Genomic DNA, 56,690 nt, shown 5'->3' with positions numbered 1-56,690 from the left:
GCGCAGGTTTCGATGCGCAGCGTGCGGCGGTCGCTGGGGAGCGCAGCCATCTCCTCAATGGCGTTGAACGCGATATTGAGGATCACCTGACCGATCAGGACCTTCTCGCAACTGATCGGCAACGGGTCGGTGGCTAGCGCCAGCTCGAGCCGCACATCCGCTTCCTCGCACTTGAGGGAGATGAAATACGCGCTGTCGTTGACGATGTCGTTCAGGTTCGCCCGCACCTCGGCCTGTTCGAGCTTGACGACATACTCGCGCATGCTCTTGATGATCAGCGACGCGTGCTCCACCTGGCGCGCCGCCGCCTCGAGCCCGAAGCGGATCGGATGCGGATCGGCATGGTTCTGCGCCAGTCGCAAGGAAGCGCCTTCGATGAAGTTGCGCGTCGCGGAGAGAGGCTGGCTCAGCTCGTGCGCGATGGTCATCGCCATTTCCCCCATGGCGTTGTAACGGGCGAGGTATTCGATCTCCCGCTCCCGCTCGCGCTCCAGGGATTCGGCCGCGACCTGCGCGGTGACGTCGCGGAACAGCAGCAGGTAGCCGCTGACATCGTCCTCGATCTCTACGTAGCGCATGGCCGCCTGATGCCACTGCAGCTCCCCCGTCGCGGTCCGCACGCGGTACCGCGTGGAAAAGGAGCCCCGGGTGGCCGCATCCGGCGGCACGTTGTCGCGCAGTAAAGGCATCAGGGGAACTTCGCAGAAGGTGTCAAACGTCGCCCCGAGCACGTCTTCCTCGGCACGCCCGAGGATCCGGCACCCGGATTCGCTGACGTACACCACGGTCCCGCCCCGATCCACCACCAAGACGCCTTCGGCCAGGTCATGCATGAACTCCCTGAGCCGGCTTTCCGAGCGCCGCAGCTCGCGCTTCAGCGCCTCCTCCCCCGAGATGTCCCGGAATTGCACCATCAGCACGTCACGGCACTCCAGCGCCACACGCGTGGCGATGGCCTCCGACAGGATCTCGTTGCCGTTCTTTGCCCGGTAGCACCATTCGATCACGCTCTGGCCCGTCCGGGCCGCGTCATCCAGCCATTTGAGCCCCACCTCACGCCGGTACTTCGCCGCGCTGCTGGTCATGTCGGGTGCCTTAAGCGCCGGAAACTCTTCCAGCGTAAAGCCCAGTGTCTCGCGCGCCGCGCGGTTCGCCCAGAGGATGGATTTCGTCTCCACGTCATGGAGGATCACGCGCAGAGTCAGCGCCTCGACCATGCGACAGAAGTCGTCTTTGCCGAATGAGTACATGGTGGTTCCTGCGCGCGGAAGCTCGCCCGGAGGCCACGGCCGCGCCGGTGAATAGATCCATCCCGAAGCGTACCGCCTGGAGAGCCCGACCCGTATAGGTATTTCCTTTACCCGGCCCCGGGAAACCGTGCGGCAATGCACGCCTCGCTCCAATTGTTTGGCCCCCTGGGCCGTCGCTAGACTGGTTTCAACGGTCCACACCGTCAGAGCCGGTTCCCGGAGCCGGCCCACGCCATCCACAGGAGACAACCATGTTGCATTCCGCCGTGTCGGAACGCCTCCTCAACCAACACCCCGGCATCGCTGCGCCCCAGGCCGCCGATGCCGGGCCGCGCCCGGACCTGCTCGCCCGCGTACTGGACGAGGTCCGCGCCCGCCGGGATGAATTCGACGCGAAGCGGCACGTGCCGCGGGATATGGTATCCCGCCTGAAGGAGCTCGGTGTTTATCGCGCCGCCACGCCGCGGTGCTTTGGCGGCGATGCACGGTCGCCGTCTGAATTCCTCAAGCTGATCGAGACCATCTCCGAGGCCGACGGCTCCGCCGGATGGGTCGCGAGCTTCGGCTCGGCCGCGGTCTACCTCGCCGCCCTGCCCCGCGACACCCTCGCCTGCCTCTACGCAAATGGGCCGGACATCGCGTTCGCCGGTGGCCTGTTTCCCATCCAGCCAGCCGAGAAGGTCGATGGTGGCTGGCGCGTCAACGGGCTGTGGAAGTTCGCGAGCGGCTGCAAGGGCGCCGACATTCTCGGCGTGGGCATCGGCGCGGGCGACGGCGGCAAGCCACGCACGGCCGTGCTGATGCCCGAGGATGTGGAGATCGTCGAGAACTGGGAAGTGATTGGGCTGCGCGGCACCGGCAGCCATGATCTTCGCGTCAGGGACGTATTTGTCTCCGACGCGTGGACCTTCGTGCGCGGCGGCACGCCTTCCGTCGACGAACCGCTCTACCGCTACCCCTCCCTCGCCTACGCGGCGCAGGTACTGGCGGTGGTCAATCTTGGCGTCGCCCGCGCGGCGCTGGATGAGGTGTCGCGGATGGCCGGCGGCCGCACCGGCATTACCGGCGCGCCGAAGATGGCCGACCGCCCATACCTGCGCATCTCCGTGGCCAAGGCGGAAGCCGAGCTGCGGTCAGCGCGCGGCTTCTTCTACGAGACCACCGAGGCGGCCTGGGATTCGATCCTGAAGGGCGACGCCGTCTCTGCCGAACAAACCAGCCTGGTGCGCCTTGCGGCAGTGCAGGCCACGCGCGCGGGCGCATCCGCTGTGCAGGCAGCCTACCTGCTCGCGGGCACGGCCGCGATCTACGACGGGCACCCGCTGCAGCGCTACCTGCGCGACGCGATGGTCGTGACCCAGCACGCGTTCCTTGGCGAAGGACTGTACGACGCCGCCGGCGCCGTATGCCTGGGCGTGCCCCCCATGCCGGGGTACATCTGACCCGCTACATCGTCCCGCCTTCCACCCCAGAACCACCCGGAGTCCTCATGTCGCAACCTGCCCAAACTCCCCTGCGCGTCCTCTTCTGCATCGGCATCACCCAGAACTTCTTCGACTTGCCGACGGGCCAGGGCATCGAAGTGTGGAAGGGATTCAGCGCCATGATGAAATCCATGGCGGCACTGCCCGGCGTCACGATCCTCGGCGCCATCGACGATGACCGCCTGATGGTCGGCCCCTCCACCACGTCGCCATGGACCGTCTACATCATGGCCGACGTCGTGGACTATGCAACCGTCGTCGCCGCCTGCAACCTGTTCCGCACCACGCCGGTCGGCGAGCATAGTCTGTGGCGCTACGCCAAGATCGAAGCGCGCGTGGGTCGCGCGCTCGAAATCCCCGCCGAGGCGGCCTGAGCCATGACGCAAGCGCAGTGTATCGCGCAGTCCGGCGAGACCGGCGCCGCCGCGAGTCTCCTGGCAACCCGGCTTGCCGCGCTCGAAGCCCAGAACGCGGCGCGGTGCGCGCTGTCCCGTTACATGTCGTTGTGCGACGTGCCGGCGCCGAACGATGCGCGTGACGGCGAACTGGAAGCGCTGTTCACCGGCGACGCCATATGGGAAGGCGTCGGTGCCGAGTACGCCACGGGGTTCGGCCGGCACGTCGGACCGGCCGCCATCGGCGACTTCCTGCGCGGCTACCTTCCGCCCTCGCCGCATTTCCTGCGCAACGTGCACTTCCTCACCAGCGAAGCGATGGCCGCGGAAGCGGGCGTTGTGCGCGGCCACTGGATCATGCAGCAGCTATCGGTCTATGCCGGCGGGAAGACCGCACTGATTTCGGCACGACTGGCCGTCGAATTCGCGGTCGACACTGACGGAACCGCCCGCATCACGCATTTCCAGACGGAGCGGTTGTCGTGCCTGGAGGTCGCGCTGGCGCACAAGGAGACGTCGCGATGACCGCCTTCGTCTCACGCATCCGACTGGGGGGCTCCGGTCCCGCCATCGCCATCAAGGATTCCATCGACATCGCGGGCTACCCCACGGCCGCGGGCAGCCGGGCGCTGCGCGACGCCTCGCCCGCTGCCGAGCACGCGGAAGTGGTGGCCCGGCTTCTCGATGCCGGCTGGTCCATCGTCGGCAAGACCACGATGCACGAACTCGCCTTCGGTATCTCGGGCATCAACGACTTCGCCGGCACACCGGTCAACCCCCAGGCTCCCGATCGCATTCCGGGTGGCTCTTCCAGCGGCTCCGCCGCCGCGGTAGCCGCCGGCGAAGTGCGCATCGCGCTGGGCACCGATACCGGCGGATCCATCCGCATGCCCGCAGCCTGTTGCGGGGTCGTTGGCCTGAAGCCGACCTTTGGCCGCGTCAGCCGCCGGGGCGCGCATCCGGCCGAGTCCTCGCTCGATTGCGTTGGCCCCTTCGCGGATGACGTCGGGGGCATCGTCGCCGCGATGGCGGTGATTGCGCCGGGCTTCGACGCATTGCAGGCGCACGGTTTCGGGCGGTCCTTCCGCATCGGCCTGCTGGACGATGTGCAGGCGGACCCCGCGATTCTCGAAGCCGTCGCCAGTGCGCTACGCAAGTCAGGCTTCTCCGCGCAACGTGTCCGACTCGACGGCATGGGGGCCGCCTATGAGGCCGGCATGCAGATCATCAGTGCCGAGACCTGGGCGGCCTTCGGCCACCTGACCGGCTTGGGTGCACTGCAGCCCGATGTCGAGCAACGCCTGCTGGCCGCCTGCCACGTCGGGCGCGACGATCTGCTGCAGGCCGAAGTCGTGCGCCATGCATTCATGGCGCAGGTCGACGCCGTGCTCGACGAAGTCGACGCCATCGTGCTGCCCACGCTTCCCGGATTGCCCCCGACCCTTGCCGCAGTCCGCGAAGGGGCGCCGATCCTCGGCCTGACCTCGCTGGTGCGGCCCTTCAACCTGAGTGGCCATCCCGCACTCACCCTGCCCGTGCCGCTGCCCGGCGTCCCCGGCGTCACCATCAGCGCGGGGCTCCAGATCGTCGGACGCAAGCGTGACGACGAGACGGTCTGCGCCATCGCAACCCGGATCGAGCGCGCCGTCGCTGCCGATGGTGCCTCCCACTGAACCCACGGAGTACTAGCATGTGTTCCCACGATACCCACGATAGCTACCAGCCGCTGACCTTCGCGGCAAAGCCTGAGCAACTGGTGCAGGCGGACCGCGTGGACGGTTCGATGTACTACGATCCCGGCCTGTTCGAGCTCGAGCAAGAGCGCATTTTCTACAAGACCTGGATCTGGGTCGCGCACGAGAGCGAGATCCGCAACCCCGGCGACTTCAAGACCACGAAGATTGGCCGCCAGCCCGTCATTGTCGTGCGCGACAAGACCGGCGCCATCCGCGTGCTCGAGAATCGCTGCCGCCATCGCGGCGCCACGGTGTGCGAGAAGTCGAAAGGCAACGCCACCGGTTTCACCTGCCCGTACCATAGCTGGTCCTACGGCCTGGACGGCAAGCTGCGCGCCCTGCCCTATCCCGACGGCTACGAGGACATCCTCGACAAGACAGAACTGCCGCTGCGCTCGCTGCGCGTGGACAGCTACGCCGGCATGGTCTTCGCCAGCTTCAACCAGGATGTGGAACCGCTCGGCGACTTCCTCGGCGAGGCAAAGCGCTGGATCGACCTGTTCATGAAGCAAGGCGCGGGCTACCCCATCAAGACGCAGGGCGAACACAAGTTCCGCTTCCGGGGCAACTGGAAGATCCAGCTCGAGAACACCACCGACGGCTACCACTTCCCGATCGTCCACAAGTCGTGGATGTCGTCGGTGGATGAAGAGACGTCCGAGATGCTGTCCTTCATGACCGACGAAAAGGCGGTCACCCACGCGCTGGGCAACGGCCACAGCGTGATGGTGATGGTGCCGGGGCACGTCGACCTCGACCAGGACGACGGCACGGAGCCGTTGCAGGAACGCTTCGCGCACGTGACCGAGGCACTCTCAAAGGAGATGCCGGCCGAGCAGGTGCGCCGCATCGTCCGTTCGCTGCATGGCGCGGGCTTCAACCTGAACCTGTTTCCCAACGTCGCGATGTCGATGGCCTTCTTCCGCGTGCTGCATCCGATATCGGCGACGGAAACCGAGATTCGCCACATTGCCCTGGGCATGGACGGCGGCCCCGAGGTCGCCAACCGCGAACGGCTGCGCATCCATGAGCACTTCCAGGGCCCCTTCGGCTTCGGCAGCCCTGACGACGCCGAAGCCTGGGAGCGCGTGCAGCGCGGCTCGTACGCCGGCAAGGATGTGCCGATCCTGGTCAACCGCGGCCTGAACCGCGAAATCGTCGCCGACAACGGCGACAAGATCTCGCACGCCACCGACGAAGGCGGCATGCGTGAAGCCTACCGCATGTGGAAAAGGATGATGAGCGATGAATAAGCCCAACGAACTGTCCATGGTCTCGCCCTCGCTGCAGCTTGCCGCCGAGTTCATCTGGCGCGAGGCCGAATTGCTCGACTGCAAGAACTATCAGCAATGGGCCAGACTGTGGAGCGACACCGGCCACTATGTGGTACCGATCGATCCGGACACCACCGACTTCGAGGCCACGCTGAACTACGCCTACGACGACGCGCGCATGCGTGCCATGCGCATCAAGCGCCTGACTTCCGGCAACTCCGTATCGGCCGTCGATGCCGCCCGTACCGTGCGCACCGTTTCGCGCTTCACCGAGGTATCGCGTTCGGCCGACGTCATCGAGGTCAGCTCGGCGCAGGTCCTGGTTGCCTACAAGCGTGAGATCCACACGCTTTTCGCGGCAGACCTGACACACCGCCTGCGCTTCACGCCGCAAGGCATCCGCCTGGAACAGAAGGTGGTGCGCCTGATCAACTCCGCCGACAGCCTGAACGCTCTCGGATTCCTGCTGTAGGAGGCGTCTCATGAAACGAGTTGCCCTGATCACCGGCGCCGCGCGTGGCCTCGGCGAAGTCATCGCGCGCAGCATGCACGCCGCCGGCTACCGGGTGGCGCTTGGCGACCTCGACCTCCGTGCGGCATGCGCCGTCGCCGATTCGCTGGACCGCTCCGGCGAATCGGCCATCGGCCTTGCCCTCGACGTGACCGACAAGAGCGCCTTCGAGTCGGCCCTGGCGGCATTGCAGGCGCGCTGGGGCGGCACCGATGTGCTGGTCAACAACGCGGGCAAGTCCAAAGTGTCGGCGCTGATGGACATCAGCCCCGAGGAGTTCGACCAGGTCGTGGCCATCAACCTGCGTGGCACCTTCGTCGGCTCGCAGGTGTTCGGCGCGCATTTCGCGCAGCGCGGCTTCGGCCGCATCGTCAACATCGGATCGCTCGCCGGGCAAAGTGGCGGCACCGCAACTGGCGCGCACTACGCTGCGGCAAAGGGCGGTGTCGCGATCCTGACCAAAGTATTCGCACGCGAGCTCGCTGCGCATGGGGTGACCGTGAACTGCGTCTCGCCTGGTCCGCTGGACCTGCCGATCGTGCACGAAACCGTGCCGGCGGACCGGCTCGACGCAATCCGCCGGTCGATCCCCGTCCAGCGGCTTGGGTCGCCCGAATATGTGGCGGAAGTCGTGCTGCTGCTGGCCGCCGACTCCGCGGGCGCGGTCACGGGAGCCAACTGGGACGCGAACGGCGGCCTCCTGATGCGCTGATCTTGCGCGCGAAAACTGGTTCGAGGTAGTTAGTCTGGAAGGGTAGTCATGTACAAAGTCAGAGTCGAAAAGGTTGTGGAAGAGGCAGTCGGCATCCGCTCATTCCGCCTCGTGCCCTGTGATGGCGCGGCGCTTGAGCCCTATGAGCCGGGGGCTCACGTCGACGTGCTCGGGCCGACCGGCGTCACACGCCAGTATTCCCTGTGCAGCCCGCCCGACGATACGTCAGCCTACCTGATCGCAGTGAAGCGCGAGGACGCCTCGCGCGGAGGCTCCGCCGCGCTGCACGAGAGAGTGCAGGAAGGCGCGGAATTATCGATCAGCGCCCCGCGCAATCTCTTCAGCCTCGCGACGGGGGCCAGTGAATACCTGCTGTTAGCCGCCGGCATCGGCATCACGCCGCTGCTGAGCATGGCGTACCGTTTGAACCGGCTCGGCCATCCGTATCACCTGCACTACTTTGTGCGCTCGCGGGAGCATGCCGCCTTTGTCCATCTCCTGGAGTCCGAAGCGTTCGAAGGCAAGGTGACGTTCCACATGGCCAAGGAGCGCGATGCTGTAGGGCAAGTGCTTGCCGGCTGCATGGCGAATGCAGCGCCGGGCGCGCTCGCCTATACCTGCGGACCGGCTGCCTTCATGCGCCGCGTCGTCGAGGAGGGCGAGCGCAGCATTGGGCCAGATGCGGTTCACCTGGAGCACTTCCAGGCCGATCCCGAGGCGGCGAGTCTTCCCGCCGGAGCCTTCGAGGCCGAACTGGCGCAGAGTGGACAGGTCATTGTCGTCCCGGAAGGCATTTCGCTCGTCGATGCCCTGCAGGCAGCGGGTTGCGATATCGACACCGAATGCCGCGAAGGCATTTGCGGCACGTGCGTGGTGCCCGTGATCGCGGGCGAGCCGGATCACCGCGACAACTGCCTCTCCAAGAAGGAGAAGGCGTCCAACAAGCAGATCTGTGCCTGCGTGTCGCGCTCGCGCACGGCCCGGATCGTTCTGGATTTGTAGCACGGCGGCCTTGCGGCCGCTTCCAACCATCAATACCCCAAACAAAAGGAGACTCCATTATGGCTGAAATGAATGCCGCACAGCTTCTTGAGCTGGTGAACAGCCGCCGCATCGGCAAGGACGGCAACGAGCGCGTGCGCGCCATCACCGCACGCATCCTCGGCGACCTGTTCCGCACCATCGACGAATTCGACGTCAATCCGGATGAATTCTGGGCCGCCGTCAAATGGCTGACCCGTCTGGGCCAAGCCGACATGATCGGCCTCATCACCGCCGGTCTTGGCTTCGACCGCCTGCTCGACATCCGTGAGGATGAGGCCGATCTGGCTGCCGCACGCGCTTCCGGCACGTCGCGAGCCATCGAAGGTCCGCTCTATGTGCCCGGCGCCCCGCTGTCGCGCAACGAGGTTCGTCTCGACGCTGGCAACGAGAACAAGGGCACACCGTTCGTCATGGAAGGCCAGGTGCTTGGCATCGACGGCCGGCCGGTGCCGCACGCCGTGGTCGACGTCTGGCACTGCAATGAATTCGGCCGCTACTCGCACTTCGACCCGTCCCAGCCGGATTACAACCTGCGTCGCAGAATCGAGACCGACAATCTCGGTCGCTATCGCTTCCGCAGCTTCCTGCCGCCGGGTTACGCGATTCCGCCCAACAGCCCCGTATCCGAACTCTTCGATCTGTTGGGCCGTCACGGCAACCGGCCCGCGCATATCCACTTCCTCGTTTCCGGTGAGGGCAAGCGTGCGCTGACCACGCAGGTCAACACTCCGGGTGACACCTACCTGAACGACGATTTCGCCTTTGCAACGCGTGACGGGCTCATCGTGGAGCTTGAGCAGGTAAAAAGCGCGGCAGGATACGAGTCGCTCGAAATCACCGCCCCATTTACCCGAATCCGCTTCGACTTCCGCTTGCAGGATGCGGCGAACGAACGCGAGGCGCTTCCCGCCAGTCGGTACGAGACCGAACGTGGCTAAGGCCCTGCAGCGACGAAGGTTATTCCGGTAGCCGCTTTGCCATCCTAGTCGCTCGCTGTGCCGCTTCAGCATAGCGAGCGACAGACGGGCCGCAACATGGACAAGCTGCGGTCGGCCTTTTCCGGTCTCGACATCGACCGCCTGGTATTGGTCAAACTGGACGTCACCGAAAGGCGCAGGCCGAAGAGGCCATCCGTCTGGCGGTCGCGCGGTTTGGCCGGGTCGACGTGGTCGTCAACAACGCCGGTGTCGCCATCCTGGGTTATCGAAGCGCTCTCGGTGTCGGATTTCGAAAGACAGCTCGCGCCGAACCTGTATGGCGTCATAAACGTGTTGCATGCGGCCTTGCCGGTGATGCGCAAGCAGCGGTCCGGCCACGTTATCAACATCAGTTCCATGGCCCGGTGCGGCTGGTGGAAAGCAGGGCTCGGCCTACAGCGCGAGCAAGTTCGCACTCGAAGGCCTGTCGTGAAGTGTAGACCGGGTCTCCCGCACTTTGTGTGACGACCCAGTCAAGGGCTTGATTTCCGGCCAGTTTGGCCGTACGTTGATCGTTACCATGAGGCAAGTTCTCGGTGGAATCGAACGTATTCTCGCCCGTGTGGGCAAGCGCTTCGTCTCCAGCGAAGTGCAAGGGGGGGGCGTCTGAGCGCTCAGCGACGCGCCAAGCGGCTAGCGTTGTATAAGGAGGTGATGGCGCTACGCGCCCAGGGCGGCACGATCAGAGGAATCGCGCGCGAACTCTCAATCAGCGCAGGAACCGTGCAGAAGTACGTCAAGGCCGGAGCAGTCCCCGAGCGCGCACTCAAGGCGCGGGGTCCGACGCCTTTGGATCCCTATCGCGACTATATCGAGGAACGAATCATCCAGAGCTGTCGCTTTCCTGAACTGATCTGGCAAGAAATCAAGCAGCGCGGATATAAGGGCAGTCCCGCCTGCGTGCAGAGTTGCGTGACCCGCCTCCTCTTTCCGCTGGGCAAGACCCCGCTTGTCCTGAAGCCCACGATGCCGATGCCGTCGGCCCGGCGCGTGTTCGGATGGCTAGTCGGATGGAGGAACCTCGCCATCGAGGAGCCAAAAAGCGCGGAGCATGAGCGGTTCGTGAAGGCGCTACGCAGGATCGAACCCGTGGTGGGCGAGGTCCGCAATCTCGCGCGGGAGTTTCTCGGACTCATGCACCGGCGAAGTGTGCTGCATTTCGATCGATGGTTGAAACGTTTGTCGTGCTGCGACGCTGAGGAAATGCGTCGGTTCGCGCAAAGCCTGAGCTCCGACTTACCGGCTGTGCGGGCCGCATTCAAGTTGCCATGGAGCAATGGCCAGACCGAGGGTCATGTCGGCTCAAGCTCCTTCTATGAGCAGTGGTTTGTCAAGTCCTTTACAAACTGGCTAAATCACGAGGGGGGACCGGCCAATCAAATTTTCCTACATGCAGGCACAAGGCTGAAGCCGTTTGTGTGCGCGCGTCAGACGTGACGTCTGACCACCTTCTATCCGCCGGCTTGGCCGGCCTCATCCTGCATGCGCATTACGCCGGAATCATCAACCAGGAACATGCCCCATCTCAATAGATCGGTTGCGTCAGCAACCCAGGAGCTTGACGGGCAAGTTCACCTCAGACCCTTCTCCAGCGCCGCGAGTTGCTGCTGTGCCAGCGCGAGCCGTTCGCACTCGCGCAGCAGCCGCTCGCGCATTTCGGGCGGCAATTGCGGTCGTATGCACCGCAGGCTGCTCGCGGTGCCCGTCTGTAACGCGACCTTCCACTTCGCGGCCGCCAGTTCGAGCGACACCGCCAACACCCCATCCTCGGTACCCGTGTATGCCTGATCTGTACGCATGATGCTCCTGTGAGCCAAGCACGACACGCTGATTTTAAGCATCGGCGCTTGTCGACGGTCCCCTGTCTCATAGGATCTCAAGCACCAAATGTATGGCCGCGCAAATATCGAGCTTCTGCGGCTGCGGGTGTTGGAGCCAAATAAACCGGCCTGCTTTGTTCTACAGGCCCCGCCAGTCCGGTCGCGATCGCAGGCACGTGAGTTCGTGTGGCCACGGCGAGGCTGGCGGGCTCGCCCACGTTAATCAGAAAGAGGAACGGTTGGTAGTGGGGCGGGAAAAGCGACGACAAGGTCCTCCACGCGAGTTTGCCGTCGTCACACAAATTGCGGAAGACCCAGTCTTACTTCTCTTCACGGAAGTCGAAGGCGAGATGAAGGACAGCAAGACCGCGCCCTGGCCTAGCAGGGAAAGCGGTGAGCAACCGCCCGACGTGCCGATTCACCACATGCGGGTCCGCATCACGCTGGACGACACCTATACCGTCAGGGCCGTCGCAGCAGCGCTGCCTTCCATCCCGTTTCCCGAATGCACCGGGGGCATGCCGCCGCTGCAAGGCCTGGTTGGCGCTAGCATCGCGCGCGGCTGGCGCAAGGCGCTCGAAATCACGTTGAGCGGCACCAGGGGCTGCACGCATCGGCGCGAACTGCTGTTCAATCTGGGTACCGTAGCCTACCCCCGAGCCGGGGTTCCTCACTGCCTCCAAATTCATGCGCTGACCTCGTTCGTCAGTGCCAGGCCGGACTCGAATTCGGTCATGCTGCGCAGGGTCGTCCGGCAGATCGTCGACACGGCTTCCCGCGTGAGAAAGGCCTGGTGTCCGGTCACGATGACGTTTGGGAACGAGACCAATCGCTGCATCACGTCGTCGGCGATGATAGTGCTGGAGAGATCACGAAAGAACAGATCGGCTTCCTGCTCGTACACGTCCAGTGCCAGCCCACCAAGTTGTCGGCTCTGCAGTGCGTCGATTGCGGCCACGGTATCGAGCAGGCCTCCGCGGCTGGTATTGACCAGCAGTGCCCCGGGCTTGGCGCGCGCCAGTGCGTCGGCATTGATGATGTGGTGAGTCTGCGGAGTCAGTGGGCAATGCAGGGAAATAATGTCCGCACTGGCGCCGATTTCGCCGGGTTGGGCGTAGCGGCCGCCTAAGGCTTCGAATTCCGGTGAGGGTAACACATCATAGCCGATCACTTCGCATCCGAAGCCAAGCATGATGCGGGCAAATACCCGACCGATCTTCCCGGTGCCGACCACGGCGACGGTCTTGCCGCAGAAATCGAACCCCATCAGGCCATCGAGCGAGAAATTGAAGTCCCGCGTGCGATTGTAGGCACGGTGAATCTTCCGGTTGATAGCCAGCAGCAGGGCCACGGCATGCTCTGCCACCGAGTTGGGCGAGTACGTGACGACTCGCACCACCTTCATGTCGAGACCCGCTGCGGCGCCAAGATCGACATTGTTGAATCCGGTGCAGCGCAGCGCAATTAGTGACGTGCCGCCACGCCGGAGCACATTGAGCACGGCTGCATCCGCGACATCGTTCACGAAAATACAGACTGCTCCATGACCAGCGGCCAGACTGACAGTATTGATGTCAAGCTGAACATCGAAGAAGTCGAGCTGATGGCCTTCGGCAACATTGGCGGCGTCAAGATACTCTCGGTCGTAGGGCTTGGCGCTGAATACGGCAACTTTCATCGCTTCTCTCCGGGTCGGAATGAGGTCCCGGGGCTTCGGGCAGAAATGCCTGTTTGCCCTAACCGCCAGCCAGGACCATGGCAATCTCCACGAACAGGATCTTGGTAACCGTCATCGAAGGAAAGATCATGGCGTAGCCGATATCCGGCTGCTCCGTGGGCGCTACGCGGTTGGCGAACGCCAGAATTGCCGGATTTCCGGTCGCTCCGCAGATGACGCCCGCTGCCACATCGAAGGGCATCCTGAAGATCCACAGGCAAGCCAGTGCCGTGACCAGCACAAGCACCAGGACAATGAGCAGGCTGTAGAAAAGCAGCGAAGCGCCGGTGATGGCAATGGTCGAGAAGAACTTAGGCCCTGAGGATATTCCCACCTGTGCCAGGAAAATGGTAAGCCCGAGATTGCGCAGCACCAGGTTGGCAGAAAGCGGCATGGTCCAGACGAGCGGCCCCAAACGACGGATCTTTCCCAGATAGAGCGCAACCAGCAGCAGTGCGGCCAGTCCGAGGGTCAGCTTGCCAGCGCCCGGGACCGGCAGCGGAATCATGCCCGCCAGCAGGCCCACCGCCGCGCCAATGCCGATGGAAATGAAGCTCAGCTCTGCGGTACCTTTGATGGAGTCGCCGAAAAACTTGCGCATGGTCTTGGTGTGGGCGCGATTCACTAGCAGCCCGACCCGATCCCCTACTTCGAGGATGAGCTCGGGGCTTGGCAGCATGTCCGCGTCGCCCCTGCGTACCTGGACGATCGAACTTGCGATGCCATCAGGAAAGCGGATATCGCGCAGCGCAAGCCCGACCACGGCACGGCTTGAGGCAAACAGGCGGACATAGTCAAGGTCCTCGCGATGACTGCTCATCCGGCCTGGCTGCAACTCTCCCATCAGGCCAGCGGCTTCCTGAAGCAATGCGGGCTCGGTGGACGTCGCCAGCAGAACGTCGTCCGTGCGCAGGACAAGGTCTTCCGTTGGCAGCTGGTTATGGTGCTCGCGACGCACCGCCGCAATGGCCAGCCCCGCTGGCAGGCGCGCCTTCAGCTGGGAAAGCGTGAGGCCGACGAGCTTCGGGTTGCGCAGGGAAATCTCGGCAGTCTCAATGATCTTTGCCGCTGGCGCCTCGATTTTCGCTTTAAGCACCGCACCGAGGACATATAGAATCAGGATCGGGCCCGCCACACCGAACGGGTATGCCACGCTGTAGCCAACCGCCGCGCCATCGCCCTTCATGGCCGCAATGATGGCCTGCAATGTCGCCGTGCTGGTCCCGGTGCCGGCAAAGATGCCCAGCGACTCATCGAGCTTCAGCCCGAACAGCGGAACCAGCGCCAGCGACGCCATTCCGGCACCAATAACCCCCAGGGCCGCGGCGGCATTGGCCTTCAGTCCCCGGATACTGGTCAGCCCCTCGAAGAACTGGGCGCCGTACTGGATGCCGATGCCATAGAGGAACAGCAGCAGGCCGAGAGTCCCGACCAGCGGGGGCGGTGCCGCTTTGGGTGCGAACCCCCCGATTGCCAAGCCGACAAATAGCACGGCGCCGGACCCCAGCGCAACGCCCTTGATATTAATGTCGCCGACAACGTAACCCAGTGCAACCGTGAGGAGCAAAGTGAACAAGGGCTGGGTTTCGAATAAGACCCGGACTGCGTCCATTGCCAGTTCCTTCTAGCCGGAAGATCAGCGGGACAGGCCGGTATGGCTTGCGGAAATAGATGGGCGGGGAGCACCGCGCTCCTCGCTCAGGGCCTGAATATGCAGCGTAGGTCAATTGTGCCGGACGTCAAATCGATTCCACGGTTGCGGTGCCGGGCATAGGACGGCTGCTCGCCAGACGGATGAGGCATGCCACATGCCGCAAGCGGCGCAAGAGCCCCCACACAGCTTCTCCGTGAGTACGGCCAGTGAGCTTCAGGCAAGGCGAATTTTACTTTCACGATCGTGAAAGTACGTCCGAGCCTACCCTGAGCAGGCCCGGCGGGACATCACGAACACAAACCCACTTGCCTGCTGGCTCCCATTCTTTGTTGGGTTTGCTCGCTTGGCGATTAATTGCATTTTCTTCCAGACAGCCTTGATTTCAGCGCGTATTGAAGAACGAGGTTTGTGCGACCCAGGCTCAGCATTCGTTCGACCGTTGCATTTTTTCGCTCGGCATTCATGCGCCTGTATCGTTCCCATGCGAAGCAAGATCCCGGTGAGGCGTTGCGTGCGCTCTTTGAAGCAGCTGATCAAAATTACCAACGTAATAGAGATTCCAGTACCAGGTCGTTTCAAGCTTGCCGGGATGTTGCTCGCACATGGAAAAGGCACGTCCAATCGGAATTCCGAGGTCGGATCGATTGGCAACCGCCTGTTGTGAACCTCGATCCTATCCGATTGGCTTCCGCGGCAGAAGCCGATTCACAACTAGTAGTTGTTATTGAATCAGAATTCATCACTCTAGTGTGATGAGCGGTTGGCTCCTACATTGGTCCTAACGGCGACGCACCCGATCCAGCGAAGCCGCAAACGAGCGTTCTTTCACCCGTCTTAGGAGCTGATCATGATTTCCGGACTCGCCCGTGCTGTTGTTGTTGCTTCGATGACCCTGACCATTGGTGCCGCGCTACCTGGCGGCTACGCCCACGCAGCAGATGTTGTGATAGCCGGCATGGACCGCACAGGTGTCTCCGCGTCGCCCGCCCGCAAGTTCGATGTGTTCGCAGACGGTGCGCGTGTCGGTGCATACGACCCGTATTCCGATGGCGCCCGCATCGGCAAGTACAACCCCTACGCCGACGGTGCCCGTATCGGCAAGCCCGATTCGTTCACGGAAGGCATCTGACGTCGTCGCGGGCGTGGAGATTCTCTCTCCCGCACCTCCTATCGCAATCAAGCGACAGCCGCCGCAATCGGCGAGCAGCGGCCCGAATGGAGGCCATCTAACCTTGCATCCAAGAATCGAGGTGAATCCCTCCCCCGATCCGCAACCGGAGAATGAACCATGATCACTACGCAACAGGCCCAGGCGCTGATTGCCGCAGCCGAGGCTCATGCAGGCACCCTCGGCGTGTCGGTCAACATCGCCGTGCTCGACGCCGGCGCACACCTCAAGGCGTTCGTTCGCCAGGACGGTGCGATGCTCGGCTCGATCGACATTGCCTTGTCTAAGGCGCGCACGTCGGCGCTGTTCCGCCTCCCCAGCGAAGCCCTCTGGGAGTACGCCAAGCCCGGCGGGCCGTCGCCGGGACTGGGGAACAGCAATGGTGGACTCACCGTGTTCCCCGGTGGGCTGCCATTGCTCGATGCACAGGGAGCCCTGATCGGAGCCGTCGGCATCTCCGGCGGCGCACCGTCGCAAGACTTGGAGATCGCGCAAGCCGCCGCCGCTGCGCTCTCTGCCTAATCGGCAACACCCGCCAGGCAAGTCCACTCCACCCAATTGACTGTTCTCAACCCGTAATCACTTGAAGGAGCACCATCATGAGCACCAAGAAGACCATCCTCATCACCGGCGCAGGCTCCGGATTCGGCAAGGCTGCCGCCATCGGAATCGCCAAAAACGGCCACAACGTCATCGCTACCGTGCAAGTTTCGCCGCAGGTCACGCCGCTGCGCGAGGAGGCCAAGGCCCTGGGCCTGGACAACCTGCGCGTGGAACGCCTGGACCTGACCGACCCCTACGACATCCTGCAGGCGCAGTCTTGGGACTTCGATGTCCTGTGGAACAACGCCGGCCAAGGCGAAGCTGGCCCAGTCTGGGAAATTCCTCTTGACCTGGTACGCCGCAACTATGAGATCAACGTGTTCCTGCCGTGGCTGCTGACCCAGGGCGTGGTGCGGAAGTGGATCGACCAGGGCGTCAAGGGCAAGGTGGTGTTCACCTCGTCGATGGGCGGCCTGTTCACCCCGGCCAATTGGGGCACCTATGTCTCCACCAAGCACGCACTTGAAGCCTTCGCCGAGGCGCTGCAGCAGGAGGTCGACAAGTACGGCATCAAGGTGCAAACAATCAACCCTGGTGCCTATTACACCGGCTACAACGAGACCATGGCGGACAACCCGTTCCGCTGGCTGGACGAGAGCAAGCACCTGACCCGTCGTGCAGAACTGCGGAAGGGGTTCGACGACTTCTTCGCCACGCCGGAAGGCAAGATGGACCCACAGGAAATGATCGACCGCATGATCGAGATCGTGCCGGCCGAAAGCGGCAAGTTCCGCAACGTGGTCCCCAAGGTGATCGAGGACATGCTCAAGGCGCATCAGACCGGCGCCTGGGACAACACCATCTGATGCGTCATGGACTATTCGCATACGAGGAGAACCTCCTGATTTCGTCCCCGGAAAAAGCCTTCACCGCAGCAAGTAGGCAACAACGGGACAACTTGTCTATCGGGCGACGAGCCGGCTCCAACACAAGGAGCATCAGCTCGATGCCGGCGATCGTAACGGCGACATTCCTGAAGCGTTTGAAGCCGAGCATCGCATTGACCCTGGACTTGATGTTGCGATGATCCTGCTCGATCAGGTTGTTCAGGTATTTCGATGATCGCAACGTCGTGTCCCCGGGCAGCAACTGGTCAGCCTTCATTTCGCGCACCGCACGATGAGACGCCGCGTAGCCATCCAGCGTGATGGTGTTGGGGGCGAGCTCCTGATGCTTGATCGCCTTCGCGAGGAAGGCCTTGGCTGCCGCGACATCACGCTCATCCGCAGCATTATTTGCGCATTCGTGGTACTGCCGTTCTCCGGCGCGACTACGCCCTGTCGGCATTGCGTTGATCAGTGCCGCCGGTATCGTTGCCCATCGCCTTGCAATGGAGCCCACCCGAATCGCTTTGCCGATGTCCCATAGACGCAAGGCACGCCGGCCGAGTAGCCGGCGTCTTTGACGCGCTCAGGCGCCGGCAACGTCCTTCCTCTTGATCGGCGAGCCTACAGACGGCAGTACCGTCAGGAAGCTGTCTGGTATCGGCTGGCAGCGATGGTTTCCGAGTCGTTCAGTGCCTCCTGCAGCAGGAAGTCAAAGTGCACGAGGGTGAACGGCCCGGTCACACCAAGGGAAGAATACTCTGGAGACGGCTCCGCCTTCTCCATTGACACGACCAAGCCGTCGCGCGTAGCAAAAGCGAAATCGTCGTCGAGAAAGGTGTCGCCCGGGATGTTGACCTGCGTTGTCAGCGCCCGCTTGCCACCGCCCGAGACAAGGAAATGGATATGGGCGGGGCGGTTGCCGTGCCGGCCCAGCAGGCCGAACAGTTCGGAAACCGGGCTGTTCGGCGGAATCGCGTAGCCGGGCGGCAGGAAGCTGCGGAAGCGATAGTTGCCGTCGGCATCCGTCTCGATGCGCCGGCGCAGGTTGTAGTCGGGCTGGCTCGGGTCGAAGTGCGAATAGCGGCCCAACTCGTTGCAATGCCAGACATCGACCACCGCGTGTGGCACCGGCTTGCCGTCCAGTCCGAGCACGCGGCCTTCCATCACGAAAAGTTCGCCCTTCCCTTCGTTACCTTCGTCGAGGCGCACTTCGCGCTGGGACAGTGGCGCGCCCGGCACGTACAGCGGCCCCTCGATGGCGCGCGGTGTGCCTTGCGAGCGCCCTGCGGCCTCGTCGGCCTCTTCTTCAAGAATGTCGAGCAGGCGGTCGAAGCCTAGGCCCGCGGTGATCAGGCCGACCATATCGGCCTGGCCCAGGCGGGTCAGCCATTTCATGGCGGACCAGAACTCGTCGGGCGTAACCTGGAAGGACTCGATGGTGCGGAACAGGTCGGCAACGATACGGCTAGTAATTGCACACACACGTTCATCGCCTGCGCTGACCCGGCTGGAGTTGACCAGGGTCAGCAGTTCGGAAGGGGTGTATTCGGCCATGATGCGGGATCTCCTCAGGTGTTGGAATTCGCGGGGTGTTGCGGCACTTCATTCATGCCGGCGTTGTGGGTGGCCTCGCCGGGTCCGGTGAGTGCCGATGCGGAACGACCGTGGTCGATCATCAGGACAGCCAGCGCCGCCACCAGTGCGGGCACGGCGATGGCCATGAAGTTCTGTTCGAGCGGCAGGCCCATCGACACCAGGAAGCCGATCAGGATCGGCGCGAGGATGGCGCCGCCCCGGCCCATGCCCAGGGTCCAGCCAATGCCCGTGGCGCGGATGTTGACCGGATAGAACTGGCCGGCATACGCACAGCCGACGATCTGCGTGCCGATGGTCGAGGCCCCGGCAAGCGCCACCAGCAGGTATAGCCCGGCAGTCGGTACGGGATGTCCAAGCAGCGTGATCGACACGGCGGCCAGCACGTACATGCCGATCAGCACATACTTGATGTGGAACCTGTCGGCCAGCCATCCGCCGCCGATGGCGCCGATCATGCCGCCGAGGTTGAGCACCAGCACGAAGGTCAGCGCGGAACCGAGGCTGTAGCCGGCACTGGCCATCAGCTTGGTCAGCCACGAGCTGAGCGCGTAGACCATGAACAGGCACATAAAGCAGGAAAGCCAGAACATCAGCGTGCTCAGCGCGCGCCCTTGGTGAAAGAGCTGGCCGATGGGCGCCGCGGCGGCGGCATCTGCCGAACCGACGGCGCCATCGGTGCCGGCGACGATGAAGCGGTCGCCGGCTTCCGCGCGGTAGTTCGGGTCGATGCGCTGCGCCAGCCGCCTGAGGTCGTCGGTTCGGCCCCTGCGGATCAGGAACGGTACCGATTCCGGCATCCATTTCAGGATCAGCGGGATCAGCAGGACCGGCAGCCCGGCGGCCAGGAACACCGATTGCCAGCCGTAGCTCACGATCAGGTTCTTGCCCAGCACGGCCGCCAGCATGCCGCCGACCGAGTAGCCACTGAACATCAGCGTCACCATGGTGCTGCGCACGCGGCGTGGCGCGTATTCGGTCATCTGCGCGATCACGTTCGGCATGACGCCGCCGATGCCGATACCCGCCAGGAAGCGCGCCGCGCCGAACAGCAGCGGGTCGCTGCAAAGGCCCGCGGCGGCGGTGAACACGCTGAACAGCCCGACGCAGACCGCAATGGCAAGCCGCCGGCCGATCCGCTCGGATATGGTGCCTAGCAGGATGTTGCCGAACATCATGCCGAACAGCGCGGTACTGACCAGGAAGCCCGCCTGGCTCGCCTCGATCTGCATTTCCTTCATGATCAATGGCAGGGCGATCCCGGCGACGGCTAGGTCGTATCCGTCGAAAACGATGATCAAGGCGCACCAGCCCAGTACGCCATAGTGGAAGCCATTGAGCCTGGCCTCCCCGGCCATTCTCTGTATGTCTATGTCGATCTGCCGCATGTCTGTCTCCGTCTTTGTATGTATTGGACGTGATCGTCTGCTACGCTCGCCTGCGGACAAGCTCAGAGCTTGGCCAGGGACACGCCCGGATCGGCCAGATCCTGCGCCCTGACCTGCGTCCGTTTCTCTATCAGGCGGCGGGCGAACCGCAGTTCGCGCGCCGCATTGCCGCCAAGCGCGGCCATGACCCGCTCGCCTTCCAGGTAGAAAAACACGAAGCTGCCGGCCGCCGGGTCGCCACGCACCACCACCTCATGTGTTGGCGACGGTACGCCGTAGATTTGCACGTTGGTGCCGTGCTGGTCCGACCAGAACCAGGGCAGCGGGTCGTAGTGGACATCGCGTCCCAGCGCGGACCTGACCGCGGCGATGCCCTGCTCCTGCGCGTTCTGCCAGGACTCCAGCCGCAGGCGGCGGCCGGCCCAGCTGTTGGGCGTGACAGCGACGTCGCCAGCGGCGAAGATGTCCGGGTCCGTGGTGCGGCACTGCGCGTCGACCAGCACGCCGCCTTCGCAGTCCAATCCGGCCGCACGGGCCAGTTCGTCGTTGGGCACCAGGCCGATGCCGACCACCGCGGCGTCGCAGGTGATGCTGCGGCCGTCGGACAGCACCACATCGAGCCCGCCCGTAGTACGCGGCGCGAAGCTCGCCACCGCCGCGCCCAGCAGCACTTCGACGCCCTTTGCGGCATGCATCGCATGCAGGTGCGCGGACATTGCCTCGGGCAGGCTGCGCTCGCACAGCCTGCCCATGGTCTCGATCACGGTCACCTCGGCGCCGCGCTGCCGCGCCGTCGCCGCGACTTCCAGGCCGATCCAGCCACCGCCCACCACCGCCACGTGTGCATCGCGCTGCAGCACCGGGCCCAGCCGCCGGGCGTCGTCGATGGTGCGCAGCGTATGCACGCCCGGCAAGCCGGCGCCCGGCACGTCGAGTTCGCGCGCCCTTCCGCCGGTGCAGAGAATCAGCTTGTCGTAGCCAATCGCGCGGCCGTCGGCGAGCATCACCTGCTTCGCAGTCCGGTCGAGGTTTACCACCCGCGCACTGGCCAGCCATTCGACCGACATGGCGGCCATGGCGGCCGCATCGAGCAGATGCACGCTTTCCGGGGCCACCTCGCCGGCGAGTACCGCCTTGGAGAGCGGCGGGCGCTCGTACGGCGGATGGGACTCGTCGCCGATCAGCACCACGCGGCCGTCAAAGCCCTCGTCGCGCAGCGTGCGCGCGGCCCAGCCGCCGGCCTGGCCGGCGCCGATGATCACAATGGTGGTGGGTTCCGTATGCATGGCAACGCCCCCGTTCACGAGATCGCCACCACGGCGGGCAGCACCTGGATCCGCACCCGCCCCTCCGCCACCTGCACCGGATAGGTCTGGACCGGCGTCGTGCACGGCGCCTTGCGCGCCTCGCCGGTGCGCAGGTCGAACAGGCCCTGGTGCAGCGGGCATTCGACGCAGCCGTCCTCGACAAAGCCCTCGGACAGGGGCACGCGCTCGTGCGTGCACAGGTCGTGCAGGGCAAACAGTTCCTCGCCGACGCGGAACACCGCGATCGACACGCCCGCCGCCTCGACGGCGCGCGGCTCGTCCTCGATGAATTCGTCGGCTCCGCCGACGTCGTGCCATTGGCTCATGATGATGCCCTCCTCAGATCGGCGTGGCCAGCAGGGTCTGGACGCGCGAGGTGTCGTAGACCACCCGCTTTTCGCGGTAGCGCCATGCGCCGTCCTGCCTGACGACGGTGTCGCGGTAGATGCCGGCCTGGTAGACGACCGAGTCGCCCGCCGCGCCGGTGTTGACGACGATATAGCTCGATACCGTGCGCACCTCGTCTTCGGTCGCGGACTCGATCACCAGCCCGCCCAGCGCATGCCGGTAGCCGTGCGCTTCGTAGATGTTGGCGTGCCGCAGCGCGACGATGCGGTCGCGCATCATCTTCTGGTTGCGGCAGTGGATGATCGGCGCAGGCAGGCCACGGTCCGCGTTCTCGCGCGAGATGATGGTGTAGGTGCCATCCTCGGTGAAGAAGCCCGGCCAGGTCTCGAGCAGGTCGTTGTCGATGGCGTGGACATAGCGGCTTTGCAGCGCGCTCAGTTCCATCCAGAGCTGCAGGTTGTTTTCCATCTCAGTACCCCATTGCACGCTGATAGCCGGACCAGAAGCGGCGGATCAGGTTTTCCGTGATATTGCTGTTGGTCTGGTCCGGCGCATCCAGGCCCATGCCCATGTAGGAGGTCTTGTCGCCGTCGCGCACGGTGCCGCGTTGCACGAGCTCGGTGGCCTCGGTGTCCTCCATCGAGATGTAGCCCGCTGGGCCCACCAGGTTCGCTTGCAGCAGGCGCAGCTCGCGCAGTTCCGGCGTATCGTCCTCGTAGCCGAAGAAGTGGAACACCAGCTCGAAGTTGTTTGGGCCCTTGGGGAGCAGCTGGCGCGCCACCAGCGTGTTGTGGATCTGCTGGATGACGAGCTGCGGGAAGATCGGCTGGATGTGGTTGGTGCAGTCCTCCTCGAACTCCGAGATCTGCCCCAGTACATACGGGTCCTCCAGCGCGAAGCCGTCCTGCATCGAACGGATCTTCTGGTCGGTGTAGGCCGCAGCAGTGTTGGTATCCACCTTCGGCTTGGTCACCGTGATCAGGCTGTGCAGTCCGTGCGTGGCATCCGGGATGGAGCGCGCGCTCATGCCAACGCGGAAGATGTTGAAGGTGGTATGGAACAGGTGCAGCAGGCTCGCGTGGTAGGGGTCCTTGACGTTCTCGAAGTACAGCTTCCAGTTCGACTTGGAGTACTGGCGCGTGCAGCCCAGGTAGACGATCGGCTTGTGGAAGACGCGGTCCACCCAAGGGCGCATCTCGGGGCCAATGTACTCGGCCAGTGGCGGCGTCTCGTTGCTGAACGTGGCGAACAACAGCCCCCGGTACTCTTCCACGCGCAGTTTCTGCAGGCCGTTCTTGGACGGATCGAACGACTTGGCCATGCCGGCCAGGGTGATGGTGCCCTGCTTCTGGCCCCTGCGGAAAGGCACGCCCTGAAGGTCGCCCTCGCAGGAGTAGTTCCACTGGTGATAGACGCAGGTGTGCGATTCCGCGTTTCCATACTTCTCGCGGCACACCATGGCGCCGCGATGCGCACAGCGGTTGACCCAGCAGGCGAAGCCATTGGCCGTGCGCGTCACCACTACGGGCGTGTCCCCCACGAAGGTGCTCTTGAAGTCGTTGAGATTGGGAATCTCACAGGCCAGGGCGACGAAGCTCCAGTGGGAGCCGCGATAGATGCGCTCCTGCTCCCGCTCGTAGACCTCCTGCGAGCTGAAGACACTGTAGGGAACGCACGAGCCGTCGGGCTGTGGGAAGGACACTTGCCGGCTGCTTGTGTGCCCGGCCATCTGTGGGGAGTCTGACATGGCTGTCTCCGCGGGGTTGTCTGATATTGGGATGGACGGAGTGTAGAAAGCCGCTGCCCCGCGGCACTAGCCGGAATCGGTGGACTTTCGCGCTGCGCCAGTCCGTTTCTCGCAACCGCCACGCGGACCATCCGGAAATGGCAGGCAAGCTGCCGCCGGCTATCCGTTTCAGGAAGGTGCGGCACGCCGACGCCGTGCGGCGCTACCCATGCCGGCAGCCCTGTGGCAAGATGGCCTCTATCAAAAAGGGGGTAGCTCGACCCTCCCGGAGCAGAGCGGGTCTTCACGGCAGTTCTCGACGTGGCGGCCCGGCAACCGAAACCGCCACAAAGCCGGACACGCGAGGCCGACACACCAAGCCGGAACAGGAAGCCGGATCAGGTAGCGCCGTATCAAGCGAATCCGGAACACGGGGACAGAAAATGCCGCTTTCACCACGGACCCCCGCGCTCGGCGCGCTCTATAGCAAGCCACTGTTCCAGTCGGATGTGCGCGTGGAAGCGCATGACCATGTCGCCCGCGAACTCACCGACCACATGCTCCGCTGGAAATCCGGCGCACCTGACGCAGCCATGTTCAAGGGCGAGCTCGACAGCCTGAAGGTCTACGCGCTTCGCTACGGTCCGGAGGTAGAGGTATGCGCGCGCCCCTTCGAAGACTTCTCGTTGGTGCACACCTCGCTTGGCGCCGGCGCGGAAATCGAGTGCGACGGTCAGCGGCTATGGGTGGCCGAAGGTCGCACAGCGGTGCTATCGCCGCGGACGCGCATCCGCCTGCGCTGGACTCCCGGCAACCAGCAGTTCATCGTCCGCGTTCCAAACGACCTGCTGCAGGAGGCGGGCGGACTCGAGCCCGGCTCGCCGGCCTTGCTGGCTTCCGGCTTCCTGCTGCCGCGCGCACTGGAGGCGCAATGGGAACTGATCGCCCATTCGCTGCTGAACCTGATCTCGTGCGCGGACAGCACGGCCATGCACGCCGACTGGGTGGGACACCTCGAGAGGCACCTGGCGCTTTTCCTGCTCATGCACCAGCCGGCAGGCACGCGGCCGCTGCCCGCGTCGTTGCAGGAGGGACTGCCCGCGCTGTCAGGGCCCGAAGCCGCAAACCGCGGCATACGGCAGATAGACGCGGTGGTGGCTTATATCGACTCTCATCTGAGCGCCCCAGTTTCGCTGGAAGATCTCGCCCGCGCCGCGGGCGTCAGCGGGCGCACGCTGAATGCGCTGTGCCAACGGCATTTCGGCATCTCGCCGATGGAACTGCTGAGGAACGCGCGCCTTGACGCTGTGCGCGCCAGGCTATTGCTCGATCCGGCCGCCGGTGTCACTGAAACCGCGCTGGAGTACGGCTTCGGGCATTTAGGCCGCTTCGCTGGGTACTACGCGGGCCGCTTCAACGAGTTGCCGAGCGATACGCAGAAGCATCGAATCTAGTCTCAAACGGCCCTATCGAACGTCGCTCCAGTGTTTTTGCCTCGACAGAATTAGAACGTGGGGCGCGATAAGAGATGGAAGTGGTTTGAAGTGGTTCGATTGGGCTACGCTCGCCTGCGTCTGGCCTGCGAGGTAGCCGGCATAACTGTGTGCTCGCTGCGACGCCGCCAGAGCCCTTCCAACGTCCGCATGCACAACACGCCAACCCACACGTTCTGGCTCAATCTGTCGAGAACTGGTATGCGCGCATTGAGCGCGATATGTCTCAAGCCTGCTCGGCGTCGCGTTAGTGGCGCAGCATTAACGCTGAAGCAATCCTGGTTCCCAACGTCGCGTTGAGAATCCACCATCGGAGAACTCGTTGATCCACGAGGAAGATAGTGAGCAGCGCTGCCATTCCCGACCCGACGTGGCTCTGGGGATGCCGTCGCTCACGAACCCCCAAACCGCCGTTCGCAGAGCTTTTCCGATGTGCTCGAACAACGCCATTGAGGTATTGGCGAGCATTGGAGCATCTGCCCAGCCCTGCCTGTTTCCAAACAAGAACGGAAGCTCTAGGCAATGTGGGCTCATTAGATTCGGAACACCGGTCTGGACATTGAAGAAGTATGGATACACTACCTTGCCAGCCTCGCTATACGCCTGTGAGACCTTCTCGACCCCCATGCCGAACATCATATAGCTGCTCGCATCAACAAACTGAGTATATGGCGTATGTTGTGGTCGGCGCCGAGCGAGCTTTTCATAAATACCGGGAGCATCCTCTCCAAAGCGCTTCGCAAACCAAGCTCTCGCGGTTTCTTCATCTGCATTGACGAGCGACGGCTCAACAAACATGAAGCTGGCGGTCTCTTCCGCGGTCGAACCCACCAAGGTCTCGCCAATATGCGATTCCTTTGCCGCACGTCTGAAATCAAAAAGCCACTCAGGTACTACCCCAGCTTCGACTGCCGGTCGAAATCCCACCGCAACTTCGCCAAACGCCATCCTGGAGCGCATAAGAGCGACTTGCGCGGTCAGAATCTCCTCCGTAGACAGGGAATCAAGCAACTTACCGTTAGCCAACTTGAGGAATTCCTGGCTCGCTGTCAGCACATCGTCTGGAGCCATAGGGTTCACAATGGGAAGGCTGAGCAGGATATTCCGACGAAGCAAGCCCCTGGACGCAGGACTGACTCCGAGAAGCCAGGAGTACCATGCCCCAGCCGATTGGCCTCCAACAGTTACGGAACCTGGATCCCCACCAAATTGCGCTATGTTTTCCTGCACCCACTCCAGCGCACGTAACAGATCGCGGACCGGCCTGTTCGCGCCTGAGGGATCATCTCCATCGACACAATGGCCGAGAGCGCCCAACCGATAGTTGACAGTAACGACAACGATGTTCCCCTCTCCCGCCAAGCGCTCGCTGTCGTACCAGGGCGCGGAGCCCCCTCCCGATACAAATCCTCCTCCATGAATGAACACAAAAACAGGCAATGAATCAGCGTTGACAGGCGTCCAGACGTTAAGTACGAAGGCATCTTCCGATTGCGAGTTGGTGTCAATGCTGTCACCCATGACGGCCGCCAATCTCGATCGGAGCTGAGGGAATACCTTTCCAGGTCTGGAAACGTCTAGCTCACCGATCCAGGACGTAGGTGGCCTGATATCTGAAGAGCGACGATGTGGCTCCTTTCGTTCCCCGAAGGGTACCCCTTTAAACGCGCATACCCGCTCATTCAGCGAACCGCGGAGCATCCCACTATTTACGGTCACCACCGGGAATTGTCCAATCAATTTCATTAGCTTATATCTCCCAAACCGCGCAGCGCGCGAGACAAAAGAAATGCAAGTAGCGCGCAGGCCAATACTGTCAATGTTAAGCAGGAGATTAACTGGTTGAGCGGAATCCCCAGTTGCACCAGCCACCCTGTTGAGCCCGCGCTAACGAATGATCCTAGCCTCCCGAAGCTGCTCGCCCAGCCGACACCCACGCTCCGAACCGACGTCGGATATGCCAAGGCTGAAACTGCACTAATCACGACAATCGGACCGCTAATCAGGAAGCCGGCCAGAAAAACTCCGATGGCGTATAGTGGCGTCGAGCTTGGCGAAGCCACCCAAAGAGGCATCATTGCGCCCAAAAAAAGCGCAATCGAAACGATCTTGAGGGGCGGGAGCTTTCGTATGGCACAAGCCGCAACAAACGCACCAACTAGTCCTCCAGATTGAAAGAGCGCCGCCGTCTTCGATGCAGCTGCAACATTTGCGCCACCGTCTCTTATCAACGTGGGTAACCAGCTCGCAATCACATAAAAGCTACCAAGTATCAAGAACGTCAATGCCCACAGTAAAACCGTAGTCCAACGGAACTTGGCGTCAAATAGCGCCAAGACACTGCCCTGCTTTGGCCTATCCTGGCCGGACGAAATGTCGAAGCATGCTTCATCACTAACTGAGTAACCTAGCCTTCGAAGCGCAGACTTCACTTTTTCCTGGCCTGCACCACTGACAGCTAGAAGCTTCGGAGACTCAGGAACAAAGACAAGGACGGCGGGAATGCATAGAAGCGGCGCTATCCCGCCTAGAATAAACATTCCAGACCAGCCAATTTTTTCGAACAATTGACCAGTTAGTATGCCGGCAAGAGCACTCCCGAATAAGAATCCACAGAAGACGGCCGTTAGCATCGCGGGTCTCTTGCTGGAGGGAAGAATCTCAGCAAGAAGAGCCGCTAGCGCCGGCATTGCCGCGCCGATGCCAATCCCAGTCACCAGGCGCCATATCGTAAGCTCGCGCAATGAACTGCTGTAGGCCGACGCTATAGAAGCTGCGGCAAAAATAAGGGCGCCCGCAATAAGAACAGGACGCCGACCCCGCCTATCAGAGATCCTGCCGCTTCCCATGTATCCAATTAGGAGGCCGAGCATCCCCGCGGCGATTGCCGTCGCGACTTGGGCTGGCGCTCCGTCAAAGCTGACCGCAATCTGGGGCGCGAGAAATCCGATGATGGCTGCGTCGAATCCCTCGAAGGCAACGATTGCAAAACAAATCAGAACCACAACCGTGCGCTTGTATCCTGTCGCAGGGCCGTCAAGAACGGCACCAATATCGACTGGGTTCGCGTGGGTCAGTTCGTGCGTCATATTATGTTCCACGTTAGAACCTATGTTCGAGGTAGACCCCGGCAATCATTTGCCTCGAAGTGCTGGATTGCCCAGTCGCACCATTGATCCACGCTTTCGCATCTTGCCCGCCTGCCCATTGATAGGCACCCTGGAAATACAAACGAGACCGCTTCGACAACGCAGTTTCGGCTACCAGCAAGAGCTGGTGCGCATACCTATCCAAGAGCGGTGCGTTTCCCGTCATGTATTGATAATGAGCCGTAAGGATGTACCGTTCAGCGAATGACCAAGTAGTTCCAATTCCATAGTTGTTGATTACACCCCCGGTGTTTACGTTGTCACTGCGAGTATAGGTTCCGGCAAGGGTCCATCGGTCCGCATTCCATTTACTGCCTACGCCCAATACTCGGATGTGGGCAGTACTAGTCGGAGTGGAGCCGTCACGAAAGTCGGTATAGGCGACGGTCGCGCCGAACTTTCCTGACTGATACAGGCCACCGATGCTATAGGTGCTTCCACTGGTGACTGAGCCAGGACGTTCCCCGAACGCGTACATGGCTCCAACTTTCAGTGGACCGAACTGATTGGTGTACTTGACACCGTTTGTAGACATCTCGCCGTTGGTTCGGTCGTAGTCGAAATTGCTACTGGGGGACGGGCCAATATTTACCCCCCCGAAATTAGTGAATGGACCCTGACTCGCACCCCAAAGTCCGCCGTGCCATGCACCACTGAAACCGCCGGCAGTCAGATACTCAAACATGAAGTCTCGCATCAAACCAAACGACACATCCCCGGCAGGCCCACGAATACCAACGATAGAGTTGGCATTGAAAAGCTGTCCAAGCAACTGCCCCGTATCGACGAGGAATCTACCGGACAGTCGAAAGTATGCAGATGTATCAGCCCCCAGTGACTCGGAACCATTGAAGGCAAGATAGTTTGGGCGGTTGGGCGCGGTATCCACCGCATACCGGGCACCACCGGCAATATTGGATGTGTAGGTTGGGCCGGCCCCGACCAGACCACTAATCGTGAGACCGTCAGCAAGGGCCGACATGCTTCCCACTAGGCTAACTGCTGCGCTTAGATAGCGCACCACAGGTAAAAATCTGCCGTTATTACATACACGATTTTTTGAAATACGCCGCGCATTAGTCGACTCCAAGTACATCCTCTCCTCCACCTATTCTTATAGGACTGCGCTTCATTCCGTTGAAGCTGCAGCGATTACATCTGCCTCAGTAAGAAGACAGATGTACCGATGTTAGTTGCGGAGGAGCGGAACCAGATATGCGGAGTTTGAGAAGGCCTATGCGCTTCCCTCATGACCAGATTCGAATATAGGCGCCTAGGCCTTCAACAATGAGCCTAGCAAATCACCTGTTCTCGTGAATGGTCTCTCTCAGAGTAACGATAAATGCCCTTGACACACGGGTGCTGCTTCGATCCTTGCGCCAAATGGCAGACAACGGTCCTGTTTTTAGCGTGAACGAGACAGGTAGCATGACTACTTCCCCGCGGGAGGCTAGATGTCTTGCAACGCTTCCAGGCAACTGCCAGAGGTAGTCGTTCGACAGCATTAGGGCACGTCCGAGTTCAAGAGAGAGAGCCCCAATTAAGTTCGGCGGCTTCAGGCCCCTCTCCCGCAGTTCACTCAGTAGCAATTCCCGCATATGGCTGCCTGGCGGAGATGTAATCCACGGAACTCCGATGCAATCCTCGAGAGTCACTTTCGCACTGGCCAGAGGGTGTGCGACCGAGCACGCTAGCGCGATCCCATCGTCGAGAAGATCAACGGTTCGATACGTTTCGCCGTGTAGAAACCTCGGATTTCGACTGATAAGGAGGTCAACTGCTCCAGTATCAAGCTTCTCAATCAGAGTCTCATGAGAGCCGACTTCCACTGAAATCAAAACGCCGGGCATTGCCCGCCGAAACTTCAAGATCGCATCAGCAATAGGCCATCCGGCAAACATGGAAAAGCATCCAATGGAGAGTGATCCAGCCCCTCCGCTAGCAACCGCTGCCAAATCCGCCTCAGCCTTCCTCATGTCGCTCAGAATAAGGTCAGCGTGCCGACACATCACCGTGCCCAGCGCCGTCGGTGTCATCCCTTTCGCTGTTCGCTCGAAGAGCCTTCCGCCAACGATTTCCTCTACTTCCGCGACGGCTCGAGACAAACCGGACTGGGTCATATGCATTTGGTCCGCAGCCCGTGACAGATTACCGAGATCGGACACTGACAAGATAACCTCAAGGTGCCGTGCGCGAAGTTTGCCGTGAAAAGGTGTCATATTGATGCAGAACTGTGAATCGCTATGGGATGGCGCTGCTCGTCCACAAGCCGAATTATCTTTGAGTTCCTGGCAGTTGTCGATTTGTTCAACGAGGACACCAGCGGCCTGAATGCGCCCGAGTTCTACCCGTGCAGGCCGATTTGCGGCGCGCACGCGACCGCATAGCAATGCGGGCCAACGTCTCGGCCACCGAGGATTTGATCGAGGTACCGTTGCTTATCCTGGACGCTTCGGATCTCGCGCAACGCCGACTGGAAGCGTGCTTGTCTGAGTCCGGCATCGAGCCGCGGCTCATGGCACAGCACCCTCAGTCGCATCTAATACGATCAACAGCGCGCACCAGAGCAGGATGCGTCCATGGCAGGAGCCAAGTGCTGCATCATCGATGAGCTGGTCTGCATTCACCGTACGCATCCATAGCCTCCACCGCGATAGGGGTATGCCACGTGTTTTCTCCTATTGTTCCGAAAATGGACGAGTGAAAGCCCCCAGCGGCAAGTGAACCGATGGGGACAACATCACTAAGCAGGGAAATGCTCCGGCGCAGTCTAGCGGGAGCCAGAGTGATCAGATATCGAGGACGAGCTCTTCAGACTTGCAACCGGAGACACATACCATCATCACGTTACCGGCGGTGCGCTCGCTGGCACTAAGGACCGAATCCCGGTGATCGGGCTCGCCGCGGACGATTTGCGTCTTGCACGCGCCGCAGATGCCTTGCTTGCACCCGTGCGGCACGTCCACGCCCGCATCCAACAGGGTGTCCAGTATCGATTTTCCTTGCGCTACTTCATAGCCCGCGCCGGAACGGGACAAGGTCACACGATAGGTGGCCCCCGAATCCTGGGATGCGGTTTTCTCCTTCTGGGTAAAGCGCTCCACGTGGCAGTCAAGCCGCACGTCATCCCGGTCACGTGACAAGGGAGCAGGCGGCCGCAAGTGCGCTCCGGTGGGGCGCTCCTGTCATCAGTACCAGCATCGGTTTTATCGACGATGAAGGGCCGGTTTATCGCAATCGGCGTGCAAGCGATCTGGCGCGATCCGGCGCCAGATTTGAGGCTGTAGCGCACCTCTTATTGACTGGCGTCTGGCAGCCCGGTATTGAAGCCTGGCCACGCTTCGAAATTCCGTCAGACGTGCGTCGCAGACTCATTGCCGAATGTAAGGGTAGAAGCTCGCGACATTAGCAAGGTGTTTGCCAGCGCCGTACTAACGCTTGGCATGCAGTCGCGAGGGTTGAACGAATTGACGCACGGTGTGGGTGACGACGTCCGGGTCATCGTCCACACACTCGCTGCATGCTTCGGAGCGCTCAATCCCAAACAACGATTTACGGAGCGCAATAATGAGGAATCCGTAAGTGCACATACCCTTCGCGCCGTCGGCTGTCGAGCGGACGCGAAGGTCATTTCAGCGCTCGATCAAGCACTGATCATGCTCGCGGATCACGAAATGGCAGCGGCGACGTTTGTTGCTCGGATCACCGCATCCATGAACAGCGACTTGTATTGCTGTGTAGCCTCCGCCTTGTGCGCACATGCCGGGTCATCGGCAGTCGCGGCAGCATTAGAGGTAGACGCGCAGTTGTTTGCACCGCTTACGCGCAAGAACTGGCGCGCAATGCAGCAGCTCGTGCAAAGTCACGGCACGACGTTGTTCGGCTTCAATCATCCCCTATACCCCAAGGGCGATCCCAGGGCAGAAGTCCTGCTTGAACTGAGCGCTACGCTCTATTCTGTCGATCCCAAAGTACCACTTATCTTGGAGTTTCTTGCTGATGCTAGACGAGAGGTTGGTGTCCTGCCGGGTATCGCCGTGGCTCTCGCCGTATTCACACGGACAATTGGTATGCCATATGGGAGTGCGGCCGGGCTCTGGATGCTGAGCCGCACGGTCGGTTGGATTGCCCACTCCATTGAGCAGCGAACGCAGGCATTCATGTTGCGTCCCCGCGCGAGCTATGTTCGCACCATGGAGACTCGATCTGGCACTGCGCCTAGCCGCATATAGCATGCGGTCAACAGCCACGTGCCGCGGTGTCCGGACAGTTTGTTGGCATCCCGAGCGGCCCTCGTTTAGGGCCCTCCCCAACATTTGCACGCTTTCGCTCGCGCGTGCCGCAGATCGCGCCGCGCGTCCCGGCATGGAATGCAAGTTCCCTGCAGGCGTAGTACGCGCCCGCCCAGACGCGCAGGTAGACTCCGCCCTCCTCCACGAATCGCCGGATACGCTGGTTGGGCGCCCCGTTCAGCGCTTCGCAGTAGGGTAAATCGGCTCCGCCCTGACGAACAGGACCGCGTCATCGAAGAGGGTCGGGTCCTGCCTGACGTCGGCGCCCATCACCGCCTGGAATTCGTGGGCAGCGGGGCACCAGCTGCTGGGGCGATCGCCCGCATCAGGTATGAACCGCCGACTGTTCCGACATCGATATAAATCAGGATCTTTGGCTTCTGCATGGTGGTCGCTGTCGATGAAACGATTCGCCACGGATGATGATCTTACGCGCCCGACGCGCTGATCGCAGCGAATCCGGAGTCGCAGCCGAAGGCAAAATCGCTTGAGAGACGCACGTCCTGTCCTCGCGCCAGAACCAAGCTCACATCCGCAAAATCAGTAAGATTATTTCGGAGCTTCTGGCGCAGCGTGGCGAGGACGCGCAGCGCTGACCGGCGCGCCATTGGCGCATGCAGGGGGCCTATACTGAACTCAGCCGACACGCACCCCGCAGCGACCGACGGGGGGCGCTGCCGCATCCACACGCGGTGCCGGGGATGAATGCCTTCACGGAAGCCAGACAAGGACCTGCCATGAGCAATCGCCGCTATGTCGTCATGATCGACCAACCCAGGGATGTCTCCGACGAACAGATGGCTGAGTACATCAAGCTCGCCATCGCCAACTGGGGCGCGGGAGTGCTACCGCCGCCACCGGACAGCCCCTTCTTCGACCTGGGTGTATTGTCGGTAACCGCCGTCCACAAGGCACATAAGGATTAAGCCTGTGGGGCGGCGGCGGTGCCCGTATTGGCCAGATCTTAGTCACCACATTGGTGCCGGCGCGTGAGCCAGCGAAGACGTTTGCTCACCTCACCAGCAGCCTCGCAAAACTCAGCTCATGGCCGTCGGGATCACTGATATGGAAGTACCGCTCGCCCCACTCGGCATCGCGCGGGGCGGCCTCGGGGCACAGCCCGTGTTCGAGCGCCCGTTGGTGGATGGCGTCGACATCGTCGACATGGAAAATGATGCGTCCCCACCACGACCATTGCCGGCTGGCAGGCTGCGCAATCAGGTTGAGATAGCCCGTGCCCGCGTGGAAGCTGGTGAATTCCGCATCAGCGCCTCCATAGCGGATCTGGAATCCGAGCGCCTGGTAGAAGGCAACGGCTCGTGACATGTCGTGGGTGGCGAGTGTCACGGCGTTGATCGAGGAAATCATCGGCATTTGGGGGGCGGGTTTAACTGGACTAGATCAGACTAGCATGCGGCCATCGTCCACGAAATGCCAGTAGCGGCCCGGGGTAGGGCCGGAATGCCTTGGCTTTCGCAGTCGCCTGATCAAAGACCTGGCTGGTGCCGGCCACCGATGAACTGATCGCCGAACTGGCGGGCTACCGCCGCCATCTGGCCATTGCTCCATGGCAGTTTGAAGGCTGCCCCCCACCGGTAAGTCGGCGCGCAGGCGTTGCACAAATCTGCACATTTCCACAGCGTCGCTGCGTGACAGACGCTTTAGCTGGCCGCACGCTGCACCGTGAGAAGCTGTGTCGTACATCGACACGCCTTCCAACTCGCCGCCCTTTAGCGCAGCTTGCCGCCCTTGAGCTGGGGCAGCGCTGAAGCGGCGGTATCAAACATCATCTGCACCTGCCCGCCGATCAGGTCCGTCACTGCCGGGCCGCTGCCTTTGTATGGCACATGGATCATGTCCGCGTGGATGATGCTGCGGAACAGTTCCCCCGCCAAATGGACCGACGTGCCCTTACTCGACCGGGAAGCGCTGCTACGGTGCCGCGCCGAGCAGGAAGCGCTGGCAACCGGCGGTGCCCGTACCGCGTCAGCGGCTGCGCTGTTCGACGCAAACAGCCGCCTGCACGAAACCATTGCCGCTTGCTCGGGCAATGCGTTCATCCTCGAAGGTCTGCGACGGCTCGACCGCTTGCGCCGGCTCAAGGAATACCGCAAGGCCGTGGACCGGGACCAGGCCGAACGTCGCTGTCGCGAGCACCTGACGCTGATCGACATGCTACTGGCAGGACAGCAGGAGGCAGCAGCGGATTTCATGCGCCTGCATCTGCGCAACGCGGTACGCGAGAAATCTGATAGCTAGTGACATCAGCGGTTCGGCGGAACCCGGCAGCGTTGACCAACGTAGGTGAGTTGTTCCTCAGGTAGTAGGAGATTTCACGTAGGTGCTCGCTCAGCGTGCTGTATTCATACCCTGTCCGCATCTGCAGCTGAGCGTCCAGTGCCTTGATGCGCTCCAAGGCTTTGCGGCCCTTGCCATGCCAGACTAGAAACTTGGCGTGAGTTTTTGGGTTGTCAGCCAGCAATTGCACCTGCCCCCCCAACAGGGCCGTGTGCCTTCCGCCCCCCCTTGTAAGGCACATGCATGAGCTTGATTCCCGCGAGTTTGCTGATCCGCTCCCTCCATCCCGAGATGCGGCGTCGCGTATTGTCCGGGCGTTGCATACGCAACCCTGTCGGGATTCTGCTTGGCATATGCGACCATTTCCTGGCACGTCTTGTACGGTTGAGGTACTGGAGCGCCTGAAAACTGAGAATCCTAGGCTCAAAATCAAAATCGGCTGTTGTCCCGCGAATGAGGGGCAAGACCGAGATCCCAAGGCCAAGCGCTATCGGGTCCGCATACAAGGGATGAACCGTCATGGCGGAATCCAAAAGGCGTGGTGGATGGGTTCACTATTGCTGCGTCCAGAATGCCGGCCTCGACCTGGGCGACCAGGTTGGCTGAAGTGCCGATATTCACAAGAGGCGATCCTCGCTTTCGTCCGAAGACTGCAGCAAAGAAGCGCCAACAAGCGTCGCAGGGGCAAAAAAAGAAGATGGAATGAACGCGCCCCGGCTCCCCGATAGAAGGTGGCAGTGGTTCCAACTGCGGGCCATGCTTAGCGAGTTTGGCATTCGCTCCGGGTGTGGCCGTCAGGCCTCCGCCGTACTGCCGACTGTGTGGGCGGTAGCGACGGATGCACGCATCCTGAGCGAAGAACTCGCCCGCTAACGCTAAGCAGTCTGAATGCGCAAGGATGGCGGCTCCCGCAGACCCGTTGCGCCTCGTCGACCTTGATCTCCCCACGCAGGGTCGCGTCCCGTGCGTCCGCGCAGATTGCCTTGACCCGCTAGTCAATGCGCCCGCTGGGCCCTGCCCTACGTCGGGAATTGACGCAGCGCTCCGGCACGTCGCCCGACAGGCCGCCACCTGAGCGACCAGCATCTCCCAGGGCTACAGCGCGCCCGATGGTATCGAGCGCGTCGCGCATCAGAAAGGCTTCCTCGACATCGTGCGCATAAGCGCTCAAATCCGACCACGTCACACTCTGGAGCAATTTGGATAGCGCAGCCGTGCGCCGGTGGTCAAGGTGCAGCTGGATGGTTGCTGCCATCATGGTCCTATGGAATGTTGGGGGGCTGGGCATTGCGAGCCGTTGTCGGGTTAACGTCGCGCCCTGGGCCAGGAAGCGCCACGTTCACGAACAAAGTCCGTGCCTATGCACGGACTTTGCTATCGCCTGACTCAGGAGTGGCGGGCGCGCTCAAGAGTTGCCGGGCACGTCAGCCAGCGCTGCCTTTTGCTCACTCGTGTAGAACTTGTAGGCGACGAAGACGATCCCCACCCAGACCGCGGAGACAACAAGCGACATCCGCATATCCGGCAGGATCGCGATGCAGACCAACACCGCAGCGACGAACGCAAGTGCGATGTAGTTGCCGTACGGGAAGAACGGCATCTTGTAGGAAAGGCCGTCGGCCTGGCCGGTCTGGATCCTCAGCCTGCGGAACCGCAAATGGCTGACCAGAATGGACGTCCAGGCGCAAACCAGCGCGAACACGGTCACCGACGAGAACAGCTCGAATGCCTTCTCCGGCATCAGGTAGTTCAGCAGAACCCCTGCAAACATGGTGGCGAACACCAGCATGATGGCCCGTGACGGAACATTGCGGCTGTTGACCGTCCCAAGGAAAGCCGGGGCGTTCTTTTGCAGTGCAAGATTGTAGAAGGTCCGGCTGTTTGTGAAGACGCTGGCATTTACCGCCGAAAGGACAGCAGTGACGACCACGAAGTTCATGATTCCGGCCGCTGCCGGCACGCCGATCTTGGTGAACACATCCACGAACGGACTGCCCTTGGTGGTCAGCGAGGTCCACGGAAAGATCATCAGCAACACCGCGATGGCACCGACGTAGAAGATCAGCAGGCGCCAGAACGTCGCGCTCACGGCCTTCGGCATGGTCGTCTTGACGTCCCTGGCCTCCCCCGCAGCCAGGCCAAGATTCTCGATACCGCCAAACGAGAAGGCCACCATGACAATCGACAACACCATGCCGCCGATGCCCTTGGCGAAGAAGCCGCCATGGTCCACGAGGTTGTGATGCCCGATCGGCTGGCCATTGTTGCCCAAGCCGAAGAAAATCATGCCTACACCAAACAGGATCATGGCAACGATCGCTGTCACCTTGATCAGCGCAAACCAGAACTCGGCCTCTCCGTAGAACTTCACGCCGATCATGTTCACAAAAAACATGACGGACACGGCGATCAAGGCTGTCACCCAGATCGGCATGGCAGGGAACCAGAAGTGCACGTAGTTGCCGAGCGCATTCAGTTCGGCCGCGCTCGTCGCCAGCAGGAAGATGAACGCGTTCCATCCGTTCAGGAAGCCGGCAAAGCGGTGGATGTACCGGTTCGAGTAAGAAATGTAGGATCCGGAGACCGGCTCCTCGACGGCCATCTCGCCCAGCGCCCTCATGACAAAGTAGATGGCCACGGCAGCGATCATATACGTCAGTATGATTGCCGGGCCCGCGGTCTTGATGGCCCAGGACGAGCCATAGAACAGACCGGTACCGATCGCCCCGCCGATGGCGATCATCTGGATATGGCGGCTTTTCAGATCTCGTTTCAGTTCTTCCTGTTCATAGGACTGAACGTCGGTTTTCCTGCGCATTGCACTGCCTCCTTTGGAACATCTTGTTGTGCTGCTTATCTTTGTGCGTGGACATCCATCCGGTTCGATTCAGACTTCCGAATGGGTAGTGGGGACGCGGTGGGTGTCAGGCGCTGTCAAGGCAATGCCTGGTGGGACGTAAGTTGTCTGTTTCCGATTTGACAGGCGAGCGCCGCCCCGCAGCCGATGGCTCCTTTTCCATCGACTGCCGGCTTGCTTCGCCTTGCGTTCGTAGAATGTCCGGGGGATTAGCCGCAACGAGGTGTGAGGCGTCCGCCCACGTCGGCCAAGCTCGCCGCCCGATCAGAGACCAGCGACGGCTGCGGTCAACCTGCTGATCGCTTCATCCACGGTCGCTCGCGGGCAGCCCAGATTGACACGCATGTATCCGTGGCCCTCGGTGCCGAATTTCTGGCCCTTGTCGAGCCAAAGGCGTGCTCTGGTCAGCATGAACTTGTCCAGCGATGGCGCATCCATTCCGAGGCCGCGGCAGTCCATCCACGCCAGGTAGAGCGAGTCGGCCGGCAGCACCTCGATCCGGGATGTCGCGCGATGAATCGACTTGCGGAAATGTTCATGACTGGCGCGAAGGTAGGCCAGCATGTCTTCGAGCCATGGTTCACCGTGGGCGTAAGCCGCCTCGGCAGCAACCATGCCCAACGTGTTCACCAGCGGGAACATGTTCCGATCATACTGGCGGCGCAGTTCGTCGCGGAGACGTCGATTCGGCACGAAGACGTTCGCGCTCTGCAATCCTGGCAAGTTGAACGTCTTGCTGGGTGCCGTGCAGGTGATGCTGTGCTGGGCAAAATCCTCGCCGAGGGAAGCAAAGGGAATATGCCGCTTCCCGGGGCTGATGATGAGGTCTTGATGGATCTCGTCCGCGATGACCAGCACACCGCGGCGCAGGCAGATCTCGCCCATGGTCCGCAACTCCTCCTCGGACCATACGTTGCCCGTGGGGTTGTGCGGATTGCTCAGGATGAAGAGTTTCGTATCGTCGCGGATTGCCCTTTCAAAGCCTGCGGGATCAAAGCGGTAACCGGATTCGGTGCGCTCGAGCGGAGCAAAGGCAAGGTGACGTCCGTTCATCAGCACGTCGTTGTGGAAGTGAGCATAGACCGGTGGCTGGATCAGCACGGAATCACCCGGCGCGGAAAAAGCCTGGATGGCGGTCTTCAGCGTCGTGATGATCCCGGAAGTCTGCACGACCCATTCCTTTGCCACCTCCCAGCCGAACCGCTTTGCCTGCCAGGCGATGACGGCTTCGATATAGCTGTCCGTCGCGCCGCCGGGATAGCCGAAGATGCCATGCTCCACCGCTTCGTGCAGCGCATCGATGACGCATTGCGGCGACCGGAAATCCATGTCGGCCACCCACATCGGCAACGGCTTCGCAGCGGCCTCGTCCGGAGCCAGCAGCCTTTCAGGGATGGCCCACTTCATCGAGTGGGACGTCTCGCGGTCGACGACCTTGTCGAAAAGGCTACCCGCCACGCCGACCGCTCCCGCCGAAATCTCGCCTTGCACTGCCGTAGAAAAGACCTTCATGACTTCCTTCTGTTGCTGGAGGGAGGCGCCAACGTGCGCCGACTTGCTTGAATGGAAGGCAGCATAGCAGCGCAATTACATGAGAAAAAATGGTATCTTTTCATGAACCAATGAACTGGAGTCATGCATGCTGGATCGGCAACATCTTGCGGCACTGGTCGAAGTCCGCCGTGCCGGCAGCGTCACGGCAGCGGCGGAAAAGCTGAACGTCACACAGTCGGCGCTCTCGCACATGGTGAAGAAGCTGGAGGACCACCATGGCGTCAGCATCTGGACGAAGAACGGCCGTGGCCTGCGCTTCACGCAAACGGGGGAATACCTGCTCGCGTTGGCTGATCGCCTGCTGCCCCAGCTGGAACACGCCGAGCGCATCCTTGCAGATTTCGCCGAAGGACGGCGTGGTGCACTTAGGGTCGGCATGGAATGCCACCCCTGCCAGAAATGGCTGGCGCGATTGACGCCGCATTACCTGGCGGCTTGGCCTGACGTCGACTTCGATGTCCGGACGTCGTTCCGTTTTGACGGCGTTGCGGCACTCCTGGGACATGAGATCGACATGCTGATCACACCCGATCCGATCGAGTTGCCGGAACTGTCCTTCACACCGGTGATCGACTACGAACTGGTGTTGGTCGTTCACGAATCGCATGCCTTGGCAGCCCAGTCCTTCGTACGGCCACAGGATCTGATCGACGAGACCCTGATTACGGTCCCGGTCAGCATCGAGCGGCTGGACATCTACACGCGCTTCCTCGTCCCGGCGCATTGCAAGCCGAAACGTCACCGTACTGCCGAGGTGACAGACCTGATGCTCCAGCTCGTTGCCGCCGGGCGAGGCGTTTCCGTGCTGCCGGACTGGCTGGTGGACGAGGAAGGCGCCGGCATGCCATTGCGGGCGTTGCGCCTGGGGAAGCGAGGTATCAGCAAGAGCATCAATCTCGGCTTTCGGCGCGGCGACGAGAACACCGCATACATAGCCGGCTTTGTCGACATGGCTCGGCAATCGGGCCGCTAGGAGGCCAGTGCTTCCGACGAATGCCCGCGGACCGAAAAAAGCCGGAGCAGTCCGATCCCCGGCTTCGTGCCGTGCAAGCTTCCGTAATCAGTCACAGTGCTGCCTGGACGGTGCCACGCTGGTCCATTGAAGCCAAAGCAGCGCGGCAGCGGCGAGAATGACCGGCGGCAGGATCAGCGAAGTCACCGTTGTCCAGCCAAAGGCAGAAAGAAGACTACCGGAAACAAACGATCCCAGGACCATTGCCCCAAACACGACAAAATCGTTGAGCGATTGCACGCGTGGCCCTTCCTCCGGCGCGTGGCAAGTCAGCACCATCGCGGACGCGCCCAGGAAGCCAAAGTTCCAGCCGACCCCGAGAAGGATCAGCGCGACCCAGAAATGATTGACGGTCATGCCGCTCATGCCCGCCAGCGCCGCCAGTCCGGTCAGCGCCAGGCCCGCGAGGACGATTGCCGGCGAACCGAAACGGGCGATCAGGCGCCCCGTGAAAAAACTGGGCGCGTACATTGCGATGACGTGCAACTCGATACCGTAGTTGGAGTAGAGACGAGGAATTCCGCACAGTTCCATCGCCAGCGGCGCGGAAGTCATCATGAAATTCATCATCATGTAGCTGACCACACCGCACAGCATGGCAACCATCAGCTGCGGTTGCCGGAGGATCTCGCGGATCGGACGTCCACGGCTGCTGCGCGACCCTGTCGTGCGGACCTGGAACTTGATGCCGCGCAGGACAATTGCCGAAAGGACCGCGACCGCAGCGGAGCCCAGATAGGTGACGGCATAGGCATGGGGTGGCCACAGGTTCATGGTGGCAGACACCAATTGCGGTCCCACTATCCCGGCTGCGACGCCGCCGGCCAATACCAGCGACAAGGCCCGCGGCTTTTCTTCGGGGCCGACACATTCGGCCGCGGCAAAACGGAAGGTCAACACTACGGCGGCATAAGCGCCGCCGAACAGCATGGAAAAACAGTAGAGCGCGAATGACTGATTGACCAGTGCCAGGGCGGCCAACAGGCCGACGAGTACACCACAGGCATTTCCGGCGAGGAACGCGGCAGGCCTGCCGAACCGGCGGGCAAGCATCCCGACCGGCAGCGTGGACAGCGCCATGCCGACGACAAACAGCGAAATCGGCAACGTGGCCAGTTCGGGGCGCGGCGACAACATGTTGCCGATGATGGCACCGGTCGCGTACACGACCGTGGAGTTCGCACCGGAAAGGGCCTGCGCAATTGCGAGCCGGGCGACGGAGGAATTGAACTTCATGGATTGCATTGGCGAGGTGGTGGAACTTGCAGCCCGCCGGTGTCAGGCAGGATCCGCACCCATGGTCAGAACGATTCTGAACTTGACATCCCCCCTCTTCAGGCGCTGATAGGCCTCACCGGCCTTGGCCAACGGCATCGACTCAAAGCGCGGACGCGCATCGACCAGTACGCTGAAGGCCAGCGCCGCCTCGCTCTCATACGGCGTGCCGGTAATCGAACCGACGAGTTCGCGCTCGCCAACGACCAGGTGTCCGGCCTGCACCGAGAGAGGGTTCTTGGTGCCGCCAAGAACGACAAGCCGCCCTTGCGGCACCAGTGCTGGAAGCAGACCCGATACGGCCTCCGCGTCGCCAATCGTCGAGATCACGGCCTGCGCGCCACCCATGCGCTGCAACGCCTCCGCGGCGTCCGCTGCATCGGTGTCCAGGTATCCATGCGCGCCAAGTTCCGCCACCTCTTTTGCGATATCGCTGCCGCGCCCCACCGCGATCACCTTGAAGCCCATTTTCCTGGCGTACTGTATGGCCATATGACCGAGGCCGCCGATACCAAGGATGGCGACCAGATCCCCGGCCTGGGCACCAGATTTGCGCAGCGCATTGAAGGTGGCGATCCCCGCGCAAAGGAGCGGGGCCGCTTCCTCGGCACTCAGTTCGTCAGGGATGGAAACAAGCCCTGTCGCGCGGGCCCGGACGATTTCGGCATAGCCGCCATCGCAGTTCGCGCCGACGAACGACTGGTTCTGGCAAAGCTGGAATTGGCCCCGCCGGCACTGCGTGCATGCATTGCAGTGTCCGCCAAGCCGCCCAAGGCCCACCCTCATGCCAGTCTTCCACATGGCTGGCGTATTGGCGCCAACCGCGATGATCCGTCCAACGATTTCATGCCCGGGTACCCGGGGCGGCTGGTGCGCAGGGTTGGCCTGTTCGATATCACCGATGTCCGCCCCGCACATGCCGCAAGCCTCCACCCGGATCAGGACTTCCCCGGCATCCGGCAACGGTGTCGCCCTCTCCACCAGTTCGAGGAATCCAGGACGGGTGATCTGCATCGCGCGATAAGTAGATTTCATCTCAGAGGCCCAGAGATTTCGGAAACGATCGGTTCAGGCGCAGCAGGTGCTCCGTTCCACTGACAGCGGCATCCACCGCCCCAGCGACATAGCCGGGGAAGTTCCGCGACCATTCGCTCGCGATGCCGGTGAGGCGGCCTTGCCACGGTCCCGATGACGCCGTGGCGGCCGGGGCGACGGCGTGGTGATTCTGTCCGCTTTCGAGATCCATCGCCGTCGCGGTCAGGCTGTCGGTCGCCCAGTCCTTGATAAAGTCCGCTACGGGTTTCTCCGCCTGCGGACCAAACAGCCGGGCAAACTGCGCACGGCAAGCGAGGCGCAGCACGTCTTCGGAAACGGTCCGCCTGGCAATGGGCGGCACGCCAAAAAATCCGAACAGCGCTGCCCTTCCGCCAGGCATCGATGCGTCGTGGATCTCGCCCATGGGGCCCACCGCACTTCGCGCTGCGCCTGATAGCCCTTCCTCGCGCCAGAATGGCCTGTTGTAAACCGCGACATATTTCGCATGGGATGCCATCCAGGTCGGTGTCTCCTGCCACTGCTGCGCCAGGCGCTCCGGCAGTGGCGGCGCGAACGCGATGGTTGCCTCCGCGAGCCGTGGCGGCAGCGCCAGCAAGACATGCTCTGCCTCCATCGTCGTTGCCAGTCCCGCTTCGTCGGCGCAATCCAGTGCAACGTTTTCGCCTTCGATACGCAGCTGCCGCACTGTCCGGCCGGTGAGTATCCGGGACGGTTCGAGACGTTGGCGCAAGGCGTGAATCAGCGCCCCCATGCCGCCAGCGAGGCGCATCGAAGCCGGCGAGCTGGCATAGCCCCTCAGCCGCATGGGAGCTGCGCCCGCGCTGCGCTCGGACAGCATGTCGCCGGTCTCGTACTGGTCGAATCGCGCGATGCCGAGCCCGGCAACCAGGCGATCCAGTTCGGGTTGGAATGCCGGCCAGAACCAGGTGGGTCCAAGATCGACGTGGCCAGAGGCATGGTCTTCCAATTCAGGCCCGGACTGGCCGGAGGCCAGGGTGGACAGAATGCGTCCCCCAAGAACGGGGCGGGCTTCGACAATGACGTAGTCGTCAATGCCGGACTGCTTGAGCATTGTCGCCGCGTACAGGCCGCTCAAACCCGCGCCGATGATGGCAATCTTCGCGCTTTGCATAGCTTATGCAGCCTCCGCTTCGGCCGGTCCACGGGTCCTGATGTAGACCGTCGCGCCTGCCCCACCGGCCCCGATCTCCGCGTGATCGCCTTCGGGCATGCGCAGCCAGCTTCCCGCCGCATAGCCTTGGCCATCCACGCGCAGCTCACCATCAAGCACGAACAGTTCCGCGGCACGTCCATATGGCAACGGCACCCTGGCATCCAGGCGCACCAGCGCCACACGCTCGGTCTCGTCCGAATACAGCGCGCAGACCGCTCCGCCCGCAAATTCCCGCCAGTGGGCCGCGTCGTTGGTATCGATACGCACGCTTTCCTGCTCGCTGGCCTTCATGTACCGCAGCTTCACGAAAATGACGGCGCCGCCCGCGCTCGACGGACGATGGGACGATCCCGGCGGATTGCGCATATACCAGCCTGCCGGATAGTGCGCATTTCCCTCGGAAAAGACGCCCGACAGCACGAAGATTTCCTCGCCGTCCGGATGCGTGTGCGGCGGGAAATGTGAGTCGGTAGCGTACCGGACGATGCTTGTCGCGCGGCCCTGCTCTGCCCCGAGACGCTCCAGCATCATCCGCTTGACGCCGGGCTGCGGAGAGGCGACCCAATGGTAAGCGTCGGGCGTGACAATGAGGCGGCGCGAGAAATCAGCATTAACGTACATGATGAGACGGGGGCACACTCCACACGCTGCACGTCGGCAGTTCATGCGAGGCGGTACAGAGAAAAAGGCCGACATCGATCATCGGTATTGGATCGCCATTCTTGTTGTTTTCGACCCTGCGGACAAACGAGATAATGTGTTCACCACAAAAAGAAAATCTTTAGCGGTACGCGCGCAAACCCATCTCCTACCCGCCCTCAGGCGGGACCGGTCACTCCGTCCGGCGCCCGCCGACCCCGCAGCGCCTGACGCCTGGAAGGTTTGCCCAACGCCGGCGGCGGCGGCATCCGGGATGCGGAATCCGAATGTCGGCGTCGGCTAGAGCCCTTATTCGATGGAATAAGCCAGGTAGTCCTTCACGACTTCATCGTTGAGCGCCTGACCAAGGCCCGGCGCATCCGGCACCTTGAAACGCCCCTTCTCTGGTTGATAGTCATGCACGCACAGTTCACGGACGCAGGACTTCAAGGCGTAGGTATGATGCTCGTGGATCACGAAGTTCGGGATAACGGCCTCGACATGCAGTGCCGCAGCCGTCGACACCGGCCCCCCGCAGATGTGGATCTGCACCGTGGCGTCATACACGTTGGCCATGTCGCAGATCTTCTTGCCTTCTGTGATCCCGCCGACCAGGCACAGATCGGGCTGCACGACCGCCAACGTCTGCTTCTCGAGGAGTTCGCGATACCCCCAACGCGTATAGGAGCGTTCCCCCGTCGCCAGCGGAATCGACGTCTTGCCTGCGATCTTCTCGAAGTTCTTCGAGTTGAGCGGGTTCACCGGCTCTTCGTAGTAGAAGATCTTGTACGGTTCGATCGCATTCGCGAACTGGATGGCGGAGTTTGTGCCGAGAAGCGAATGGATCTCGCAGATGATGTCCACATTGGGTCCGACCGCTTCGCGGATCGCCGCGATGCGCTCGACGCCCATTTCCAGTTCGGCATGGCTCAACAGACCATAGTGTTTCTGGTTGATTTTGGTTACGCCGGTCTTTACGCCATCGCGCCCGATCTGCAGCGGATCCACCTTGACTGCATCGTAGCCTTCCTCGATGGCGGCCCGGGCGCTGGCCGCATACTGGTCGGGCGTGACATTTTGCGAGTACACATCGCCCCACCCGAACTGGAGCTGGCTGGCGTACGTGCGCAGGTCGTCGTTGGTCTTGCCGCCCAATAGCTGATAGATCGGCTGTCCCATCACTTGTCCGCGGATGTCCCATAGCGCGATGTCGATCGCGCTGATGCCGCCGTAGATCACCGGCCCGCCGCCCGCGCCCCAATAAGTGGTGCGAAACAGCAGTTCCCAGATCGCTTCGACCTTCATGGGATCCCTGCCGATAATGAATGAGGCGAAATCCCGCAGGACGCCAACGGCGGCCTTGGCCCCGGCACCATAGGCGAGGCCCACCTCGCCGATGCCGCTGACGCCGGCATCCGTGTGGACCCGAAGCAGGACCGGGTTGAATTTCGCCATCGACGCATCCTTTCGATTGACTTCGCAATCGAAGATCTCCACTTTCGTAATCTTCATGTCTTCCTCACTAGTGATCGCTCATTCGACAAATCCCAGGCGTGCGCAGCGGTACTGGCCTGCGCGGCACCGGACTGGCTTAAGCGAGTCGCTGCTGTCATGGCGCGGCGCTGCTCCGCGCTGGCCATCGATTGCGACCCGGCGCGAGCGAGTGTAGGAATTCGATGATCGAACGGTCAATCGACCGGCAGGCGATCTGACATGTCAGGCCTGACGTTTCCCCTGATTGACGGTGGAAGACGGCCTGGTGGAGAGGCGCGCCGCTTGCGCTATGAATCGATCTGGCTCAGCAGATTGCGTTCGCGCTCCGAGAAGCTCTTGCGAATGTGTTCCTGCAGACGATCGCACGCGCTGTCCACGTCACCAGCCTCCAGCGACACGACGATGGACCGATGCGCATTGAGCGACGATTGAAAATGGGAATCGGGAAACGTCAACAGACTCCTCATGGCCCAGATCTTGATGTCCAGGGTCGCGTAGGCGTCCGTCAGGTATGGGTTAGCGGCATAGACAAAGGATAGTTTGTGGAATTGCCGGTCGAGTTCCCGGTAGGCGCGGCGATAGTTGTCCTTGAAATCCAACCCTTCCGCGCTGGAGACATTGTTTCGCATCGCCAGCGTATATCCCGATGCGTTCTCGCTCATCGCCAGCCTGATGGCGGCACATTCGAGCAGGGCCCTGACCAGGTTGAGCTGGTCAAACTCAGCGTCATTCAGCGAAAAGATAAACGTACCGATCCGCGGCTTGACTTGAATGATCCCGATCGCCGCGAGCGATGCAATGGCACGGCGAATCGGCGCCTTGCCAATGCCGAATCGCTGAGCCAGCTGTTCCTCGCTGATTTTCTGCCCCATCTCGAACTCGCCCTGGACGATGAGCGACTTGATCCGCTCCTGCAACGCGAGTTCGTTGCCGGCTTCTTCCAGGTTGTTTTGCACGGATGCCTCCTATGTACTTAAGCCAGCAATGGCCGACGACCGCCGGGCGATCGCCGCACGGGGCGCCGACACGCGACCATCGCTCTCGTCACCGCGCCCGCGCATGAACGCCTGGGGACCGCAACCCATGTCGAGGCGGAATGCATAGACGAACGCGGACGTAGAGCCGTAGCCCAGTTCCATCGCTGTGCGAGTTACACTCATCCCCCCGCACAGCAATTCAATTGCGCGGAACAGCCGCATGCGCCGACGCCACGAACGCAGCGATACGCCAGTCTCACCGACAAAGTGCCTCGATAGCGTTCGCGCCGACATGCCCAGCACAAGGGCCCATTCTTCCGGGCCTCGGCTATCAGCGGGATCGGCGTACAGCGCCTCGCAGAGTGTCGTCAACGGCTCGCTTCGGGGCCAGGGCAGCGCAGCAGGAATCGCCTCGGCCCTTCGGAGTTGATCAATGATCAGATGCGTGACGCGCCCCGTGTAGCCGTCGGCATCCTCTTTCCCGTCAATCCCGGCGGCTTCAACAATCAGTGCCTTCAGCAAAGGCGATACCCGGAACACAGTCGGCTGGGCAAACGGCAAGTCGCCGCCCACGCCTTCACTGATCCAAAGGCTCCGGAACTCTGCACCCAGCAACGAGCCCACACGGTGCCGGTGGCCTGTAGGCAGCCAGGCGGCCTGCTCAGGAGAAATGACGAAAGAGCCGCCGGCGACGGTGACCGTCAGGGCACCGGATATCGCATAGACGACCTGGTGCCACTCGTGCTCGTGTTCGGGGAAGGCGTGGCGAGCCGGAATGGACTGGGCTCGAACGGTCATTGGCTGGGGCGCTTCTGCACCGTGCGGTGCCTCAATTGTCTGCCATTTCATGCTTCATGCTCCCGTTGGCAGTTATTCTACATAGATTGACCGTTAGTCGAAAGACGGCCAAGGCTTATTCGGCTTTAATGCATGGGATGGCGACACTCCGGTCTGCACGGCGTACCCGGATGCTGGCCGCCTGTCCCAGGCCTTAATCCTGAAAGGAGTGATTTGTTTTATGGCGCGCTTCGAAGACCGGTACGGTCTGCAACTCTCCACGACCTCTGACGTCGCCGCGGACCGCTACCAGACAGGCATCGACCTGCTCCTGTCCCTGTGGCCGAACGCCGGAGCCACGCTCGACGACGCCATCGCGGCCGATCCGGATTTCGCGCTTGCCTACGCTGCGCGCGCGCGCCTGCACGCCATCCGTGCTGAAGCTGCCGACGCCAAGGGAAAGATTGCCATCGCGAAGGAACTGGTGGCTCGCCACGGCACGGAGCGCGAGCGCAGCCACGTGGAAGTGCTATGGCTTGCCATCCACGGCAAATCGGCCAAGGCCCTTGCCAGCGCGCTCGAGCACACTGACCGCTGGCCACGAGACATCCTGATCTTGTCCCTGCCGTTAGGCGCCTTTGGTTTGCTCGCATTCTCCGGTATGGCCGGCCACGATCAGGCACGTGTTGACCTTTGCGAGCGTCATGCTCCGCATTTCGACGCGGACGACTGGTGGTTTCTCACCTATCGCGGCTGGTCACATGGTGAGAACGGCGATGTCGCGCGCGGTCGCGCCCTCACCGAGCGGGCACTCGAATTGCGCCGGAACAATGTCAACGCCGTACACGCGCTGGCGCACGTGATGTATGAGGCCGGGGCGGGCAACGATGCGGAAGCGCTCATTGAGGACTGGCTGCCAGGGTACGACCGCAGCGGCATCCTGCACAGCCACATTGCCTGGCATGCCGCACTCATTGCCCTTGAGCGGGGCGACACCGGCCAGGCGCTCGAGATCTATGGAAAATACGTCGCACCGTCGACAACCTTGGGTGTGCCCATCAATGTGGTAAGCGATACCGCCTCGTTCTTGTGGCGTTTCCAGGCTTATGGGCACGCCGTACCGTCAGGACTCTGGCAGGACGCCTCGACCTATGCTTCGCGGTACTTCCAGCAGCCCGGCTTCCCGTTTGCCGACGTCCACATGGCCCTGGTGGCCGCGGCCAGCGGCGACAAAGGAGCGCTCGAGGCACGCGTCAAAGCCCTGGACGACCTCATCGAGGCGGAAAAGCTTCCCGCCGGCCCTGTCGTACCCGCAATCTGCCGCGCCGCGCTGGCGTTCGCCGAAGAGGACTACCTGGGTTGCGCCAACATGCTGGAACCAGTGGCCCACGAAGTCGTGCGTATCGGCGGCAGCGGCGCGCAGCGGGAGATCGTGGAAGATACCCTGCTGGTTGCATTGATGCGCAGCGATAATGCAGCCAAGGCGCGAGCGCTCCTCAACAAGCGCCTGCATCGCCGCCCGTCGCCGCGCGACGCAAGCTGGCTGGAACGCCTCGCCGCAGCCTGACCCCTGCAGGGTGACGGCCTCTCCTTGGCAACAGCGTAAAGGGGAGCCGTCATTTCTCGCAGTCCCTCCGCCCTGCTACGCTTCCGTGTGAGCCAGAAACCGCGACGTTCCGGCTCTCGCCGCTGGCCGCCCGCTTGAATGCGCAGGACGGCATCCCCACCCACGCTCGACCGGCAAGCGGCCGCTTGCCTGGCTAATCATTTCAATGACCTCCAACGCAACGACGAAAGCCACCGGGCTTCAACGGCTATTGGTTCATGGCATTGGGCCAGTTGCAGCGATCGCCATCGCGCAGCTTTTCGGTACCGCATTGTGGTTTAGCGCGAACAGTACGGCGGCCGACCTGATGCGCGTCTGGCATGCAACGGAAGCCGACATCGGCTGGCTCACCAGCGCCGTGCAGCTCGGCTTCATTCTGGGCACCCTCGGCATATCCCTGAGCGGGGGAGCAGACCGCTTCCGCGCGAGTTCCATTTTCGTGGGAAGCGCGATTGCCGGAGCGCTCTTCAATCTCGGCTTTGCATGGTTGTCGACCAGTCTTGTCAGCGGCGCGGTGCTCCGCTTCTGCGTGGGGGTCTGCCTGGCCGGCATCTATCCGATGGGGATGAAGCTGATTGTTGGCTGGGCACCGCACCGAACCGGTCAAGCGCTGGCTCAACTGGTCGCCATGCTGACCCTCGGCACCGCACTGCCTCATGCGATGCGTGTCATAGGCGCCGGCCTGCCATGGCAGCTTGTCATTACCGCGTCGTCGGTACTCGCCGTGCTCGGCGCCTGCGTGATCGGCGTGCTGAGAGATGGGCCGCATTCCGTCATGAAGCCTCGCCAGACGCAGCGCGCACAGGCGGGTAACACGGCCTCGCGCTCAGTGCTGCACGTCTTTCGCATTCGTTCCTTCCGAGCTGCAACGCTGGGATACTTCGGACATATGTGGGAACTCTACGCATTCTGGACCGTGGTACCGGTGCTTGTCGCGCGCACATCATTGGCTGCACAGTTCCCGGACATCGGTGTCTCGGGCCTCGCATTCCTTGTGATTGGGATCGGAGGCCTTGGCTCCCTGATCGGTGGCGCTTTCTCGCAGCGCGTCGGCAGCGCCAGGGTCGCATTGACCGCGCTGAGCATCTCCGGGCTTTGCGCCATAGCGTTCGCGGCAGGTTGGCAAACGCTGTCGCCCATCCCCTTATTCGGGTTGCTGATCCTGTGGGGAGCATCCGTCGTGGCCGATTCCCCCCAGTTCTCCGCGCTCGCAGCGAAAGCGTGCCCGCCAGAGCTGGTTGGCAGCGCCCTGGCAATCCAGAATTCCATCGGCTTCGCCATCACTGTCGTTTCCATTGCGGCAACAACGGCACTGATCGAGCACATCGGACTAGATGCCACCTGGCTTCTCGTCCCGGGCCCCATTCTCGGTCTGGCCGGCTTCTCGCTGACTTCTCTACGCGCGCGCGTCGCATCCTAACACCGAAGTACTGGTGCCCGAGATATGACCGGTGCCGACTGGCGCCAGTGCAAGCGAGCTGCAGCCCGGCAACCATACGACGCACCCATCAGCTAACACGGGAAATGGCTCCAGCAATGTCAATAGGCGAATACGTCAGGCCTGACATGGCAGGTCAAAAGGTGGTCAATTGACGCTCCCTGCAAGGGATCCCTAGACTCTGCTGCACGAAAGAGGAAAGCGCGCTGCCCGCAGGAAAACCTGCCTGCACCACACGTGAAGGCGCGTCTCGTCGCTAAATGAATCTGTGCCATTTCCAAACAAGGGGAGACAGTAATGAAGTACAGCGCATGCCTGGCCGGCATCATTGCCATTTCATCTTTTACCGCTACAACCGCCGCCTGGGCGGACGACTATCCGAATCGCCCGATCACGCTCATCATTCCCTGGGCAGCGGGTGGATCCACTGACGTGGTCTTCCGCACGCTGGCCAATGCCGCAGCCAAGAGGCTTGGTCAACCATTCGTGGTCGAGAACAAGCCGGGCGTCGGAGGGACACTGGGTGCCGTGACGATGTCGAAGACTGCAAAACCGGATGGCTATACCATAGCCCAGGTTTCGGTCCCGTTGTTCCGCCTGCCGCTGATACAGAAGACTACCTGGGATCCGGAGAAGGACTTCACGTACATCGTGGGCCTGATGGGTTACACCTTTGCCATCACGACCGCGACGCAGTCTCCCTATAAGAGCTGGGCCGACGTCGTCAGCAATGCCAAGAAAAATCCAGGCGCGATCACTTACGGAACGTCTGGCCAAAACTCGACGCCACACCTTGGCATGGAGCAGATCAGTTTCCTCGCCGGCATCAGCCTCGCGCACGTACCCTTCAAATCGGGTTCCGAAACGAGCGTCGCACTGCTCGGCGGGCATACCCAACTCCAGGTGGAAGGCGGGACATGGATTCCATTGGTGAAGAGCGGCAAGGCAAGGCTTCTCGCGGTCTGGACCGAGAAGCGCAGCAAGCTGTTTCCAGACGTCCCAACTCTCAAGGAACTGGGTTACCCGCTCGCCATCACCTCTCCGCTCGGCCTCGCCGGGCCCCGCGGCATGGACCCGAAAGTCGTCAAGAAGCTCCAGGACGCGTTCCATGCAGCAATGGGCGATCCCGAAGTGCAGAGGGTCATGGATGACTATCTGATGCAACCGGACTACAAGACATCCGAAGACTTCCGGAAGTTCATGCTCCAGGAGCAATCGAAGGAAAGAGCGCTGGTTAAGCGCCTTGGAGTAAGCATGCTATAACGCAGGGGATCATCGCCATACCGTCTTAGGCAAGAGCGGCGGCCAACCAATCAGACGGCGCCGCCCTTCGACCTCAGACCTCTTCGTATATCCGCAAGTCGAGAAATCAGTCGTATTCGATTTTACTGAGCTCAAGAAACCCTTTTGGACGGAACACTCTGGCGTTATTGATCAGGATGCCCTCCCAACGGGGCTTCCGTGTCGCTAGCTCCACCAGCGCAGCTGCGACCGCAGTTGTGCGATATCGCCGGCAAGGTAGCAAACCCTTTCTCCGCCTACGTCAGCCTGGAATGCTGCAAGACGTAGCTTTCCCTCATCGCCTCCGCCAATCACGACACTGGCAGACGGCATCAGTCAACTGCCGTGTCGCGTGCATATCCTTGCCGCAGCAGGTCCAGCAATGCGCTGACATAGCTTCTTGGACCTAGTACATCCCTTCTCGCGCACAAATTGAGCGTTCGCTTCGCCCATGCGTCCCTGAGCACGATGACCTGTAGTCCGTCGCAGTTGATTGTCTTCAAAGCCGAACGGGGAACGATCGCCACGCCGGCACCGGATCGAACCATGGAAGCAACCGCCGCAAATCCCGCCACCTGGATGCGGACGTCAACACGTTTGCCAAGTTCCGAAGCCTTGGCAAGCAGGAAGGAATGAATGGCAGAACCGTTCTGCTGGCTGACAAAAGGGAAACGCAAACTGTCCAGGAAGGACATCGATACGCCCTCTTCCCACTGTTCAGACGCATCCAGTAGCAACACGATCTCATCCTCCTTGTAAGGGAAGTACACAAGGTCGGCATGAGGCTCGGCTTGCGTCAGGATACCGATATCAGCGCGCCCTTCGACCACGGCAGTGAGAATATCCCGGCTCACATGCTCTTCAAGCGTTATGCGAGCCTTCGGATGAGCTTTCAGGAAGCTTTGCAGGTCTCCCGGCAAGAAACTCGCAATCGCGCTGCTATTGGCGTAGATGGCGATCTGTGCATGTACATCTTTGGAAAACGGAACCAGGCCAGCGTGCATCGCCTCCAGTTCGCCGAGGCAGCGCCTGCAATGATCCACCATGATCTGGCCGGCTCTTGTTGGCGATACCCCACGCGCCTCGCGTTTGAAAAGTTTCGTGCCGATCACCTGTTCGAGGTGCTTCACACGCAAGCTCGCCGTTGAGGGAGCCAGAAAGCAGACCGCGCCCCCTTTCGTCATGTTTCCCGCATCTGCGATGGCCACGATCAGCTTCAAATCCATGATGCTGCAATGCATCAGCCTTTGCATTTCTCAAATCCTCGTCTTGCAACAACTCGTTTGTCGGAAGGAGTCTACACATACAGACTTTGTTTGCCGGCATTGTGCTCGACCTTTTGGAAATCGCAAATGTGCAAATCAACTCAGTCGTCCTCTCCCCCCCTGGCGGATCTCACGCGTTCCATAGACGTGATTCTCGACAAGCCCGGAGACCCCGACATCGCCGCCGTCTGCGCGGCGATTCAGCAGGCTTTTTACTCGGGGCTCTGGATTCCGGACGAACAGTGCAAACCAGGCAATGACACTTATGCGCGTCATGTTCTCTATAGCGATCCGCAACGCCGCTACACCGTTCTCGCCTTGGTATGGAAGGAAGGCCAGGCAAGCCCTGTCCATGCACATCACACCTGGTGCGCCTATTCCGTGGTTTCAGGAGAACTCTTCGAAGAGCGGTTCTCGTACAACACTGAGTCGCACGGGGCGGTCGCTACCAATAGTGTTTCCAAAAGAACGGGAGATGGCGGCTGCGGGCCGGCGGGCTTGAATCAGATTCATCGTATTCGCAATAGCCTCCGCGAGACCGCCATCTCCGTGCATGTGTATGGCGTTCCGGTGACCGAACTGAGTCACGGTGTCAACAACGTCCTGCCGCTTCTGGAACCCGCCACGATTTGAAAGGAATTGCTGCTGTGAAACATATCGATCATTGGAAGCGATTAGAGTCGGTAATGCGGGGCGATGCCTTGGACCAGATTCCAGTCTCACTCTGGCGCCATTTCCCCGCCGATGATATGGATGCCGGCAAGCTGGCTCGACATACGGTCGCATGGCAGGAGAAATGGGGGTTCGACTTCGTGAAGTTCATGCCTCCCGGCACCTATAGTGTCGAAGATTGGGGCGCTACGACGGCCTATGCGGGGGCGGCGAACGGTGCGCGGGTCGTGACGGATGCTGCCGTCAAGCGCACAGATGATTGGAGGAATATTCGGCCCCTAAGCGCGCGAGCCGGTTCCTGGGGACAGCAGAACGTCGCGCTGGCAGAGGCCGCGCGCGCGCTCAATGGCTCGGCACCAATCCTCCAGACAGTTTTCAGCCCGCTGACGACAGCGCGCAAACTTGCCACTGACAGACTATTTGCCGACATCCGGTGCAATCCAGACGCCGTTGAAGCCGCATTGCGTGTCATCACGGACGTTACTATCGAATTCTGCCTCGACGCGATTCGTGCGGGCGCCCATGGGATATTCCTCGCCACCCAACTCGCTTCACATCGGCTCCTCAGTGTCGCGGAGTATGAGCGCTTTGGGGCGACATACGACCGGGAGATATTCGACGCCATCAAAGGCCGATGCCAGCTCAACATGCTCCATGCGCACGGGGACGACATCATGTTCGACTTGCTGTCCGGCTACCCGATACAGTTGTTCAACTGGCACGACCGCCTGACCGATCCGGATCTCAGACGAGCTCGGAAAAAATTCCCCCAAGTGCTAGTTGGAGGGCTAAACGAGCACGAAACCCTGATCCATTGCCTCCCCGAAGACATTGCTCGAGAAGTCGAGGATGCCGTCGACCAGACGGACGGCCGGCATCTGATCATAGGGCCGGGATGCGTACTGCCGGTCGCGACCACCGATAGGGCCATTCAAGCTGTTTTAGATTCCGCACGCAACCTCAACAAGGTCGCGTTGTAGCGATAATGCGGGTCGAAGACTTCTAAAAGGAGACACCATGTTCAAACAAGCTTTCAAAGTCCAGATTGCTGCCGCGCTGTTAGCCGCCGCGCAGGCCAGTTATGCCGATGCATGGCCGGAGCCGTCCAAGCCAATCAACCTGATCGTTCCCGCACCGGGCGGTGGGGGCACCGGCGACACAATCGCGCGGCTGCTTGCTCAGAACCTCAAGCGAGAGCTGAACGCAACCGTCGTTGTCGACAATCGCGGCGGGGCCAACGGAAACATTGGCGCCGGACTGGCTGCAGCGGCGAAACCGAACGGCTACACCTTTCTGCTTTCCTGGGCCGGCACCCTGGCGGTTAACCCAAGCCTATACCGCAAGCTACCCTTCGATCCGCAATCCAGCTTCGCACCGGTTTCAATGGTTGCCGAGGTGCCAAACGTTCTGGTTGTCAATAACACCTTGCCAGTAAACTCGTTAGCAGAATTCATTGCCTTCGCCAAATCGCGCAACGGCGAACTGAACTATGGCAGTTCAGGTAACGGCAGCTCAATGCACCTGGCGGGGGAATTGTTTGACCGGGAGACCGGCGTCAACATGACGCATGTTCCCTACAGCGCGCCGGGGACAGCCACAACAAACCTCCTCGCCAACGACATCCAGGTCATGTTTCAGTTGGTCCCAGGCATCATCGGCCAAGTCAAGGCTCATAAAGTCAAGGCGTTGGCCATTATGGCGACAAAGCGATCGCCTGCTTTGCCAGATGTTCCCACGACCGCAGAACTGGGCCATCCCTCACTGGTCTCGTCAACCTGGTTTGCCGTGTTGGCGCCTAAAGAAACGCCGGACCCTATCATTCAGCGCATGAACGTCGCGATAAACAGAGCGCTGAGCAATCCCGAGGTAGTCAAAGCCCTGACTGAGATCGGCGCGGCGCCACTAGGCGGCGAGCCGGCCAAGCTTGCCAGCACCTTGGCCGCCGATCTGACTAAATGGCGTGCGGTTGTGAAGCAAGCGAATATCCGACTTCAGTAACAGCCATATCCGCGAAGAAGCATTATGGCCACCGCTTCCGGTCATATGCTTCTTCCATGGCAAATGTGCCTGCCCGCGGATAGCTTTCCTTTCAGCTTTGAAAGAAAAACTATTTCACACTACCGCCGTGGGGAATCTCGAGCGCCGCATCGCCCTCCGGAGCTCTTTTCATAATGCAACGCCCGGAGGTTAGCGTCTTTCCTACGCATGGAAAGCTTCCATCGCGTTTAAAGGAAAACTTTTGCGCCATGAAGTCGCCTGTTTACCTGAACGCGCTGCGTGCAGTTGAGGCGAGTGCCCGGCATCAAAGCTTTTCGGCAGCCGCAGCCGAGCCAAGTGTGACGCCGGCGGCCATTGGCCACTTGTCCGCAGCCTTGAGGATTCGCTTGGCACTCCATTGTTCCATCGCCAGGTCAAGGGCCGAACACGGCTCGCAGCGCTCCGCAAGCCACATGACATCGCCGGCCTGACGTTAATTCATGATCTTTCCGTACCGAGCCATGCCGGCTTTGCATCGTGGAGATGCCTGGCTCTCCCGCGCCGGTGTGAGCTTGGTTGCCGGGCGATTAATTGCTTTTTTAGTGCATCTTGAGGGGATAGCGCACCTGTTGTTGAACGCGCCATGACCGACCGGCAGGTCGACCTGCGCTTTGTGCGAGACAACTTTGGGCATGCATCGATCTCGACGACGAGCGGATACCTGCACAGCGAGGAGGATGCGCGGCACGAGGCCACGCAGGCGCGGCATCGGATTGGGCGGACCCACAAGAAATAACGTCCCCCGCTGCCCGGGAAAGCTGGACTAAGAAGCTTGGGATATCGGTGGGTGACGCCTAGCATTGAGCCACT

The 56,690-nt window shown here is 61.6% G+C and carries 54 protein-coding genes and 5 pseudogenes (1 of these 59 running past the window's edge); 28 read left to right on the top strand and 31 right to left on the bottom strand.

The genetic code is table 11. From position 1 onward, the window contains the following. Nucleotides 1-1,250, bottom strand: the 5' portion of a protein-coding gene (locus J8I82_RS27885; RefSeq protein ID WP_209762076.1) for a sensor histidine kinase. 271 nt of this gene lie to the left of the window's left edge; only the first 1,250 of its 1,521 coding nucleotides appear in the window; the start codon lies at nt 1,248-1,250; its stop codon lies beyond the left edge, outside the window. A 251-nt stretch (nt 1,251-1,501) separates the two neighbouring features. Here J8I82_RS27885 and J8I82_RS27880 point away from each other — a divergent pair, with 251 nt between their 5' ends. From J8I82_RS27880 to J8I82_RS38550, 11 genes are all read left to right on the top strand, one after another. Beyond that, entirely contained in the window at nt 1,502-2,692 is a 1,191-nt protein-coding gene (locus tag J8I82_RS27880; protein ID WP_209762074.1) for an acyl-CoA dehydrogenase family protein, read from the top strand. Nucleotides 2,693-2,739: 47 nt separating this feature from the next. Further along, entirely contained in the window at nt 2,740-3,108 is a 369-nt protein-coding gene (locus J8I82_RS27875; RefSeq protein ID WP_209762072.1) for a hypothetical protein, read from the top strand. A 3-nt stretch (nt 3,109-3,111) separates the two neighbouring features. After that, the gene (locus J8I82_RS27870) at nt 3,112-3,654 is read left to right on the top strand and encodes a nuclear transport factor 2 family protein (RefSeq protein ID WP_209762070.1); all 543 of its coding nucleotides are present in this window, start codon (nt 3,112-3,114) and stop codon (nt 3,652-3,654) included. Next, nucleotides 3,651-4,802, top strand: a complete 1,152-nt coding sequence (locus tag J8I82_RS27865; RefSeq protein WP_209762068.1) for an amidase — start codon at nt 3,651-3,653, stop codon at nt 4,800-4,802. Before J8I82_RS27870 ends, J8I82_RS27865 begins: the two co-directional genes overlap by 4 nt. Nucleotides 4,803-4,819: 17 nt before the next feature. Next, nucleotides 4,820-6,118 carry an aromatic ring-hydroxylating oxygenase subunit alpha gene (locus J8I82_RS27860; protein WP_209762066.1) on the top strand — a complete coding sequence of 433 codons (1,299 nt, stop codon included), beginning with the start codon at nt 4,820-4,822 and terminating at the stop codon, nt 6,116-6,118. Next, entirely contained in the window at nt 6,111-6,611 is a 501-nt protein-coding gene (locus J8I82_RS27855; protein ID WP_209762064.1) for an aromatic-ring-hydroxylating dioxygenase subunit beta, read from the top strand. Before J8I82_RS27860 ends, J8I82_RS27855 begins: the two co-directional genes overlap by 8 nt. A gap of 10 nt (nt 6,612-6,621) precedes the next feature. Continuing rightward, a complete protein-coding gene (locus J8I82_RS27850) occupies nt 6,622-7,362 on the top strand; it encodes an SDR family NAD(P)-dependent oxidoreductase (protein ID WP_209762062.1) in 741 nt (246 codons plus the stop codon). 48 nt (nt 7,363-7,410) lie between these two features. Continuing rightward, nucleotides 7,411-8,364, top strand: coding sequence for a PDR/VanB family oxidoreductase (locus J8I82_RS27845; protein WP_209762060.1), 954 nt, complete (start codon nt 7,411-7,413; stop codon nt 8,362-8,364). Nucleotides 8,365-8,423: 59 nt separating this feature from the next. Next, the gene (locus tag J8I82_RS27840; protein WP_209762059.1) at nt 8,424-9,344 is read left to right on the top strand and encodes a dioxygenase family protein; all 921 of its coding nucleotides are present in this window, start codon (nt 8,424-8,426) and stop codon (nt 9,342-9,344) included. A gap of 279 nt (nt 9,345-9,623) precedes the next feature. Next, nucleotides 9,624-9,848, top strand: coding sequence for an SDR family NAD(P)-dependent oxidoreductase (locus tag J8I82_RS39690; protein ID WP_431831588.1), 225 nt, complete (start codon nt 9,624-9,626; stop codon nt 9,846-9,848). 189 nt (nt 9,849-10,037) lie between these two features. Continuing rightward, nucleotides 10,038-10,820, top strand: coding sequence for a hypothetical protein (locus J8I82_RS38550; RefSeq protein ID WP_245180181.1), 783 nt, complete (start codon nt 10,038-10,040; stop codon nt 10,818-10,820). Nucleotides 10,821-10,954: 134 nt separating this feature from the next. Here J8I82_RS38550 and J8I82_RS38545 read toward each other — a convergent pair whose 3' ends face one another. Further along, entirely contained in the window at nt 10,955-11,182 is a 228-nt protein-coding gene (locus J8I82_RS38545; protein WP_245180204.1) for a hypothetical protein, read from the bottom strand. Between the two features lie 92 nt (nt 11,183-11,274). Between J8I82_RS38545 and J8I82_RS39685 the strand changes: the two are divergent. Then, a pseudogene (locus J8I82_RS39685) lies at nt 11,275-11,796 on the top strand (DUF2889 domain-containing protein); the annotation flags it as partial. Nucleotides 11,797-11,888: 92 nt separating this feature from the next. Here the strand turns inward: J8I82_RS39685 and J8I82_RS27815 are convergent. Next, nucleotides 11,889-12,881 carry a 2-hydroxyacid dehydrogenase gene (locus J8I82_RS27815; protein WP_209762057.1) on the bottom strand — a complete coding sequence of 331 codons (993 nt, stop codon included), beginning with the start codon at nt 12,879-12,881 and terminating at the stop codon, nt 11,889-11,891. 58 nt (nt 12,882-12,939) lie between these two features. Then, a complete protein-coding gene (locus J8I82_RS27810; protein ID WP_209762056.1) occupies nt 12,940-14,532 on the bottom strand; it encodes an aspartate:alanine exchanger family transporter in 1,593 nt (530 codons plus the stop codon). An 889-nt stretch (nt 14,533-15,421) separates the two neighbouring features. Here J8I82_RS27810 and J8I82_RS27805 point away from each other — a divergent pair. From J8I82_RS27805 to J8I82_RS27795, 3 genes are all read left to right on the top strand, one after another. After that, nucleotides 15,422-15,703, top strand: coding sequence for a hypothetical protein (locus tag J8I82_RS27805; RefSeq protein ID WP_209762055.1), 282 nt, complete (start codon nt 15,422-15,424; stop codon nt 15,701-15,703). A gap of 159 nt (nt 15,704-15,862) precedes the next feature. Beyond that, nucleotides 15,863-16,264, top strand: a complete 402-nt coding sequence (locus tag J8I82_RS27800) for a GlcG/HbpS family heme-binding protein (protein WP_209762054.1) — start codon at nt 15,863-15,865, stop codon at nt 16,262-16,264. A 77-nt stretch (nt 16,265-16,341) separates the two neighbouring features. After that, the gene (locus J8I82_RS27795) at nt 16,342-17,151 is read left to right on the top strand and encodes an SDR family oxidoreductase (protein ID WP_209762053.1); all 810 of its coding nucleotides are present in this window, start codon (nt 16,342-16,344) and stop codon (nt 17,149-17,151) included. Between the two features lie 4 nt (nt 17,152-17,155). Here J8I82_RS27795 and J8I82_RS27790 read toward each other — a convergent pair. The 7 genes and pseudogenes from J8I82_RS27790 to andAc form a co-directional block, all read right to left on the bottom strand. Next, nucleotides 17,156-17,563 (bottom strand): annotated as a pseudogene (locus tag J8I82_RS27790) (DDE-type integrase/transposase/recombinase); the annotation flags it as partial. A gap of 248 nt (nt 17,564-17,811) precedes the next feature. Continuing rightward, entirely contained in the window at nt 17,812-18,726 is a 915-nt protein-coding gene (locus tag J8I82_RS27785) for a dioxygenase family protein (RefSeq protein WP_209762052.1), read from the bottom strand. Between the two features lie 14 nt (nt 18,727-18,740). Next, nucleotides 18,741-20,153, bottom strand: a complete 1,413-nt coding sequence (locus J8I82_RS27780) for an MFS transporter (protein ID WP_209762051.1) — start codon at nt 20,151-20,153, stop codon at nt 18,741-18,743. A 62-nt stretch (nt 20,154-20,215) separates the two neighbouring features. Next, nucleotides 20,216-21,439: an NAD(P)/FAD-dependent oxidoreductase gene (locus tag J8I82_RS27775; RefSeq protein WP_209762050.1), complete on the bottom strand. Its 1,224-nt coding sequence runs from the start codon at nt 21,437-21,439 to the stop codon at nt 20,216-20,218. Between the two features lie 14 nt (nt 21,440-21,453). Then, complete coding sequence (gene andAb, locus J8I82_RS27770; protein ID WP_209762049.1) at nt 21,454-21,786, bottom strand: anthranilate 1,2-dioxygenase ferredoxin subunit AndAb; 333 nt, start codon at nt 21,784-21,786, stop codon at nt 21,454-21,456. Nucleotides 21,787-21,799: 13 nt separating this feature from the next. After that, the gene (andAd, locus tag J8I82_RS27765; protein ID WP_209762225.1) at nt 21,800-22,276 is read right to left on the bottom strand and encodes an anthranilate 1,2-dioxygenase small subunit AndAd; all 477 of its coding nucleotides are present in this window, start codon (nt 22,274-22,276) and stop codon (nt 21,800-21,802) included. 1 nt (nt 22,277) lies between these two features. After that, nucleotides 22,278-23,555 (bottom strand): anthranilate 1,2-dioxygenase large subunit AndAc, encoded by a 1,278-nt coding sequence (gene andAc, locus J8I82_RS27760; RefSeq protein WP_209762048.1) that lies wholly within the window; start codon nt 23,553-23,555, stop codon nt 22,278-22,280. A 137-nt stretch (nt 23,556-23,692) separates the two neighbouring features. Here andAc and J8I82_RS27755 point away from each other — a divergent pair, with 137 nt between their 5' ends. Then, nucleotides 23,693-24,988, top strand: coding sequence for an AraC family transcriptional regulator (locus tag J8I82_RS27755; RefSeq protein ID WP_245180179.1), 1,296 nt, complete (start codon nt 23,693-23,695; stop codon nt 24,986-24,988). Nucleotides 24,989-25,288: 300 nt separating this feature from the next. On the opposite strand, the gene J8I82_RS27750 is transcribed toward J8I82_RS27755, so the two are convergent. The 5 genes from J8I82_RS27750 to J8I82_RS27730 all read right to left on the bottom strand — a co-directional run bounded on the left by J8I82_RS27750 (nt 25,289) and on the right by J8I82_RS27730 (nt 31,280). Continuing rightward, the gene (locus tag J8I82_RS27750) at nt 25,289-26,773 is read right to left on the bottom strand and encodes an alpha/beta fold hydrolase (RefSeq protein WP_209762047.1); all 1,485 of its coding nucleotides are present in this window, start codon (nt 26,771-26,773) and stop codon (nt 25,289-25,291) included. Continuing rightward, nucleotides 26,773-28,116, bottom strand: coding sequence for an MFS transporter (locus J8I82_RS27745; RefSeq protein ID WP_209762046.1), 1,344 nt, complete (start codon nt 28,114-28,116; stop codon nt 26,773-26,775). The genes J8I82_RS27750 and J8I82_RS27745 overlap by 1 nt, the downstream gene beginning before the upstream one ends. A 13-nt stretch (nt 28,117-28,129) precedes the next feature. Then, nucleotides 28,130-29,266, bottom strand: a complete 1,137-nt coding sequence (locus tag J8I82_RS27740) for a porin (protein ID WP_209762045.1) — start codon at nt 29,264-29,266, stop codon at nt 28,130-28,132. 211 nt (nt 29,267-29,477) lie between these two features. Beyond that, a complete protein-coding gene (locus J8I82_RS27735; protein ID WP_209762220.1) occupies nt 29,478-30,395 on the bottom strand; it encodes a LysR family transcriptional regulator in 918 nt (305 codons plus the stop codon). A gap of 570 nt (nt 30,396-30,965) precedes the next feature. Then, complete coding sequence (locus J8I82_RS27730) at nt 30,966-31,280, bottom strand: 2Fe-2S iron-sulfur cluster-binding protein (protein WP_284183187.1); 315 nt, start codon at nt 31,278-31,280, stop codon at nt 30,966-30,968. 219 nt (nt 31,281-31,499) lie between these two features. Here J8I82_RS27730 and J8I82_RS27720 point away from each other — a divergent pair, with 219 nt between their 5' ends. Further along, complete coding sequence (locus J8I82_RS27720) at nt 31,500-32,408, top strand: citrate/2-methylcitrate synthase (RefSeq protein WP_336620915.1); 909 nt, start codon at nt 31,500-31,502, stop codon at nt 32,406-32,408. A gap of 7 nt (nt 32,409-32,415) precedes the next feature. Here the strand turns inward: J8I82_RS27720 and J8I82_RS38540 are convergent, their stop codons facing one another. Next, the gene (locus J8I82_RS38540; protein ID WP_284183197.1) at nt 32,416-32,625 is read right to left on the bottom strand and encodes a BPL-N domain-containing protein; all 210 of its coding nucleotides are present in this window, start codon (nt 32,623-32,625) and stop codon (nt 32,416-32,418) included. Between the two features lie 580 nt (nt 32,626-33,205). Between J8I82_RS38540 and J8I82_RS27710 the strand changes: the two genes are divergently transcribed. Next, complete coding sequence (locus tag J8I82_RS27710; protein WP_209762041.1) at nt 33,206-33,394, top strand: hypothetical protein; 189 nt, start codon at nt 33,206-33,208, stop codon at nt 33,392-33,394. An 85-nt stretch (nt 33,395-33,479) separates the two neighbouring features. Here J8I82_RS27710 and J8I82_RS27705 read toward each other — a convergent pair whose 3' ends face one another. Together J8I82_RS27705 and J8I82_RS27700 are read right to left on the bottom strand one after the other, a co-directional pair. Beyond that, nucleotides 33,480-33,836 carry a VOC family protein gene (locus tag J8I82_RS27705; protein ID WP_209762040.1) on the bottom strand — a complete coding sequence of 119 codons (357 nt, stop codon included), beginning with the start codon at nt 33,834-33,836 and terminating at the stop codon, nt 33,480-33,482. A gap of 362 nt (nt 33,837-34,198) precedes the next feature. Then, nucleotides 34,199-34,324, bottom strand: coding sequence for a tripartite tricarboxylate transporter substrate-binding protein (locus tag J8I82_RS27700; protein ID WP_431831587.1), 126 nt, complete (start codon nt 34,322-34,324; stop codon nt 34,199-34,201). Here J8I82_RS27700 and J8I82_RS27695 point away from each other — a divergent pair. Further along, on the top strand, nt 34,323-34,727 hold the full coding sequence (locus tag J8I82_RS27695) for an FCD domain-containing protein (protein WP_336620914.1): 405 nt from the start codon (nt 34,323-34,325) through the stop codon (nt 34,725-34,727). The genes J8I82_RS27700 and J8I82_RS27695 overlap by 2 nt on opposite strands. Nucleotides 34,728-34,910: 183 nt before the next feature. Here J8I82_RS27695 and J8I82_RS39680 read toward each other — a convergent pair. From J8I82_RS39680 to J8I82_RS27675, 4 genes and pseudogenes are all read right to left on the bottom strand, one after another. Next, a pseudogene (locus tag J8I82_RS39680) lies at nt 34,911-35,150 on the bottom strand (tripartite tricarboxylate transporter substrate-binding protein); the annotation flags it as partial. 607 nt (nt 35,151-35,757) lie between these two features. After that, nucleotides 35,758-36,024, bottom strand: coding sequence for a DUF7706 family protein (locus J8I82_RS27685; RefSeq protein WP_209762038.1), 267 nt, complete (start codon nt 36,022-36,024; stop codon nt 35,758-35,760). A gap of 147 nt (nt 36,025-36,171) precedes the next feature. After that, nucleotides 36,172-37,584, bottom strand: a complete 1,413-nt coding sequence (locus tag J8I82_RS27680) for an amino acid permease (RefSeq protein ID WP_209762037.1) — start codon at nt 37,582-37,584, stop codon at nt 36,172-36,174. 303 nt (nt 37,585-37,887) lie between these two features. After that, nucleotides 37,888-39,135, bottom strand: a complete 1,248-nt coding sequence (locus J8I82_RS27675) for a MalY/PatB family protein (protein WP_209762036.1) — start codon at nt 39,133-39,135, stop codon at nt 37,888-37,890. A 127-nt stretch (nt 39,136-39,262) separates the two neighbouring features. Here J8I82_RS27675 and J8I82_RS27670 point away from each other — a divergent pair, with 127 nt between their 5' ends. Beyond that, the gene (locus J8I82_RS27670; RefSeq protein WP_209762035.1) at nt 39,263-40,150 is read left to right on the top strand and encodes a LysR family transcriptional regulator; all 888 of its coding nucleotides are present in this window, start codon (nt 39,263-39,265) and stop codon (nt 40,148-40,150) included. Nucleotides 40,151-40,237: 87 nt separating this feature from the next. On the opposite strand, the gene J8I82_RS27665 is transcribed toward J8I82_RS27670, so the two are convergent. From J8I82_RS27665 to J8I82_RS27635, 7 genes are all read right to left on the bottom strand, one after another. After that, complete coding sequence (locus tag J8I82_RS27665; RefSeq protein WP_209762034.1) at nt 40,238-41,434, bottom strand: MFS transporter; 1,197 nt, start codon at nt 41,432-41,434, stop codon at nt 40,238-40,240. 33 nt (nt 41,435-41,467) lie between these two features. Further along, nucleotides 41,468-42,499, bottom strand: a complete 1,032-nt coding sequence (locus J8I82_RS27660) for an alcohol dehydrogenase catalytic domain-containing protein (RefSeq protein WP_209762033.1) — start codon at nt 42,497-42,499, stop codon at nt 41,468-41,470. 1 nt (nt 42,500) lies between these two features. Then, nucleotides 42,501-43,652 carry a flavin monoamine oxidase family protein gene (locus tag J8I82_RS27655; RefSeq protein ID WP_209762032.1) on the bottom strand — a complete coding sequence of 384 codons (1,152 nt, stop codon included), beginning with the start codon at nt 43,650-43,652 and terminating at the stop codon, nt 42,501-42,503. A 3-nt stretch (nt 43,653-43,655) separates the two neighbouring features. After that, a complete protein-coding gene (locus tag J8I82_RS27650; RefSeq protein ID WP_209762218.1) occupies nt 43,656-44,315 on the bottom strand; it encodes a cupin domain-containing protein in 660 nt (219 codons plus the stop codon). 327 nt (nt 44,316-44,642) lie between these two features. Next, complete coding sequence (locus J8I82_RS27645) at nt 44,643-45,845, bottom strand: mandelate racemase/muconate lactonizing enzyme family protein (RefSeq protein WP_209762031.1); 1,203 nt, start codon at nt 45,843-45,845, stop codon at nt 44,643-44,645. Nucleotides 45,846-46,114: 269 nt separating this feature from the next. Beyond that, nucleotides 46,115-46,783: a GntR family transcriptional regulator gene (locus J8I82_RS27640; protein ID WP_209762030.1), complete on the bottom strand. Its 669-nt coding sequence runs from the start codon at nt 46,781-46,783 to the stop codon at nt 46,115-46,117. A 9-nt stretch (nt 46,784-46,792) separates the two neighbouring features. Further along, nucleotides 46,793-47,653: an AraC family transcriptional regulator gene (locus J8I82_RS27635; RefSeq protein ID WP_209762029.1), complete on the bottom strand. Its 861-nt coding sequence runs from the start codon at nt 47,651-47,653 to the stop codon at nt 46,793-46,795. A gap of 169 nt (nt 47,654-47,822) precedes the next feature. Between J8I82_RS27635 and J8I82_RS27630 the strand changes: the two genes are divergently transcribed. From J8I82_RS27630 to J8I82_RS27620, 3 genes are all read left to right on the top strand, one after another. Then, nucleotides 47,823-49,148, top strand: a complete 1,326-nt coding sequence (locus J8I82_RS27630; RefSeq protein WP_209762028.1) for a tetratricopeptide repeat protein — start codon at nt 47,823-47,825, stop codon at nt 49,146-49,148. Between the two features lie 205 nt (nt 49,149-49,353). Then, entirely contained in the window at nt 49,354-50,607 is a 1,254-nt protein-coding gene (locus J8I82_RS27625; protein WP_209762027.1) for an MFS transporter, read from the top strand. 315 nt (nt 50,608-50,922) lie between these two features. Next, nucleotides 50,923-51,888 (top strand): tripartite tricarboxylate transporter substrate binding protein, encoded by a 966-nt coding sequence (locus tag J8I82_RS27620; protein ID WP_209762026.1) that lies wholly within the window; start codon nt 50,923-50,925, stop codon nt 51,886-51,888. A gap of 350 nt (nt 51,889-52,238) precedes the next feature. Here J8I82_RS27620 and J8I82_RS27615 read toward each other — a convergent pair whose 3' ends face one another. Further along, nucleotides 52,239-53,159 (bottom strand): LysR family transcriptional regulator, encoded by a 921-nt coding sequence (locus tag J8I82_RS27615; protein ID WP_245180177.1) that lies wholly within the window; start codon nt 53,157-53,159, stop codon nt 52,239-52,241. A gap of 159 nt (nt 53,160-53,318) precedes the next feature. On the opposite strand from J8I82_RS27615, the gene J8I82_RS27610 reads away from it, so the two are divergent. From J8I82_RS27610 to J8I82_RS27595, 5 genes and pseudogenes are all read left to right on the top strand, one after another. After that, entirely contained in the window at nt 53,319-53,804 is a 486-nt protein-coding gene (locus J8I82_RS27610; RefSeq protein WP_209762025.1) for a cysteine dioxygenase family protein, read from the top strand. Nucleotides 53,805-53,818: 14 nt separating this feature from the next. Next, a complete protein-coding gene (locus tag J8I82_RS27605; RefSeq protein WP_209762024.1) occupies nt 53,819-54,823 on the top strand; it encodes a uroporphyrinogen decarboxylase family protein in 1,005 nt (334 codons plus the stop codon). A 37-nt stretch (nt 54,824-54,860) separates the two neighbouring features. After that, a complete protein-coding gene (locus J8I82_RS27600) occupies nt 54,861-55,841 on the top strand; it encodes a Bug family tripartite tricarboxylate transporter substrate binding protein (protein ID WP_209762023.1) in 981 nt (326 codons plus the stop codon). A gap of 248 nt (nt 55,842-56,089) precedes the next feature. Continuing rightward, nucleotides 56,090-56,274: pseudogene (locus tag J8I82_RS38535) on the top strand (LysR family transcriptional regulator); the annotation flags it as partial. A gap of 189 nt (nt 56,275-56,463) precedes the next feature. Continuing rightward, a pseudogene (locus J8I82_RS27595) lies at nt 56,464-56,616 on the top strand (tyrosine-type recombinase/integrase); the annotation flags it as partial. Between the last annotated feature and the right edge of the window lie 74 nt (nt 56,617-56,690).

The sequence above is a fragment of the Cupriavidus consociatus genome, from assembly GCF_017814975.1.
Lineage (GTDB): Bacteria > Pseudomonadota > Gammaproteobacteria > Burkholderiales > Burkholderiaceae > Cupriavidus > Cupriavidus consociatus.
The sequence above is the reverse complement of the archived record's forward strand: the minus strand, read 5'-3'. Positions and strand labels throughout refer to the sequence as shown.

Coding starts and splice junctions, on each gene's coding strand:
- J8I82_RS27755 (WP_245180179.1), top strand. CDS start 23,693: ATGGCAGGCAAGCTGCCGCCGGCTATCCGTTTCAGGAAGGTGCGGCAC.
- J8I82_RS27635 (WP_209762029.1), bottom strand. CDS start 47,653: ATGAAATGGCAGACAATTGAGGCACCGCACGGTGCAGAAGCGCCCCAG.
- J8I82_RS27805 (WP_209762055.1), top strand. CDS start 15,422: ATGATTTCCGGACTCGCCCGTGCTGTTGTTGTTGCTTCGATGACCCTG.
- J8I82_RS27840 (WP_209762059.1), top strand. CDS start 8,424: ATGGCTGAAATGAATGCCGCACAGCTTCTTGAGCTGGTGAACAGCCGC.
- J8I82_RS27815 (WP_209762057.1), bottom strand. CDS start 12,881: ATGAAAGTTGCCGTATTCAGCGCCAAGCCCTACGACCGAGAGTATCTT.
- J8I82_RS27735 (WP_209762220.1), bottom strand. CDS start 30,395: ATGACACCTTTTCACGGCAAACTTCGCGCACGGCACCTTGAGGTTATC.
- J8I82_RS27695 (WP_336620914.1), top strand. CDS start 34,323: ATGTCCGCGTGGATGATGCTGCGGAACAGTTCCCCCGCCAAATGGACC.
- J8I82_RS27615 (WP_245180177.1), bottom strand. CDS start 53,159: ATGCAAAGGCTGATGCATTGCAGCATCATGGATTTGAAGCTGATCGTG.
- J8I82_RS27685 (WP_209762038.1), bottom strand. CDS start 36,024: ATGATGGCAGCAACCATCCAGCTGCACCTTGACCACCGGCGCACGGCT.
- J8I82_RS27860 (WP_209762066.1), top strand. CDS start 4,820: ATGTGTTCCCACGATACCCACGATAGCTACCAGCCGCTGACCTTCGCG.
- J8I82_RS27795 (WP_209762053.1), top strand. CDS start 16,342: ATGAGCACCAAGAAGACCATCCTCATCACCGGCGCAGGCTCCGGATTC.
- J8I82_RS27600 (WP_209762023.1), top strand. CDS start 54,861: ATGTTCAAACAAGCTTTCAAAGTCCAGATTGCTGCCGCGCTGTTAGCC.
- J8I82_RS27680 (WP_209762037.1), bottom strand. CDS start 37,584: ATGCGCAGGAAAACCGACGTTCAGTCCTATGAACAGGAAGAACTGAAA.
- J8I82_RS27645 (WP_209762031.1), bottom strand. CDS start 45,845: ATGAAGATTACGAAAGTGGAGATCTTCGATTGCGAAGTCAATCGAAAG.
- J8I82_RS27620 (WP_209762026.1), top strand. CDS start 50,923: ATGAAGTACAGCGCATGCCTGGCCGGCATCATTGCCATTTCATCTTTT.
- andAb (WP_209762049.1), bottom strand. CDS start 21,786: ATGAGCCAATGGCACGACGTCGGCGGAGCCGACGAATTCATCGAGGAC.
- J8I82_RS27630 (WP_209762028.1), top strand. CDS start 47,823: ATGGCGCGCTTCGAAGACCGGTACGGTCTGCAACTCTCCACGACCTCT.
- J8I82_RS27710 (WP_209762041.1), top strand. CDS start 33,206: ATGAGCAATCGCCGCTATGTCGTCATGATCGACCAACCCAGGGATGTC.
- J8I82_RS27750 (WP_209762047.1), bottom strand. CDS start 26,773: ATGAAATTGATTGGACAATTCCCGGTGGTGACCGTAAATAGTGGGATG.
- J8I82_RS27785 (WP_209762052.1), bottom strand. CDS start 18,726: ATGGCCGAATACACCCCTTCCGAACTGCTGACCCTGGTCAACTCCAGC.
- J8I82_RS38545 (WP_245180204.1), bottom strand. CDS start 11,182: ATGCGTACAGATCAGGCATACACGGGTACCGAGGATGGGGTGTTGGCG.
- J8I82_RS27700 (WP_431831587.1), bottom strand. CDS start 34,324: ATGATCCATGTGCCATACAAAGGCAGCGGCCCGGCAGTGACGGACCTG.
- J8I82_RS27880 (WP_209762074.1), top strand. CDS start 1,502: ATGTTGCATTCCGCCGTGTCGGAACGCCTCCTCAACCAACACCCCGGC.
- J8I82_RS27875 (WP_209762072.1), top strand. CDS start 2,740: ATGTCGCAACCTGCCCAAACTCCCCTGCGCGTCCTCTTCTGCATCGGC.
- J8I82_RS27745 (WP_209762046.1), bottom strand. CDS start 28,116: ATGACGCACGAACTGACCCACGCGAACCCAGTCGATATTGGTGCCGTT.
- J8I82_RS27780 (WP_209762051.1), bottom strand. CDS start 20,153: ATGCGGCAGATCGACATAGACATACAGAGAATGGCCGGGGAGGCCAGG.
- andAc (WP_209762048.1), bottom strand. CDS start 23,555: ATGTCAGACTCCCCACAGATGGCCGGGCACACAAGCAGCCGGCAAGTG.
- J8I82_RS27870 (WP_209762070.1), top strand. CDS start 3,112: ATGACGCAAGCGCAGTGTATCGCGCAGTCCGGCGAGACCGGCGCCGCC.
- J8I82_RS38550 (WP_245180181.1), top strand. CDS start 10,038: ATGGCGCTACGCGCCCAGGGCGGCACGATCAGAGGAATCGCGCGCGAA.
- J8I82_RS27705 (WP_209762040.1), bottom strand. CDS start 33,836: ATGATTTCCTCGATCAACGCCGTGACACTCGCCACCCACGACATGTCA.
- J8I82_RS27850 (WP_209762062.1), top strand. CDS start 6,622: ATGAAACGAGTTGCCCTGATCACCGGCGCCGCGCGTGGCCTCGGCGAA.
- J8I82_RS27800 (WP_209762054.1), top strand. CDS start 15,863: ATGATCACTACGCAACAGGCCCAGGCGCTGATTGCCGCAGCCGAGGCT.
- J8I82_RS27845 (WP_209762060.1), top strand. CDS start 7,411: ATGTACAAAGTCAGAGTCGAAAAGGTTGTGGAAGAGGCAGTCGGCATC.
- J8I82_RS27865 (WP_209762068.1), top strand. CDS start 3,651: ATGACCGCCTTCGTCTCACGCATCCGACTGGGGGGCTCCGGTCCCGCC.
- J8I82_RS27660 (WP_209762033.1), bottom strand. CDS start 42,499: ATGAAATCTACTTATCGCGCGATGCAGATCACCCGTCCTGGATTCCTC.
- J8I82_RS27775 (WP_209762050.1), bottom strand. CDS start 21,439: ATGCATACGGAACCCACCACCATTGTGATCATCGGCGCCGGCCAGGCC.
- J8I82_RS27655 (WP_209762032.1), bottom strand. CDS start 43,652: ATGCAAAGCGCGAAGATTGCCATCATCGGCGCGGGTTTGAGCGGCCTG.
- J8I82_RS27670 (WP_209762035.1), top strand. CDS start 39,263: ATGCTGGATCGGCAACATCTTGCGGCACTGGTCGAAGTCCGCCGTGCC.
- J8I82_RS27855 (WP_209762064.1), top strand. CDS start 6,111: ATGAATAAGCCCAACGAACTGTCCATGGTCTCGCCCTCGCTGCAGCTT.
- J8I82_RS27810 (WP_209762056.1), bottom strand. CDS start 14,532: ATGGACGCAGTCCGGGTCTTATTCGAAACCCAGCCCTTGTTCACTTTG.
- andAd (WP_209762225.1), bottom strand. CDS start 22,276: ATGGAAAACAACCTGCAGCTCTGGATGGAACTGAGCGCGCTGCAAAGC.
- J8I82_RS27650 (WP_209762218.1), bottom strand. CDS start 44,315: ATGTACGTTAATGCTGATTTCTCGCGCCGCCTCATTGTCACGCCCGAC.
- J8I82_RS27665 (WP_209762034.1), bottom strand. CDS start 41,434: ATGCAATCCATGAAGTTCAATTCCTCCGTCGCCCGGCTCGCAATTGCG.
- J8I82_RS27675 (WP_209762036.1), bottom strand. CDS start 39,135: ATGAAGGTCTTTTCTACGGCAGTGCAAGGCGAGATTTCGGCGGGAGCG.
- J8I82_RS27625 (WP_209762027.1), top strand. CDS start 49,354: ATGACCTCCAACGCAACGACGAAAGCCACCGGGCTTCAACGGCTATTG.